General features: G+C 42.8%; 51 protein-coding genes, 2 tRNA genes and 1 pseudogene (2 of these 54 cut by a window edge). 21 read left to right on the top strand and 33 right to left on the bottom strand.

Annotated elements, in window-relative coordinates:
* Nucleotides 1-282 carry the 5' portion of a phycocyanin subunit alpha gene (gene cpcA / locus V7K76_RS03995; RefSeq protein WP_012411562.1) on the bottom strand. It extends 210 nt beyond the left edge of the window, so the window shows 282 of its 492 coding nt (coding positions 1-282); its start codon is at nucleotides 280-282; the stop codon falls past the left edge of the window.
* 91 nt (nucleotides 283-373) lie between these two features.
* Nucleotides 374-895, bottom strand: a complete 522-nt coding sequence (locus tag V7K76_RS03990; RefSeq protein WP_179063954.1) for a phycocyanin subunit beta — start codon at nucleotides 893-895, stop codon at nucleotides 374-376.
* A gap of 802 nt (nucleotides 896-1,697) precedes the next feature.
* On the opposite strand from V7K76_RS03990, the gene V7K76_RS03985 reads away from it, so the two are divergent.
* Both V7K76_RS03985 and V7K76_RS03980 read left to right on the top strand, forming a co-directional pair.
* A complete protein-coding gene (locus tag V7K76_RS03985) occupies nucleotides 1,698-2,354 on the top strand; it encodes a class I SAM-dependent methyltransferase family protein (protein WP_334774470.1) in 657 nt (218 codons plus the stop codon).
* A 290-nt stretch (nucleotides 2,355-2,644) separates the two neighbouring features.
* On the top strand, nucleotides 2,645-3,739 hold the full coding sequence (locus V7K76_RS03980) for an aliphatic sulfonate ABC transporter substrate-binding protein (RefSeq protein WP_335029677.1): 1,095 nt from the start codon (nucleotides 2,645-2,647) through the stop codon (nucleotides 3,737-3,739).
* Between the two features lie 273 nt (nucleotides 3,740-4,012).
* On the opposite strand, the gene V7K76_RS03975 is transcribed toward V7K76_RS03980, so the two are convergent.
* The 4 genes from V7K76_RS03975 to V7K76_RS03960 all read right to left on the bottom strand — a co-directional run bounded on the left by V7K76_RS03975 (nucleotide 4,013) and on the right by V7K76_RS03960 (nucleotide 10,067).
* Nucleotides 4,013-4,828: an alpha/beta fold hydrolase gene (locus V7K76_RS03975; RefSeq protein ID WP_335029676.1), complete on the bottom strand. Its 816-nt coding sequence runs from the start codon at nucleotides 4,826-4,828 to the stop codon at nucleotides 4,013-4,015.
* A 263-nt stretch (nucleotides 4,829-5,091) separates the two neighbouring features.
* On the bottom strand, nucleotides 5,092-6,111 hold the full coding sequence (gene hpnH, locus V7K76_RS03970; protein WP_334774467.1) for an adenosyl-hopene transferase HpnH: 1,020 nt from the start codon (nucleotides 6,109-6,111) through the stop codon (nucleotides 5,092-5,094).
* 108 nt (nucleotides 6,112-6,219) lie between these two features.
* Nucleotides 6,220-7,242, bottom strand: coding sequence for a hopanoid-associated sugar epimerase (hpnA, locus tag V7K76_RS03965; protein WP_334774466.1), 1,023 nt, complete (start codon nucleotides 7,240-7,242; stop codon nucleotides 6,220-6,222).
* A gap of 128 nt (nucleotides 7,243-7,370) precedes the next feature.
* Entirely contained in the window at nucleotides 7,371-10,067 is a 2,697-nt protein-coding gene (locus V7K76_RS03960; RefSeq protein ID WP_335029675.1) for an efflux RND transporter permease subunit, read from the bottom strand.
* A gap of 221 nt (nucleotides 10,068-10,288) precedes the next feature.
* Here V7K76_RS03960 and V7K76_RS03955 point away from each other — a divergent pair, with 221 nt between their 5' ends.
* From V7K76_RS03955 to V7K76_RS03935, 5 genes are all read left to right on the top strand, one after another.
* Nucleotides 10,289-11,008, top strand: coding sequence for a 5'-methylthioadenosine/S-adenosylhomocysteine nucleosidase family protein (locus V7K76_RS03955; RefSeq protein ID WP_334774464.1), 720 nt, complete (start codon nucleotides 10,289-10,291; stop codon nucleotides 11,006-11,008).
* Between the two features lie 394 nt (nucleotides 11,009-11,402).
* Entirely contained in the window at nucleotides 11,403-13,115 is a 1,713-nt protein-coding gene (locus V7K76_RS03950; protein ID WP_334774463.1) for a putative bifunctional diguanylate cyclase/phosphodiesterase, read from the top strand.
* Nucleotides 13,116-13,424: 309 nt separating this feature from the next.
* Nucleotides 13,425-14,351, top strand: coding sequence for an adenine-specific DNA-methyltransferase (gene yhdJ, locus V7K76_RS03945; RefSeq protein ID WP_334774462.1), 927 nt, complete (start codon nucleotides 13,425-13,427; stop codon nucleotides 14,349-14,351).
* A 47-nt stretch (nucleotides 14,352-14,398) separates the two neighbouring features.
* Nucleotides 14,399-14,551 (top strand): hypothetical protein, encoded by a 153-nt coding sequence (locus tag V7K76_RS03940; protein WP_334950536.1) that lies wholly within the window; start codon nucleotides 14,399-14,401, stop codon nucleotides 14,549-14,551.
* A 73-nt stretch (nucleotides 14,552-14,624) separates the two neighbouring features.
* Nucleotides 14,625-15,749 carry a site-2 protease family protein gene (locus tag V7K76_RS03935; RefSeq protein ID WP_334774461.1) on the top strand — a complete coding sequence of 375 codons (1,125 nt, stop codon included), beginning with the start codon at nucleotides 14,625-14,627 and terminating at the stop codon, nucleotides 15,747-15,749.
* Nucleotides 15,750-16,192: 443 nt separating this feature from the next.
* On the opposite strand, the gene V7K76_RS03930 is transcribed toward V7K76_RS03935, so the two are convergent.
* The 3 genes from V7K76_RS03930 to V7K76_RS03920 form a co-directional block, all read right to left on the bottom strand.
* Nucleotides 16,193-16,906 (bottom strand): choice-of-anchor K domain-containing protein, encoded by a 714-nt coding sequence (locus V7K76_RS03930; protein WP_334774460.1) that lies wholly within the window; start codon nucleotides 16,904-16,906, stop codon nucleotides 16,193-16,195.
* A 769-nt stretch (nucleotides 16,907-17,675) separates the two neighbouring features.
* Nucleotides 17,676-19,889, bottom strand: a complete 2,214-nt coding sequence (locus V7K76_RS03925) for a tetratricopeptide repeat protein (protein ID WP_334774459.1) — start codon at nucleotides 19,887-19,889, stop codon at nucleotides 17,676-17,678.
* A 146-nt stretch (nucleotides 19,890-20,035) separates the two neighbouring features.
* The gene (locus tag V7K76_RS03920; RefSeq protein WP_335029674.1) at nucleotides 20,036-20,335 is read right to left on the bottom strand and encodes a hypothetical protein; all 300 of its coding nucleotides are present in this window, start codon (nucleotides 20,333-20,335) and stop codon (nucleotides 20,036-20,038) included.
* 85 nt (nucleotides 20,336-20,420) lie between these two features.
* Here V7K76_RS03920 and V7K76_RS03915 point away from each other — a divergent pair, with 85 nt between their 5' ends.
* Both V7K76_RS03915 and V7K76_RS03910 read left to right on the top strand, forming a co-directional pair.
* The gene (locus V7K76_RS03915; RefSeq protein WP_335029673.1) at nucleotides 20,421-20,729 is read left to right on the top strand and encodes a hypothetical protein; all 309 of its coding nucleotides are present in this window, start codon (nucleotides 20,421-20,423) and stop codon (nucleotides 20,727-20,729) included.
* Nucleotides 20,730-20,857: 128 nt separating this feature from the next.
* Nucleotides 20,858-21,295 (top strand): hypothetical protein, encoded by a 438-nt coding sequence (locus V7K76_RS03910; protein WP_334774456.1) that lies wholly within the window; start codon nucleotides 20,858-20,860, stop codon nucleotides 21,293-21,295.
* 411 nt (nucleotides 21,296-21,706) lie between these two features.
* Here the strand turns inward: V7K76_RS03910 and V7K76_RS03905 are convergent.
* A tRNA-Thr gene (locus V7K76_RS03905) sits at nucleotides 21,707-21,778 on the bottom strand.
* A gap of 33 nt (nucleotides 21,779-21,811) precedes the next feature.
* Here V7K76_RS03905 and V7K76_RS03900 point away from each other — a divergent pair.
* Nucleotides 21,812-22,102: a DUF3493 domain-containing protein gene (locus tag V7K76_RS03900; RefSeq protein ID WP_334774455.1), complete on the top strand. Its 291-nt coding sequence runs from the start codon at nucleotides 21,812-21,814 to the stop codon at nucleotides 22,100-22,102.
* A 648-nt stretch (nucleotides 22,103-22,750) separates the two neighbouring features.
* Here V7K76_RS03900 and V7K76_RS03895 read toward each other — a convergent pair.
* The 10 genes from V7K76_RS03895 to V7K76_RS03850 form a co-directional block, all read right to left on the bottom strand.
* Nucleotides 22,751-24,445 (bottom strand): DUF1565 domain-containing protein, encoded by a 1,695-nt coding sequence (locus V7K76_RS03895; protein WP_334774454.1) that lies wholly within the window; start codon nucleotides 24,443-24,445, stop codon nucleotides 22,751-22,753.
* 257 nt (nucleotides 24,446-24,702) lie between these two features.
* Nucleotides 24,703-24,837, bottom strand: coding sequence for a hypothetical protein (locus tag V7K76_RS03890; RefSeq protein WP_334774453.1), 135 nt, complete (start codon nucleotides 24,835-24,837; stop codon nucleotides 24,703-24,705).
* A gap of 60 nt (nucleotides 24,838-24,897) precedes the next feature.
* A complete protein-coding gene (locus V7K76_RS03885; protein WP_179066571.1) occupies nucleotides 24,898-25,095 on the bottom strand; it encodes a hypothetical protein in 198 nt (65 codons plus the stop codon).
* Nucleotides 25,096-25,287: 192 nt separating this feature from the next.
* The gene (locus V7K76_RS03880) at nucleotides 25,288-25,908 is read right to left on the bottom strand and encodes a low-complexity tail membrane protein (RefSeq protein WP_334774452.1); all 621 of its coding nucleotides are present in this window, start codon (nucleotides 25,906-25,908) and stop codon (nucleotides 25,288-25,290) included.
* A 105-nt stretch (nucleotides 25,909-26,013) separates the two neighbouring features.
* On the bottom strand, nucleotides 26,014-29,190 hold the full coding sequence (gene infB, locus V7K76_RS03875) for a translation initiation factor IF-2 (protein WP_334774451.1): 3,177 nt from the start codon (nucleotides 29,188-29,190) through the stop codon (nucleotides 26,014-26,016).
* A gap of 135 nt (nucleotides 29,191-29,325) precedes the next feature.
* Complete coding sequence (locus V7K76_RS03870; protein ID WP_334774450.1) at nucleotides 29,326-29,565, bottom strand: hypothetical protein; 240 nt, start codon at nucleotides 29,563-29,565, stop codon at nucleotides 29,326-29,328.
* A gap of 106 nt (nucleotides 29,566-29,671) precedes the next feature.
* Entirely contained in the window at nucleotides 29,672-29,941 is a 270-nt protein-coding gene (locus V7K76_RS03865; protein WP_179066568.1) for a YlxR family protein, read from the bottom strand.
* Between the two features lie 148 nt (nucleotides 29,942-30,089).
* Complete coding sequence (gene nusA, locus V7K76_RS03860) at nucleotides 30,090-31,361, bottom strand: transcription termination factor NusA (RefSeq protein ID WP_334774449.1); 1,272 nt, start codon at nucleotides 31,359-31,361, stop codon at nucleotides 30,090-30,092.
* Nucleotides 31,362-31,569: 208 nt separating this feature from the next.
* Entirely contained in the window at nucleotides 31,570-32,031 is a 462-nt protein-coding gene (gene rimP / locus V7K76_RS03855; RefSeq protein ID WP_334774448.1) for a ribosome maturation factor RimP, read from the bottom strand.
* 387 nt (nucleotides 32,032-32,418) lie between these two features.
* Nucleotides 32,419-33,870 carry a hypothetical protein gene (locus V7K76_RS03850; RefSeq protein ID WP_334950547.1) on the bottom strand — a complete coding sequence of 484 codons (1,452 nt, stop codon included), beginning with the start codon at nucleotides 33,868-33,870 and terminating at the stop codon, nucleotides 32,419-32,421.
* 408 nt (nucleotides 33,871-34,278) lie between these two features.
* On the opposite strand from V7K76_RS03850, the gene V7K76_RS03845 reads away from it, so the two are divergent.
* On the top strand, nucleotides 34,279-34,896 hold the full coding sequence (locus tag V7K76_RS03845; protein WP_334950549.1) for a peptidoglycan-binding domain-containing protein: 618 nt from the start codon (nucleotides 34,279-34,281) through the stop codon (nucleotides 34,894-34,896).
* 31 nt (nucleotides 34,897-34,927) lie between these two features.
* Here the strand turns inward: V7K76_RS03845 and V7K76_RS03840 are convergent.
* Both V7K76_RS03840 and V7K76_RS03835 read right to left on the bottom strand, forming a co-directional pair.
* Nucleotides 34,928-35,287, bottom strand: a pseudogene (locus V7K76_RS03840) (SDH family Clp fold serine proteinase); the annotation flags it as partial.
* A 204-nt stretch (nucleotides 35,288-35,491) separates the two neighbouring features.
* Nucleotides 35,492-37,390, bottom strand: a complete 1,899-nt coding sequence (locus tag V7K76_RS03835) for a serine/threonine-protein kinase (RefSeq protein WP_334774444.1) — start codon at nucleotides 37,388-37,390, stop codon at nucleotides 35,492-35,494.
* Between the two features lie 293 nt (nucleotides 37,391-37,683).
* Between V7K76_RS03835 and V7K76_RS03830 the strand changes: the two genes are divergently transcribed.
* Nucleotides 37,684-38,592: a Tll0287-like domain-containing protein gene (locus V7K76_RS03830; protein ID WP_334774443.1), complete on the top strand. Its 909-nt coding sequence runs from the start codon at nucleotides 37,684-37,686 to the stop codon at nucleotides 38,590-38,592.
* Between the two features lie 218 nt (nucleotides 38,593-38,810).
* Here V7K76_RS03830 and V7K76_RS03825 read toward each other — a convergent pair whose 3' ends face one another.
* Nucleotides 38,811-40,052 (bottom strand): serine/threonine-protein kinase, encoded by a 1,242-nt coding sequence (locus V7K76_RS03825; protein ID WP_335029688.1) that lies wholly within the window; start codon nucleotides 40,050-40,052, stop codon nucleotides 38,811-38,813.
* 669 nt (nucleotides 40,053-40,721) lie between these two features.
* Nucleotides 40,722-40,794, bottom strand: a tRNA-Val gene (locus V7K76_RS03820).
* A gap of 143 nt (nucleotides 40,795-40,937) precedes the next feature.
* On the opposite strand from V7K76_RS03820, the gene V7K76_RS03815 reads away from it, so the two are divergent.
* Nucleotides 40,938-41,525, top strand: a complete 588-nt coding sequence (locus tag V7K76_RS03815) for a metal-binding protein (protein ID WP_334774442.1) — start codon at nucleotides 40,938-40,940, stop codon at nucleotides 41,523-41,525.
* Nucleotides 41,526-41,576: 51 nt separating this feature from the next.
* Nucleotides 41,577-42,401: a nucleoside triphosphate pyrophosphohydrolase gene (gene mazG / locus V7K76_RS03810; RefSeq protein WP_335029672.1), complete on the top strand. Its 825-nt coding sequence runs from the start codon at nucleotides 41,577-41,579 to the stop codon at nucleotides 42,399-42,401.
* A 305-nt stretch (nucleotides 42,402-42,706) separates the two neighbouring features.
* On the opposite strand, the gene V7K76_RS03805 is transcribed toward mazG, so the two are convergent.
* A complete protein-coding gene (locus tag V7K76_RS03805; protein ID WP_335029687.1) occupies nucleotides 42,707-43,897 on the bottom strand; it encodes a transporter substrate-binding domain-containing protein in 1,191 nt (396 codons plus the stop codon).
* A gap of 390 nt (nucleotides 43,898-44,287) precedes the next feature.
* Here V7K76_RS03805 and V7K76_RS03800 point away from each other — a divergent pair, with 390 nt between their 5' ends.
* Together V7K76_RS03800 and V7K76_RS03795 are read left to right on the top strand one after the other, a co-directional pair.
* Entirely contained in the window at nucleotides 44,288-46,576 is a 2,289-nt protein-coding gene (locus tag V7K76_RS03800) for a hybrid sensor histidine kinase/response regulator (protein WP_334774440.1), read from the top strand.
* A 21-nt stretch (nucleotides 46,577-46,597) separates the two neighbouring features.
* Complete coding sequence (locus tag V7K76_RS03795; protein WP_335029671.1) at nucleotides 46,598-46,894, top strand: hypothetical protein; 297 nt, start codon at nucleotides 46,598-46,600, stop codon at nucleotides 46,892-46,894.
* On the opposite strand, the gene V7K76_RS03790 is transcribed toward V7K76_RS03795, so the two are convergent.
* On the bottom strand, nucleotides 46,891-47,976 hold the full coding sequence (locus tag V7K76_RS03790; protein ID WP_334774438.1) for an AI-2E family transporter: 1,086 nt from the start codon (nucleotides 47,974-47,976) through the stop codon (nucleotides 46,891-46,893). The two genes, V7K76_RS03795 and V7K76_RS03790, sit on opposite strands and share 4 nt — an antisense overlap.
* Nucleotides 47,977-48,121: 145 nt before the next feature.
* On the opposite strand from V7K76_RS03790, the gene pdxH reads away from it, so the two are divergent.
* A complete protein-coding gene (gene pdxH, locus V7K76_RS03785; protein ID WP_334774437.1) occupies nucleotides 48,122-48,766 on the top strand; it encodes a pyridoxamine 5'-phosphate oxidase in 645 nt (214 codons plus the stop codon).
* An 81-nt stretch (nucleotides 48,767-48,847) separates the two neighbouring features.
* Here pdxH and V7K76_RS03780 read toward each other — a convergent pair whose 3' ends face one another.
* Entirely contained in the window at nucleotides 48,848-49,465 is a 618-nt protein-coding gene (locus V7K76_RS03780; protein ID WP_334774436.1) for an FMN-dependent NADH-azoreductase, read from the bottom strand.
* Nucleotides 49,466-49,589: 124 nt separating this feature from the next.
* On the opposite strand from V7K76_RS03780, the gene V7K76_RS03775 reads away from it, so the two are divergent.
* A complete protein-coding gene (locus V7K76_RS03775; RefSeq protein ID WP_334774435.1) occupies nucleotides 49,590-49,802 on the top strand; it encodes a hypothetical protein in 213 nt (70 codons plus the stop codon).
* A gap of 423 nt (nucleotides 49,803-50,225) precedes the next feature.
* On the opposite strand, the gene V7K76_RS03770 is transcribed toward V7K76_RS03775, so the two are convergent.
* Entirely contained in the window at nucleotides 50,226-51,167 is a 942-nt protein-coding gene (locus V7K76_RS03770; protein ID WP_334774434.1) for a hypothetical protein, read from the bottom strand.
* Between the two features lie 528 nt (nucleotides 51,168-51,695).
* Between V7K76_RS03770 and V7K76_RS03765 the strand changes: the two genes are divergently transcribed.
* From V7K76_RS03765 to V7K76_RS03755, 3 genes are all read left to right on the top strand, one after another.
* Entirely contained in the window at nucleotides 51,696-53,084 is a 1,389-nt protein-coding gene (locus tag V7K76_RS03765; protein WP_334774433.1) for an LCP family protein, read from the top strand.
* A 267-nt stretch (nucleotides 53,085-53,351) separates the two neighbouring features.
* A complete protein-coding gene (locus tag V7K76_RS03760; RefSeq protein ID WP_334774432.1) occupies nucleotides 53,352-54,248 on the top strand; it encodes an undecaprenyl-diphosphate phosphatase in 897 nt (298 codons plus the stop codon).
* A 110-nt stretch (nucleotides 54,249-54,358) separates the two neighbouring features.
* The gene (locus V7K76_RS03755; RefSeq protein ID WP_334774431.1) at nucleotides 54,359-54,841 is read left to right on the top strand and encodes a hypothetical protein; all 483 of its coding nucleotides are present in this window, start codon (nucleotides 54,359-54,361) and stop codon (nucleotides 54,839-54,841) included.
* Nucleotides 54,842-54,985: 144 nt separating this feature from the next.
* Here the strand turns inward: V7K76_RS03755 and V7K76_RS03750 are convergent, their stop codons facing one another.
* The 5 genes from V7K76_RS03750 to argB all read right to left on the bottom strand — a co-directional run.
* Nucleotides 54,986-55,147 (bottom strand): hypothetical protein, encoded by a 162-nt coding sequence (locus V7K76_RS03750; RefSeq protein WP_334774430.1) that lies wholly within the window; start codon nucleotides 55,145-55,147, stop codon nucleotides 54,986-54,988.
* A 114-nt stretch (nucleotides 55,148-55,261) separates the two neighbouring features.
* The gene (pyrE, locus tag V7K76_RS03745; protein ID WP_334774429.1) at nucleotides 55,262-55,786 is read right to left on the bottom strand and encodes an orotate phosphoribosyltransferase; all 525 of its coding nucleotides are present in this window, start codon (nucleotides 55,784-55,786) and stop codon (nucleotides 55,262-55,264) included.
* Between the two features lie 82 nt (nucleotides 55,787-55,868).
* A complete protein-coding gene (locus tag V7K76_RS03740) occupies nucleotides 55,869-56,756 on the bottom strand; it encodes a DUF3153 domain-containing protein (protein WP_334774428.1) in 888 nt (295 codons plus the stop codon).
* Between the two features lie 209 nt (nucleotides 56,757-56,965).
* Entirely contained in the window at nucleotides 56,966-57,508 is a 543-nt protein-coding gene (locus V7K76_RS03735) for a tetratricopeptide repeat protein (RefSeq protein ID WP_334774427.1), read from the bottom strand.
* Between the two features lie 91 nt (nucleotides 57,509-57,599).
* Nucleotides 57,600-57,671: the 3' portion of an acetylglutamate kinase gene (gene argB / locus V7K76_RS03730; RefSeq protein WP_334774426.1), read on the bottom strand. 825 nt of this gene lie beyond the right edge of the window; the window shows 72 of its 897 coding nt (coding positions 826-897); the start codon falls outside the window, past its right edge; its stop codon occupies nucleotides 57,600-57,602.

The raw sequence follows: 57,671 nt of genomic DNA, 5'->3' as shown, positions 1-57,671 counted from the left end.
CCGCAAGTAGTAGCCGACATCACGAACACACTTGCCTTTACCGCGTGCATCTGACGCGAAGTTAGGGCCTTGTTGTTGGGTGGTGTAAGGGAACTTGTTATATACTGCTTGAGCAGCACCTTCGGTCAAGCGTTGAGCGTTAGCGCTTAAAGCTTTTGCTGCTTGTAAGCTAGCTGGTGCTTGGCGGAAGCGACCAAAAGCAACTTGAATTTCGGTGCTGCTGAGATAACGGCCTTGAGAATCAGCCGATGCGATCGCTTCAGTTAGAGGTGTTTTTGTCATTTTGGTATTTCCCTTTTACAAACGTTATGGTTGAAATTTTGTTTTGTCCTATGGACAATTATTTAGTCAACATCAGCAATGCAAGCTTTGCTTAAGCTACAGCAGCAGCAGCACGATCAAAATAGCCAGCTATTTCAGATGCCAAAGCACTGCAATCGCCTCTGGTGATATTGTTTGTATCGTTGACAATTGCCAAAGAAGCTTGTTTGAGCTTCTGAATACCAACTGCAACTGAAGCTCCGGGAGTTCCCAATGCTAAATAGGTTTCCCGTAAGCCGTTGAGGGCACGGTCATCTAGCACGCTAGAATCGCCAGCAAAGATCGCATAAGTGATGTAGCGGAGAATGATGTCCAAGTCTCTGATACAAGCAGCTGCACGACGGCTGGTATAAGCATTACCACCAGGAGTGATCAATTGGGGTTGTTCTGCCCACAAATCACGAGCCGCAGCAGCAACAAGAGCTGACGCATTGCTGGTAATACGGTTAACCGCATCTGCACGCTTGTTACCATCTTTGACTAGTTCGCTCAAAGCATCCAATTGTGCATCGGAGAGATATTCGCCGCGTGTATCAGCTTGGGATACTACTTTTGCAAATGCATCTAAAACCATTGCGTTAAATCTCCTAATTTGCTTGGTTAAGAATAATTTGGACTCAAAACTGAATGGTTCAGTTTATTTTTGATGTCAGCACTACCTGACCAGTTACGAAAGGGTTAAAACAGACATCCAACGAAATAAGTTTACGATCTCCAGGCTTTCAGATTAAAACTTTTGTTAGAAAACTTCAAACTTCTATGAAGGACTGAAAAACCTGATTAAGATGTTGTTTTTTACTCTCAAGTTCTCTTTATACAATGCTGCCGCATCATTATTTATTACAAATTATTGTTATGTTTGTGAATTTGATTTACATAACTTCACATTTTCGTGTCTGTTAGACTGTAAAGAAATTTATTCTGAGAAATTCCTTAAAGAATGCTTAGGCGTAGTCCGCCGCAGGTATCGCGCCTAGAGTTACGTATTATTTATTACTTAAGTGGCTTTTACCAAAGGCACGCGCCATATTTGTTGCGACTGCTAGGAATACGGAGCAATTAAGTTTTGAGCAATACAAATTGAAATTTAGGCTGAACAGTATTTCAGTATGTATTGTATTCGTCGCATTTGCTCTAGCCCAGTATTTCTGTGAGTTTTTCTAGATTTGGAATACAACGCTGTCTAAGTAGTTCTCAATTGTTAAATTACAAGATTTACATACAAAGAAAAAAGACTTGATTTTGGATGAATTTCCATGATAGTCTGCGTTCTATATACAAAATACGGTTTATTGATATATTTACCGTAGTTTAACCTGCATAGTGTCTTTGTCACTTTGCAAAATCATAGTTAATGGAAACGAAAATCACCTCTTATGGTCAAAGACTGGTTTGAATGGCACGACCTCTACAAGAACGAACCAAAATTGCAACAACGCCTGCAAATTGTGCAAGAATACATTGCCCATAGCTTGAATTTGTCCCAACCAGGGTTAATCCGTGTAGTTAGCGTTTGCGCGGGCGATGGACGAGATTTGCTAGGAACGCTATCAAATCACCCACGGGCAAAAGATGTTCATGCCCGACTTGTAGAGCTAAATCCCCAGCTAGTTGAACGTGGACAAGAAGCAATAGAATCGTTGGGTTTGACAAAACAAATTGAGTTTATCAATGGTGATGCAACTATTTCCTCAAACTATGTAGGAGCAGTACCAGCAGATATCGTGATTGTATGTGGTGTATTTGGCAATCTCGCAGATGAAACGGAACTCAATCGCTTACTAGCAAACCTGAGTTTTCTCAGCAAAAAAGGTGCTTTTGTAATTTGGACTCGTGGACACTCTCAAGGTATTGCTCACTCTGAAACTGTTCGGAAATTTTTCCGTGAACATGGATTTGAAGAAGTAGACTTCAAACTCACTGCAACAGGAGACATGGGAGTAGGTATTCATCGTTACTTGGGTGAAAGTTTGGCTGTACCCAAAGAGCAGCAGTTTTTCGCTTTTACTGGTACTCCAAGTAAAGCCAGATGAAGAGTGCTGAGTGCCGAGTTGAAAGACCGCCCACAATATGCGGGGCTTTTACCATAGTGCGGAAGTACTGAGTAATCTTCTTGGGGACTTCCAAATAAAAAAATATTCAATTAACTCTTGTGGGGTGGGCGTCTCGCCCGCCCTATAGACTGGGCGGGCAAGATGCCCACCCCACGATATTGGATAATTTATTTCTTCGAGTTCCCTTGTTACTCAGCACTCTCTTTGCCGAGGTACTCAGCACTGAGTGTGGTAAATAATATCTCTAAAATTTTTTTGACACAAAACCTATGAGCGCTACAGTTAAGCCTCAGTATACAAACATCTTTCGCCGTTTCACGCGGCTTTTAGCACCTGGGTTGTTAACCTTGGCAACTTCGTTAACATTAGTTAGTTGCACAACTGAAGGGCAAAAAGCTCAAACCCCATCTGCTGCGACAGATGTATCTGATACCAATTCCAATTCATCTGGAATCAAAGCTAAGGTACTCCGTATGGGGTATCAATCAGCAGGTGATTTGGTCAGATCGCAAAAAGTATTAGAAAAGCGTCTAGAACCTCTAGGGGTAAAGGTGGAGTGGGCACAATTTGTCCAAGGGCCACAACTAATGGAAGCGATGAATGTCGGCAAAATCGATTTAGGTTCCGTTGGGGAAACTCCGCCTATTTTCGCTCAAGCTGCTGGCGCTCAAATCGTTTATGTGGTTGGTTCTCGACGCACTGCAACTACGGGTAGATCAAGTGTGATTGCTGTCCCGCCAAATTCTCCCATTAAGAGCGTCAAGGATCTCAAAGGACAAAAAATCGTCTTTCAAAAAGCTTCTGCATCTCACTATTTTGTCTTTAGAGCTTTGGAAGATGCGGGTTTAAAACCCAGCGATATTAAAATCTTGAGTATACCTACAGTAGAAGCTAGTAGTGCTTTTCTAGAAGGGAAAATTCCAGTTTGGGTAGCGGGCGATCCTTATCTAGCTTTGGCTGAAAAATCAAATAAGATCCGAGTAATTAAGACTGCCGAAGGACTTGATACTCCTGGTGGATACTATATTGGTGCAAGGAAGTTTGCAGTTGAAAATCCGGGAATTCTGCGGATAGTGATTGAGGAGATTGATAAACTCCAGCGCTGGGCTGAGGCAAATCCCAAAGAAGTGGCAAAAATCATTGGGCCAATCCAAAAACTACCTCCTGACATCATGGAAAAGATAGTGAGCCGCCGCAGTTATGGCTTGAGAGCCATTTCCCCAGAGTTAATTAAAGAACAACAGCGAGTTGCAGATTACTTTTATAAATATGGTGTGATTCCTAAACAGGTCAACATTCAGGAAGCTGTGTTGACACCTGAACAATATGCCGCAATTACTCCAGAATCTATTAGCCAAAAATAGGTTGAAAAGACTTATGATGCAATACGCGTTTCATTTAAGGAAACTCCAAGAAATAAATTATCCAATATTGTGGGGTGGGCAACATGAGCGCCCAGTCCATAGGGCGGGCAAGATGCCCACCTCATAAGAGTTAATTGGATATTTTTTTATTTGTCAGTCCTTAAGGGTTATTGGTGTAGATAATTGGTCTAGAGAAGACGCGATTTATCGCGTCTCTACATCAGGGTTTTGGGATTAATGGGTTGAGAAACAAGACGAAATTCCTTTGTGAAATTACTCGAATTTATTTTGGAGAAAAGCGATAACGCGCTTGAATGCTTGGGGGTCTTGGTAAAGAAAGCGATGACCGCCTTTAAAGAACTCTAAATACGAACCTGGTATCTGTTTGTGTATCGCCTCAAGATTGGCAGGAGGAGATATGCCATCGTGATGACCGCCGCAGATATAGACAGGAAGATGCAGTTGAGAAAGCCGATTATGTGTATCGTGAGCCGCACGAGCCTCAAGCTGGCGACGACGGCCAATTTCACGACTTGGTTCGTCTACACCCTCTTGAGCAGCTGCTAGTGTCAGCTTCACTAAATCCTGAAATTGTGCAGTTCGGCTAGAAAGCCAAGCTTCCTCTTGCCAACGGGTATCAGCAATTGTGATTTGCTGATGAGCGACTTCCTCAATTGGGAGGTTCACGAGTTCATGTAATGGATATGATGACCCACCAGCGCCGCCACTACTAGTACAGGCTAAAACAAGACGTTCAACACGGTGCGGATAGCGCAGTGCCAACTCTTGGGCTACCATACCCCCGAAGGAAATTCCGATGACATGAGCGCTCTCCCAGCCGACTGCATTTAACAAAGAGTCTGCATCGGCGGCGTAATCTGCTATGGTGTAGGGAATATCAGGTTTTGAAGTTTGACCGAGACCGCGCTGATCGTAGGCCAAGATTTCAAAGTGTGGGGCTAGCGGTGAGTCAAAAATAGTAGGCGATCGCCGCAAGTCTCCTCCAGTGCCGCTAATACTGAGTAGGCGTTGACCAGTGCCGCGAATCTCATAATACATTTGCAAATCACGAACCGATACAAATGGCATGAGTATTTTTCCTGATTAATTTTGCAGAAGTTGGGTGAGGGAGCGATCGCAATATCTCTCAGGACTTACGCAAAATCATGAAAAAACGAACCGCAAAGGACGCAAAGGACACGAAGGAATAGGAGTTTCAGAGAGTTTTTGCGTAAGTCCTATCTCTAAATAAGCATCCTCTTTTTACTCTCCAGTGGAATCAGAATCCTTAAAGGGTGCGTAGGCGTAGCCCGCCGCAGGCATCGCACCCTTTATATAGTATTTACTATTTACTAGTTTCTACCAAACACACTCCCAAGGGCACGCGCCATATTTTGCGGTTGCATTGCATCCATTGCGGCGGTGGGTTCGTAGCCGCAGTGAACCATACAATCGGCACACTTGGGATTACCACTCTTCTGGCCGTATTGACTCCAGTCAGTTTGGGCGAGTAATTCCTTAAAGGTAGAGTAATAACCTTCGTTCAGCAGATAGCAAGGTTTTTGCCAACCGAGAACACTATAACTAGGGCTACCCCAAGGTGTGCATTCGTAGTCCTTCTCACCCGTGAGAAAATCTAGGAATAAGGGATTGTGATTGAAGTTCCAGTTTTTTTCACCACTTCTGTATGGAGCCAGAATTTGCCGGAAGAGGGTGCGGGTTTGTTCGCGGTGGAGAAAATGATCTTGATCTGGTGCCCACTCGTAACTGTAGCCAGGAGAAATCATCATCCCGTCAGTATTTAGGGTTTCCAGAAAGTCGAAGAACTCTTGCATATCTTTAGGTTCAGTACCTTCAAAGATCGTGGTGTTAGTGGTGACACGAAAGCCTTTAGCTTTAGCAGCACGAATGGCTTTGACGGCAATATCAAAAACACCTTTGCGATCGACACACTGATCGTGTAACTCCCGCATTCCATCTAAATGCACACTAAAAGTCAGGTAAGGGGAAGGTTGAAACTTATCTAGGTTCTTTTCTAATAACAAACCATTGGTACACAAGTAAATATATTTCTTGCGCTCAATTAATCCTTGGACAATCTCATCAATCTGGGGATGCAGCAGAGGTTCTCCCCCAGGAATTGAGACAACTGGTGCGCCGCATTCTTCCACTGCGGTAAAACATTGTTCTGGGGTGAGGTTTTGCTTTAAAATTTCCTTTGGATGTTGGATTTTACCACAACCTGTACAAGCGAGATTACACCGAAAAAGAGGTTCCAACATCAATACTAAGGGGAAGCGTTTACGTCCTTTCAAACGCTGCGTAACCAGATACTTCCCAATATCCATAGCTTGTTGTATATTAACTGCCATTGTTGCGATCGCTCCTCTTTTAGAGATAAATACACCACAGTCATTGTCGGTCTGGGTACTTGTGCTACCCTAACGCGTATTGCATCCACACGTGAATCGCTATATTTTTCATTTGACGTAACCTTGTGCAACAAACCAATCCACAGCATCTTTGAGTGCGACTTTTAGCGAAGATTGAGGTAGACCCAACTCTCGTACAGCCTTTGAGGTATTGTAATACATAGGTTGTTTCGCCATCCGAACACCATCCAATGGCACTGAGGGCGATTTTCCCAATGGTGCGAGAATCTTTTCATCAACCCAGGCAACACTCAGGGGCAGCCAGGCGGGTACGGTTCGTTGAGGTGCTATTAGTCCTGTAATCTCGGCGAGTTGTTCGAGCAGTTGCTTGAGACTGAGGTTTTGATTACCTAAGATATAGCGATCGCCTGATTTACCTCGCTGCAAGGCCAGTAAATGCCCCCATGCCACATCCCGCACGTCGATAAAATTTAGACCAGTATCCAAGTAAAAAGGCATTTGCCGTCGTAAAAACCGAAGTATTATATCACCTGTGGGGGTAGGTTTGATATCTAACGAACCAATAGGGCTGCTGGGATTGACAATAACTACTTCTTGACCTCTAGCAACGGCTTGGATGGCTTCTTGTTCAGCCAAAAACTTAGACTTTTTGTAGTCACCCACTAACTTTTCTAAGGGACTCTGATGGGTTTCATCGACAACTTCACCAGATGACCCTACCCCAATAGCCGCCACTGAACTGGTGTAAACGGTGCGCTCAATCCCCGCTTTGCGAGCTGCTGCTAACACATTGCGCGTACCCAGGACATTGTTATGGTGGAGTAACTCTCGGTCTTTTTGCCAGAGGGAATAATGAGCTGCGACATGAAATAGATATTGACAATCTGCCATCTGTTGCCAAAGATTTGGATCGTTCAAATCGCCTTTGACAATTTCCACATCCAAACCGCGTAGATTGTCCAAATTGCTGCTTGAGCGTACCAGCGCTTTGACTGTGTAACCCTGTTGCAGAAGCAACCGTACCAAATGGGCACCAATAAAACCCGTACCTCCCGTGACAAAAACCCTTTGGGATTTTGGATTTTGGATTTTGGATTTTGAATTTATCAACTTGGAATTCCTTTATTTTGAATTTTGGATACAGAAATTTCGCACTAATTAGGTGGGACTTAATAATGTAAATCTCTCAATCAGACCATTCATCCCTGTTCAAAAATCTAAAATCTAAAATCTAAAATCTAAAATTTATTGCGGGGAAACCAATCATCCAAAATGGTGTAAACTACTGGCACAACAATCAAACTGAGGATAGTTGAAGTTACTAGTCCACCTGCGATCGCTACAGCCATAGGCGATCGCAATTCTGAACCAGCACCTAAACCTAGAGCGATCGGTAACATCCCTAAAATTGTAGAGGCAGTGGTCATCATAATTGGTCTGAGGCGCACTAGTCCGGTGTTGAGGATCGCCTCGGTGCGCTCTAAGCCGGCTTTGCGTAACTGATTGATGTAATCTACAAGTAAAATGGCATTTTTATTTGCTAGTCCCAATAAAAAGACGAAACCGATCAATGAGATCATGCCAAAGTCGCTCTTGGTAATCAGTAGCGCTAACATTGCCCCCACTAATGCTAAAGGCAAAGAGACACCAATAACCAGAGGGTCTACCCAGGTTTTGAATAACAAAATTAGTACGATGACAATGCATAGTGCAGATAGAGCCAGAGTAGTGCCGAAACTGCTAAAAACCTGATTTTGGTTAGCAGAGTCTCCCCCTAAATCTAAGGAAACATTAGAGGGTAATACCGCTTTTGCTTCAGCTACCACTTTGTCAGTGGCATTACCTAAAGATAGATTTTTGCCTAAATTAGCACTGATGTAGGCCACGCGCTGATTATTCAGACGCTCGATCTGAGAAACAGTGCCCTGTGGATTCGTTTCACCTGTAACTGTGACATCAGCGAATCCCGGTAGCCTCTGAATCCTTTCTTTAATCGTTTTAACTGCTTTGCTCAGAGCTTGGAGATTATCACCTTGTAATGCTATTTGCAGGGGTTTTTGACTGCCAGAATCGACAAATTGAATATCTTCAACACTAGTAGTTACTCCAGAAAGAGCAGGTAAGGAGGAACGCAATTGGTCTTGTAGTTCTCCAGTGGTGATTTTGCGATCGCCCTTTAACTTTACATATAGTATCCCTTTGTTCGGCTCACCCTCACGAGAACCAACAGTAGTAAATACCGTTTCAACTGCCGGTGATTTCCTCACAACTTCTTCTAGTTTCTTTGCAACCTCTAGAGAATCATTTAAAGGGTTGGGGATTTGAGACTGGGGAATAGAATTTCTCCCCTGTTCCCCTGCCCCTCTGCCCCCCTGCCCCTCTGCTCCTCTGCTCCCCTGTCCATCTGCTCCACTAGGGATACTTGGCAAAGGAACTGTATAAGCAATATTAAATTCGCCGCGATCGAGTTTGGGAATAAAGCCTTTGGGAATTAGTGGAATCAGCACTATACCTGCGATTAAGCTGAGGACAGCTAACCCGATAACTATCTTGCGGTGATTTAAAGACCAACTCAGTAAGTTTCTATAAAATTGGGTAAACGCTAACCAGATTTTTCCTTCCCGACGCGGGGAGAGTGAGGATTTAGGTTTTAGCCAGTAGATAGCTAGAACTGGAGATAAAGTCCGAGCAACTAGCATAGAAGCCAGCATTGCTGCTGAAACCGTGATGCCAAAAGGCTTGAAGAACTGACCGATGACACCACCCATCAAACCTATGGGCAGAAAAACTGCGACGGCTGTTAAAGTGGCGGCGGTTACTGTCAACCCAATCTCATTTGTCGCTAAAAGCGCCGCTTGACGAGGAGTTTCCCCATCTTCAACGTGTCGCATGATGTTTTCTACATCGACGATCGCATCATCAACAATACTACCAATCACCAAAGCTAAAGCCAGCAGGGTGATTGTTTCCAGGTTAAAGCCGAAAATCGCCATAACGATAAACGTCGCCAACAAGGATGTAGGAATCGCCAAGGCAGAGATAAGAGTTGCCCGCCAATTCCATAAAAAAGGAAAAATGACCACTATTGATAGCAAGACTGCTTCTAGCAAAGCATCAATTGTTGACTGGGTAGCTTGGCGGATATATTGGGCTTGGGTGGCAGCTAAAGTGAGTTTGATATCTTTCAGGGTAGAGCGTAGCCTTTGAACTTCTTTCTCAACCTGACTCACTACTTCCAAAGTGTTAGCGTTACCGCGTTTGATTACCTGAAATGCCAGTGCATCTTGACCGTTAAACCTAACTAATGTCGCCCCACCTTGAGGGAGAGCAGCTGCACTTGCTGGATTTAGGGGAGGAGTTGCAGTAGCAGCACCTAGTAGTGAGACTTTCAGAACTCCTGGTAATTTAGCGATCGCACTCACAATCTCATCTTGCGCCAACTTCGTCAAATCTTTGAGATTCCGTGTCGAACTCTCTATGGCATAACTAATAGCGGCTGATTCATTTAGATTCAGGGGAATAATTTTAGAAGTTGCTCCTGGAGGCAAAGTCAACTGTTTGAGGGCAGTTTCAACCTTTTTAGTCGATGTTTCTAAATTCGTCCCCACGGCAAAAGAAAGGGCAACGGCTGTTTGACTAGGATAGGTGGATGAGCGAATATTCTCCAGTCCTTCTAGGGAGCGGAGGCGTTCTTCTAGGGGTTTGGTGAGCTTCGCCTCAGTATCCAGGGCAGTTGTCAGGGGGGCTGTAGCATTTACAACTACCACTGGAAAGGTTATATCTGGAAACAAGGCATACTTAAGAGAACTGAAAGCCAGAATCCCGGCTACCGTTACGGCAATCCAAAAACTCACCGTCAGCCACGAAAATTGAATCGCCAATTTGGAAATATTGAAGAGTTCTCGTGCGGATTTTGAGCGATCAAGCTTTACCATCTTGGAAAATTATCGTGTGGGTGACACAATTATTAAGCAATTCAAAATTCAAAATGAAAAAACACAATCCTAATTAGTTGTTTGGCAGCAGCAATTACCTTGGGGTTACGAGTTTTGGTGACTAGTAAATGGCAACATTATTTATTGTTACTCAGATATGACCCGATCTTGAATGCAAAAGGAAACTTCAAAGATGAAACTTAGTTCTATTGAGAGCGCTAGTGTCTAATTTTTTACCCATCAACACAATTCTGGTGCCTCAGGGAGCAGAATATAAAGCTGTGTGTCGCGGATTAAGCGGCGTTACTGGCTCGATACCAACGGTAGTAGCTATACCTGTTGGAATAAAACCTTTACTCAAATATTTGCAACAAGGACAATTTCTAGCTCCAAAATCCAGAGTGCTGATTATGGGTTTATGTGGCAGCTTAAGCGATCGCTATACAGTTGGTGATATTGTGCTGTATCAAGATTGTATTTATCAGGGGCAACAGCAAGAATGCGATCGCACTTTTACAGCCCAATTGCACTCAGCATTCAGTACAGACGCGATTAATCGCGTCTCTACCAACTCCCCACCAAATTTAGTCAAGGCATTGACAAGCGATCGCGTCATTTGGTCTGCTGCCGAAAAACGCCGTTTGAGTAAGACTTTGGCCGCTGATGTTGTTGATATGGAAGGATTTACCGCCTTAGAATTTTTCAACACAGCCGGGGTATCCGTAGCAATACTGCGAGTAGTCAGCGACGATTGTCAGTATAATATCCCCGATCTCACATCAGCAATTAATTCTAATGGCTCTCTAAATCCTTTTCCTTTGGCAATGGCAATGCTTCGACAACCCCTTGCTGCTATTCGGCTGATTCGAGGTTCATTAACAGCATTAAAGGTGTTAGAGGAAGTTACAAATCTGCTCTTTTCAGGCTCCAACCAAAAATAATCTAGGTAAATAGACTATGCGTAAGGGCACTGATAGCAATCCTAAATCATTCGTGAAAATCTATCTTTATTCTCTCTGCGTTCTCTGTGTCTCTGCGGTTAGTTATAAAAATTATTTTTCACAAATCAACTTAGAACGCTATATATTTTTTGCTCTTATACTATGTGAAGACAAACTAATAACAATAAACATAATTTAAGTATTGATTGTGAAATTTCTTCGGGAATAATTTTTACAGAAAATTTATCTTTATCCATATCAAGAGAAACCTATATTGGGAAACATAATATATAACCTGATCAGGGTTGGGTTCCAGGAGAGCTAATTCTACTGAATTGTGAATCAAAAACACCCAATAGCTCGGAACTAATTTAGCAACTACCGCACAAAATTTATGACGCTCAATCACAACCTCTACTTGTACTCGTTCCTAGCTCGTTTTGCATGGCTCAAAAAAAGTTACACCGCTAAAATAATGTTGGTGGCATTTTTGGGAACTCACGTACCACTTTTGACTTTACTCTTGAGTTTCGTCATCTCAAACTCCTATTCTTTAGAGATGGCGATCCGAGTTATGAGCATTGCTTTGTTGGCTACGTTAGCAGGTACGGCTGCCACCCTCTACGCGCTACACCACCTCCTCAAACCAGTTATTTTGACATCTGCTGCATTGCAAAATTATCTAAGCACCAAAACTTTACCTGAATTACCCACAGAATTTGTTGATGAAGCGGGTACATTGATGGCGAATACCTCACAAACTCTTCACAAATTAGATGACTTAATTCACTACATCACTAATTATGACGAGCTAACTGGATTACCCAATCGTGATTTATTCTGCGATCGCCTCAATCAGATTTTATCCCAACCTGAAAACAACCAGCGCCTTGTAGCCGTCTTTTTACTGGGTATTGATGATTTCACTGATATTAGTCATGGGTTAGAGCCTGAAACAACAAATTTGTTGTTAAGAGCGGTTGCTCAGAGATTATCAGGCTGCATAAGGCAAACAGATGTTCTTGCCCATTTGAGTGGAGATGAATTTGCCATTGCTCGGATAGAGATTGTTTCTTTTGAAAGTGTAATTAAGCTGTCTCAGCTATTGTTAAGTACCCTCAGTAAACCTTTTTCTCTAGAGGGTAACTTGATTCATATCACCGCCAGCATCGGCATCACCATGAATGGCATAAATGATCAAAATAGCGTAGATCAACTTTTGCAACAGGCTCACATAGCACTGTATGAAGCAAAGCAGAAAGGACGTAGCCAATATCAATTCTATTCGCCGGAAATCAATGCTCAGTTGCAGGAGCGACTAACTTTAGAGAATGAATTATATGGGGCGCTTACCCGCAACGAAATGCTGGTTTATTATCAACCTCTGATTGATTTACATAGCGGACAAATTACAGCTATGGAAGCATTGATTCGCTGGCAACATCCTACTTTAGGTATGATTTCTCCAGGAAAGTTTATTCCCATTGCAGAAGCCAATGGTGCGATCGTCGAAATTGGTGAATGGGTTTTGCGAACTGCTTGCGCCCAAAACCGTGCTTGGCAGCTTGCTGGATTTACCCCGATTCGGATATCTGTGAATCTTTCAGCTCGACAATTTGAACAACCCTATCTGGTTGAAATAGTCAGCCAAATTCTTGAGGAGACAGGACTCCAAGCATCCGATCTCGAACTGGAAGTCACGGAAAGCTTCTTGATGGGTGACATAGAGCGATCGGTTAAAACCTTAAAAAAATTACGAGAACTGGGTATATGGTTGGCTCTAGACGACTTTGGCACCGGTTATTCCTCCCTCAACTACTTGAAGCGCTTTCCTGTGAATATGCTGAAGATTGATCAGTCATTTGTGCAGGATGTCACGTCCAATCCTGATAGTGCTGCCGTCACTAATGCGATTATTGCCCTGGCAAAAAGCCTACGATTGAACATCACAGCAGAGGGTGTAGAAACCCAAGAACAGCTTGACTACCTGAAAATGCAGGGATGTCATGAAGGTCAGGGTTACTACTTCAGTTGTCCTGTCCCTGCCGATCTAATTACCCCGATGTTGCAGAAAAGTTCTCAGCAGATGGAGACAATTGCAGCATAATATAGATGCCTAAGCCATTACAACGTGTTCCATTTTGCACCTATCTCGGCGACAACCCGAATACTTGTATAGCGCTATGACTAGATTGAGATTCTTTTTGTGTGGTAGTGGGACTTCCACACAAAAATTGTCTGGGTTGAGCCGTATTAGAATCTATTTTTCTTACCAAAATCAGCAGACTCATAGCACATATTTGTGGTTTTAATATCCATATCCTCAGAAGTAAGATATGAGTAAGCCTTGCAATATTCAAATCAATACTGTAGATTTTAAGTCACATTTTTGTGTTACTTCCTCAAGGCGCTAACTGTGATTTCAAAAGCTCATATAGATATCAAAATATACAAAGACGATTTTCACACTATTATTCATGGCGATGCTCTTGAAAATTTAAAGCATCTTGAATCAGAATCCATTAACCTAATTTTTGCTGATCCACCTTACAATATTGGCAAAAACTTCGATGGTTTAGTTGAAAATTGGTCGGAAGAAGAATTTCTTCGCTGGACATATCAATGGATCGATGAATGCCATCGTATCCTAAAGCCCAATGGTACTTTTTACCTAATGAACAGCACAGAGAATATGCCCTACCTTGATATCAAGTGCCGCAAGAACTTCTATATTAAAAGTAGGATTGTGTGGAATTATGATAGCTCAGGAGTGCAAGCAAAAAATTATTTTGGTTCTATGTATGAGCCGATAATTATGCTAACGAAGCATGAAAAGAACTACACGTTTAATTCTGGCAATATCATGGTAGAGGCAAAAACTGGTGCAAAGCGTCAATTGATTGATTATCGAAAAGAACCTCCTCAGCCTTACAATACTCAGAAAGTACCGGGTAACGTTTGGGACTTTGCACGAGTACGTTTCAAAATGGAAGAATATGAAAATCACCCAACTCAAAAACCAGAAGCACTTTTAGAACGTGTTATTTTGGCATCTTCAAATATTGGAGATATCGTATTAGATCCATTTTCTGGTAGTTTCTCTACATGTGCAGTTGCTAAACGCTTAGGAAGAAAATCCATCGGGATCGAAATAAATAAGGAATACGTAAAAATAGGAATTCGCCGCTTAAATCTGCCGTCCAATTACGCTCCTGAAGAGTTAGCAAAAGAGAAAATAAGAAAAACAAAAAATCTTTCCAAGAAAGCAAGAGCTTTGATTGAGGAACAGTCATGTTGCTTTGCTCAGAATTCAGAATTCAAAATTAATGATACCCATAAATAAATTTAGGGGTCAGTACACAATATTTTTCGGTTAAGGCAAGAGACGCGATGAATCGCCGTCTCTACAAGTGTTTTGTTGCTCATTCTGAACTGTATTGCTGTATCATGAGTCGTTTTCGGTCAAAGCAAATGTCATTATTACCAATAACCACACCTTTACAGACGGACACCACTACAGCCATCAAGATTAAAATCTCTTAACCTTTCGTTACAGTAAAGACATCGAGTCGGAAGAAAGCAAAACTTCTCGAAGCTGAAATCAAAGGTGAACGACATGAATGGCACAATTCGCGTTGGTAATCTCTTCGGAATTCCCTTCTATATCCATCCGTCATGGTTTTTAGTTCTGGGTTTGGTAACTTGGAGTTATAGCAGTGTACTGGCGGCACAATTTCCCCAATTGTCTGCGGGATTAGCTTTGCTACTAGGATTGATGACAGCGCTGATGTTATTTGCCTCTGTCGTCGCCCATGAATTAGGCCACAGTTTCGTTGCCATTGGTCAGGGAATTGATGTCAAATCCATCACACTGTTTATATTTGGCGGTTTAGCAAGCTTAGAAAAAGAGTCAAAAACCCCAGGTGAGGCTTTTTGGGTAGCGATCGCCGGCCCAATGGTAAGTTTACTACTATGCGGTATCGTTACAGCGATTGGTGTTACTACTGCTGTATCAGGGCCGTTAGCTGCAATTCTTGGTGTTTTAGCTTCTGTTAACTTGGCATTAGCCCTCTTTAACCTGATTCCTGGCTTGCCCTTAGATGGCGGAAATATACTGAAAGCCATAGTTTGGAAAATTACAGGTAATCCTTATAAAGGTGTAACCTTTGCTAGCCGAGTCGGGCAAATCTTTGGTTGGGTAGCAATTCTTTCAGGCGTACTGCCCCTACTATTATTTGGCAACTCCGGTAACTTCTGGAACCTGTTAATTGGCTTCTTCTTGTTGCAAAATGCTGGTAATTCGGCTCAATTTGCCAGAGTGCAAGAAAAACTCACAGGTTTGACAGCTGAAGATGCTGTAACTCATGACAGCCCGATTGTATCTGCTAATCTTACCCTGAGAGAGTTTGCCGATGAGCGAGTCATCAGTGGGCAAAACTGGCATCGGTTCTTAGTGACTGATGATGATGGACAATTAGTAGGTGCGATCGCAATCGATAATTTAAGAACCATCTCCACAGTACTGTGGTCAGAAACTCAAGTCAAAGAAGTCATGCGACCAATTACGGAGTCTACCACAGTCCAATCCGATCAACCTCTGCTGGAAGTTATGCGGTTACTCGAACAACAAAAACTATCTGTGCTTCCCGTAGTTCGTGAGAATGGTGTTCTAGTTGGCATCTTAGAAAAAGCTGCAATTATCCAGCTACTTCAAAGCCGAACCCAACCTAATCCTGCATAGTTGTCTCCAAAAACGGCAACCCTTTGTAGAGACGCGATAAATCGCGTCTTCTACATTTTTATGAAAAAAGTGAAGGTTTAAAACCTCACCCGCAAGTAGCGCGAAACAGTCCTTGTATCCCAAGGGTTGTTGAAACCCCACCCCGAAGTGTCTGTCTTGATTCAATTGCGAATTGCGAATTGCGAATTGGTTTCATGCTCTTAGGAACATGGATTAAATAAGGGAACTCCAAGAAATAGATTATGCAATATTGTGGGGTGGGCATTTTGCCCGCCCAGTCCATAAGGCAAGATGCCCACCCCCACAAGAGTTAATTGGATATTTTTTATTTGTCAGTCCCTAAGATGCAAAACTTTATCCTGTCTCTAGCTTCCCTCTCCTTTATAAGGAGAGGGATTGAGGGTGAGGTAAACGAAGGATATAAATAGTATGTTATTTAATTCTTATTCCTTCGTATTTCTTCTCCAAGAGTTTTTACGAGATATTAGGTATATTCCCAGCAAGGATAAACCGACCACTGGCGTAGTTTCGGGCACAGCTTCGATTTTGGCATAAACGGCTGTTGTAATTGTGGCTCCTTCAAGAGCCTTAATACTTATCTGGGGAACGTCTGGATTAAAGCCAGTTAGCTCAAGGGTATAATTATTGCCTTCAAATGTGAAATTTTGATTACTCAAATTTGTGTCTATATATACAAAATCTGCACTTTTTTCAGGATCTGTTGCGTCGTTAAGCGTATTTATTAGACCCAATTTGAAGTCAAAAACTTGGCTGATTCCAACGGGAGGGCTAAAGGATACATTGAGATTTAAAGGTACAGATTCAACGCTTGTACCACTGAATACCGTTCCGTTAAAGTAAGTTAAATCAGCTATTTTGAATACAGAGTTAATATCCGCAGAAAACGAAGTTCCATTAAAGGTTAGTCTATTTGGAAGTCCTGTCGGTAAATCAGGTTCACCCCAAGTAAATGTATTGCTTCCTACACCTGTATATATGGGTTCAGTATTATCGCTTCCTGGAGTAGGTTCTCCCCATGTAGCGCTAGAGATACCAGGAAAAGTTAGAGCATAAGCTTGAGCAGAGAAACCAAATCCTGTAGCAGAACTCACAAAAAAACTAGATATAGCAGTAGCAAAAATAAAACTTAGTTTCATAATTTTGGATTTTAATTATCATTTTGGAGTTTATTTCAAGTAGACCTCAAATCTACCTTAGTAAATTTACGGAAAATACGCCAATGTCTTATTGTGTTTTTTATAAAATATTTATATGGATTTAAAAATATATTAATTAATAATTTATATTTGTGAAGTTAAGTTTATGGATTGCTAAAAGATTTCATGGGAGCATCCCAATTTTGCTTAAATCTTTTCCCTCACCCCCAGCCCCTCTCCCAAAGATGGGAGAAGGGGTTAGGGCTATCAAGGTTTTTGCACATTTGGGATGCTCCCGATTTCATAGCTTGATCATTGGTAAAACAGGAGTTGCGTAGGCGTAGCCCGTCGTAGATATTGTTACTTTACTTGCTTTCTTAATTGATTGTCAAGTTGATATCAAGTTACTATTCAAAGTTGACTGAAGATTTTTCTTTGACCAGAGTAATAAAAAAGTGTTAGAGGATGTTTGAAAAGTTTTCGGCGAATATAATTCGCTACTACACAAACCAAGTCCACCTCCGTGGAAAGCATGAAAAATCAAGAGTTTTTAACCCACGGAGGTGGGTAAAGTCTCGTGTAGCCGCGATTTCTAATCGCCAAGGCAGTAATAATTTAGACTTTTCAAACACCCTCTTAGAAGCACATCATAATATATAGCAAATTTCAGATAAATGAGGTACAAAATTTAATACAAAAGCCATATAATAAGAGACTTTCAACCCTATTCCCTATTCCCTATTCCCTATTCCCTATTCCCTGCCGTATTTTATAACTTTGACAAAATCTCTGGCAACAACTGACTAGGAACTTTAGATAAAGCCAAATTTTGCCCCTGTATTCCTAATTCATTATGAAAAGCACGAATAGTTTTCACTACATAAGTGAAGGTTGTTTGATAAGCCTCGGATTGTTTACCAAATCCATTTAGGGCTTGCAAATGGTTATCTAATGCTACTTCTAAGTGTTGAGAACGTGTTGTTTTGTCGCCCTTAAAAGACTCATCTATTACTAGCTGATAATGGGCCAGTCCCAGGTTATTGTAGGAAGCAAGTAAATCAAAATTTAAAGAAGTATCGCTAAGTGAGTGAGCCAAAGCTATAGCTTCTTCGTAAGCGCTGATACATAGTTGCAGATAATTTTGCCGTGCCTCTTTAGTTGTCTGAGATAGGTTTGCTAGATGCCAGTAGGCAGTACCCAGATTATTTTGTGTAGCGGCGCAGGCGGTGGGGAAATTTGCTGGAGTGCGATACTTGAGAGCTTCGTTGTAGACATTTATCGCTAACTGGAGATTTTGGGCAGGTTGTTCGTATTGTGCCAGATTCCAGCAGGCAGTACCAATATTGTTTTGAATCATGCCATACTTAAGCGGTTCCTCTTCGGGGTTGTAGTGTACAAGTGCTTCATTGTAAGCTGCGATCGCTTTCTTTAAATGTAAAATTGGTTGATTATATTGCCCTAGATGCCAGTAAGCAGTACCCAAATTATTTTGACAAGCCGCATACTTTAATGAATCCATATCGGCTGTACGGTAATTAAGTGCTTCACTGTAAGCTAAAACTGCTTGCTGCCAATTTTCAGATGGGTGAGAAAAACGAGCTAAATCACCATAAGCTGTCCCCAAATTATTTTGCACACGAGCGTAAGTTTCCAAATGTGTCTGGGGCGAAATCATTTTTAACGCCAACTGATAAAACTCTATAGCCTGCTCTATATAAGTTTGTCCTTCCTCTGAATTGGGTGGTGTGCGGTATAGCATCCAGTAAAGTGTACCCAAGTCATTTAAGATATCTGGAAGTTGTGGTGAATTTTCGTCATAGCTAATTGCCTCTTGATAAGCAATAATTGCCACCATCAAGTTTTCTAGGGTTGACTCTCCTTGCTCAATGCGAAGGCGGTATAAAGTGCCCAGACGATGATAAGCCTCTGCAAGTATCTCTTCTGAAACAAGATTTTCGTGTAATTCTTCAATTTCCAATAAAATCTGTTGTGGCCGTAAGGAATTATCAGTATTTTGAGTGCTACTTGTATTGATTGTTGCTATTACTAGCTCCGTTAACTCACTGCTAATATAAGATAAAGACGACAGCGATTGATTATTAATTCCACTACCAGACCTATTCGTAGATTCCTGCGGTTGTGGCGTAGCCTTCAATAAATCCGTTGTTGATGATGAAACTTCCTGAGTTTTATCTACGCGATTCCCTTGTATCTCCACTGGGAAATCGGAATTATTCTCAAACTTGAACTCGGTGGCTGCGGTTCTAAGTTCTGCTTGGTTAACTGATTCATCTAGAATTGACTGCTCAATATTCCCTAAATCTAAGCTTCCAGAACGTGAAAAACGTTCTGGATAGCCCAAATTCTGATTTGCTGGTGTGGGTTCTCCAGCAAACACAAATACGCCAGTACGGCAACGCCAAAATTGTGGTGCTGATTGCTTGATAGCAGATAACCAAGGACGTGGTATCCACAGCAGCAAGTTAGATTCTAGGAATCGGCTGGATTCTTGTGTAGAGAAATATTGTTCACTTAAGCGGAGATAGTGTAAAAATAATCGTTGTGTCGCTACTGGTTGCTTAGTGAGATGCTCCACGCCGACAATCTGAAATGCTGGTACTGGAAAAGGTCTTCCAGGGCTATCTTTTGATGCTCCAACCATTGGTGGTGGATAATTAGCCAACCATTGATTAATTTGGATTATGGGATTGGGATCGTTTAAATTCAAACGCAACGTCACTAATCGCGGATAAGCTGGAGTGCTATTTTCTTGAGAATTTGATGACTGATATAGCACCTGTCCAACAGGATAAGCCAATGTAGAATGCAAGCGGGCTGCTACCTGATTTCTTAAGTGTAAATTATCACATACAGCTAAAAAAAGTTGTCGTCGTAAGCCAAGACTGAGGGCAAGTTTTAGGCGGTGGTATACTTGCCGATTCCAAGTAGAATTATTCTCGTGTGCAGTATCATTCACGCTCATAGCGGCTAAAGAGCCAAAACACAGTATATATCACCTTTATAGGTGCATCCAAGTAAGATAAATTCATAATAAAAATGATTTTTTAACTCAATACGGTTCAGTTAAGGCTGAAAGACTGATTAGTGATATAAAATTTAGGATTTTTCTTAACATTCAACACTTTTGGCGAGATTATTTTGCGTTGCTGCCCAATTTTGAGGCAAAGCTTCTCTAGTTCTGACAGTTAAAGCAGCATTATAAGCAGCGATCGCATTTTCGATGTTATCTGCCCTGTCTCCTTTAATTCTATCCCTGTAGCCCGGATTTCTTACAAGAACGAGGGAAGAGGCAGAGGGGCAGAGGGGAAAGAACAAGGCACATTGAACTCTCCTCTGCTCCCCTGCACAAGGTTTTGAGAGATGTGGTGAGAAATCTGGCATCTGTGATACGGCTTCTACCGTCTGCACGAAGCCAGCATCAAGTAATTCTTGGTTTGCTGCTAAAAGATGAGGGAATTAGATGTTCTAGTTTCCCCTTTGCAATCTTATTTTTGTGTTCGCAATTGCTATTTCGGCGATCGCAATTGTTATTTCAGCGATCGCAATTGCTATTTTGGCGATCGCAATTGTTATTTCGGCGATCGCAATTGCTATTTTGGCGATCGCAATTGCTATTTCGGCGAACACAATTGTTATTTCAGCGATCGCAATTGTTATTTCGGCGAACGCAATTGTTATTTCAGCGAACGCAATTGTTATTTCGGCGAACGCAATTGTTATTTCGGCGAACGCAATTGTTATTTTGGCGATTACTGTTGCTGATTGCACTTATTCTCAAACAACAAATCGGTATGAAAAATGAGTAAAAACACAGGCAAACTCGTAATTATTGCGTTGAACTTTTAATGAAATAAATCCACAAAACTACCCATCTCAGGCAAAAGGATACTCCACTATCTTGAAAAAGAAATTATTAAAAAAGGATGTGTTATGTCTTTAAAAACTCGTGGTTCTGCTGCTGTTGACAAAGCCCAACTTCGTCTCGCCTTGCTTAAATCCATTGATGAAAGTCTAGATTTAGGACATGGGTTAACCATTGAAGCCTACAACCACCTAATCAACACTACCCGTGCTGTACTAGAAGCTCATAATACGCTGGTATCCAATCTGGAAGAATCGCGTAAAACAATCACCCAGATGGACAAAACCCTCTCCGAAATGTCTGAACGAATGCTAAGTGGAGTTGCAATTGTCTACGGCAGAAACAGTATAGAGTATTCCAAGGCTGGCGGCTCTAATCGAAAACGAAGTAAACAATCTAGTTCAAAAGTTACTCCAGTTGTAGCGGTTCTTACTACTCAACCTACTCAAGCTGCAATTGCCAATGCGTCAACTAACGGTAATGGCACAACTCCTTTGCTACAATAATCCACCTAGTTTGAAAAAGAGAGTAGGGGTAGTTAAATCAGTACTGTAGTGGCGTGGCAAGGCTAAAATGTTGCAAAAAAATTGCTTTGTTGGGGAGCCACTGCGTTGCGCGGGTTAAGAGCGTTGTAGCAAGTGGCTTGGAGGCTTTGCCAAAGCCAACATCCTGATATATGTTGGGTTGCACTCCGCTCCACCCAACCTACGTCTACTGAATTCTGACTTCTAAATTCTTCTTCAACTAAGCTCCATATATATAAACTGTTGCTTTCCAGAAGATGACAATAATTTGTCACCAATACATACGGAAGCGAATTACGAAGTTTGATGACAATAAATTGTCAGCAATGACAGATAATTAATCACTGTACATGATTTATGTCAAACTTTAGTATTCAGCAATGCTTTCATCAAAGCCGATGATGGGATTTGAACCCACGGCCTGCTGATTACGAATCAGCTGCTCTACCACTGAGCCACATCGGCGTACACAATCTAAGAGTATAACATGATTTAGTCATGGTAAACCAAAATCCCAAAAATCGCCTTAACCCTAAACAATATGCCAGCCTCAAAGCGGAAATAGCCGCTCCTTATCGTGGCTTACGCCAATTTTTCTACATCGCTTTCGGTGCTTCTGGTTCACTCGGTGCATTCGTCTTTTTCTTTCAAGTGCTTGCCGGACGTAATGTTGAGAGTGCAATGCCAAGTTTAGCTCTTCAAGTAGGAATCGTTGCCCTAATGGTCTTTCTCTGGCGCTGGGAACAGCGTCAGCAACGACGCACCCAATCGGATGAAAAGTGCTGTTAGCGGTAGCGGGGCGTTTAGCCCGTGCTGAGTTCCGAGTACTGAGATACGACTTTTGTTTTAGGTATTTTCATAATTCTGCAAATTTATCGTAAATTAAAGGGTTTAAGAACCTGCAATCTACATGTAGCAACCATTTCAGTCGGGGTTTGTCTTGAGAAATCGCTCCACTTGGGATGCATCCCAAGACCGCGTTTCTCGCTAAATCCCCTTATGTAATGTCTTTAATTTTGAATTTTGTTAGCGTAGCGTAAAGCCTTCTCTACGAGAGGCTCCGCCAACGGCATGGCTTCGCTTAGAGCGAGTCTGCGTACCCTTACAGGGAAGCAAGCTACGCTTTTAGCGTCTCGTAGAGAGCGTCATTTTGAATTTTGAATTGTTAATAATGCTTTTATGAAGATTAAAATATCGAGAGATAAAAAATAAAAAAATTATTAGAAAATTCCAAAAAGCAAAAATTTCTAGGAAAATAGAAATCATTGAAACGGGGTCAGCCACTATAAAGATCCTGATCATAAACCCAATCACATTGAAATGGGGTCAGCTATATTTAAAGACCCCAAATTTTATGTTTAGAAAACCCTAAAATTAATAAAACTCACATTAATTGGAAACGCCAGACTGATAATTTGTTAGTCTGGCACTTCCAATTTACTGAGCTGTTACCAAATAGGATGAAGGAATTGGTTGAGCGCGTCCAGCACTGACGAGTGCCTGGTAAACAAAGGCAGCAACTTCGGCTCTAGTCGCTTCACGGCTAGGATTGAGTTGCTTGACTGTGGGATAGTTGATTACTAATTGCCGTGCAGTTGCCGCCGCAACAGGAGCGATCGCATAATTAGGAATCTGGGCCGCATCGGTGTAAAAGGAAAGGATATTCTGATTATTCGTAGTTAAGCCCAAACCATTAGCTAAAGCCACTAACGCTTGCACTCTGGGGATTTGCTGCTGTGGTTTAAAAGTGCCATCGGGATAACCAGAAACAAATTGACTCTGGTAAGCGGATTGAATTGCAGCGTAAGCCCAGAAATTGCTTGCGACATCCCTAAATCGAGTACCTGCACGTTTGGCTGGTGGCGTTAGGGCTTTAGTGACAATAGTGGCGAATTGAGCGCGGGTTACAGGTTCATTGGGTTTAAAGCTGCCATCAGGAAAGCCAGCAATAATATTTTGGGAAGCTAAAGCTTCGATGTAGGTTTTTGCCCAGAAATTTGTCGATACATCTTTAAAGGCGGTAGTCCCTCCAGGGGGTACGTTAACACTTGCGGCAACAAAATCTACTGAGCCAAAAATCTTTTTCTGATCGATATCGTTGCCAACAGCAATAATTTGACCTGTTTTGGTGGCGTTGTTCACATCATAACGAGTGTTATGGCGGATCAGATTGCCACCAGGATTTTCATTGGTGCCAAGGTCGGGTAAAGCATTAACAGTTGCTACTACTCCATCCCGCTTATTGTTCTGAATGACATTCTTACGCAATATGGGCTTCGCTGACTCTGAGATAAAAAGACCGTCTTGGTTTTGGACGATTTGGTTTTCGACAACGAGGGGCGTAGAAGTGCCACCGATCGCAAGACCAAAACCAGTATCCTGAAATAAGTTATTCCGAATTTCTCCTTGGGCCGCTTTAGCAATTGAAATCCCATTACCTTTGTTTTGCACAAAGATGTTACTTTCAATTTTGGGATTGCCTGTACCTGTGACAAAAACACCCTCTCGGACACTGTTAGTAAAAGTACTGTTTTTGATGATGGGATTAGTTGATTCCACCCACACACCCGTACCCCGGCTATTTGGGTTGGTGACGGTGACACCAGTAATAGTGGTATCTTGCTCGGCAAGGATGGTAATATCTTGTCTGGCAAAGGTGCGGCTAGTGTAGAAACCTCCACCTGTTATTAATATCCCCTGACCTTTACTAGCTTCATCACCCCGCAGTGTTACCCCTGGTTTCAGCAACAGTGGGAAGGTTTCGCCACTTTCTTGGTTATAGTTACCAGGTGCTAATTGAATAACTGCACCTGCTTGGGCTTGACTAAGAGCGAAAGTTATGCTCTTGTAGGGTGTCGCTGAGGTTGCACCAGCACCAGCACTATCTGTACCAGTTGCAGGATTAACGTAAATCGCTGCGGCTGTTGTAGGAGCTTGCGCGGTGAGAGTTGGGGCGATACCTGCTGGGTTAGTAGCACCAGCATTAACCTCACCAGGTAGTAGTAGTGAACCACTAGAAACAACAAGCATTGCCGTGAGTCCGGCTCCCACGCGTAAAGTATAGCTGAGATTACTGCTAGAAAGAAGGCAGAAATTTTTCGCTAGAGAAATGTGAAAACCCCGATATTTCATTTTTTGAGTCTGTGATGTGCTGATTACGGTATGTTAAACAAGGTTTTACAATAGCTACAAGGCTACTATGAAACCCATGCAAAACTATACTGGATGATTAGCACTGATTCAGCTAAATTTCTTAGATACATCACAGAACTTATACATTAGTTATATTAGACATCTTCAGAAATTAATTATACGTTACGTATAAATACTTGTAGAGACGCGTTAACGCCGGGATTAGTCCCACTGTTAACGCGTCTCTACATTCTTTTTCACAGATGTCTATTGTATTTTTTAGAAAATTCTACTAAACCTCGTCTACCTTGAAAACCGTAGTTTTGTAGGTTGGGTGCAGCGATAGCGTAACCCAACATAAAATTTGGTGGTAATGTTGGGTTGCGTTTCACTCCACCCAACCTACATAAATATATCTTTTAAAAAACTCTAGGTTTCAACATAGATGAGGTTTAGTAAGCTAAAGTTTCTAAAGTTTCCCTTAAATACCTCTGTACTTGCTGTTCCAGACGAATTCCCTGTAATTGGGTATCGCGTTCTAGTTGCCAGCGCTGAAAACCGGAACTAGTGGAGATCGCGCACTTAAGGCTATACCAAATTTCAGTATCAGCAGAAAATTGGCGATCGCTAGAAGCTGGAATTTGAGCCATAGTTCCTCATTCCTTTATTTTAAACTTCAACGGTAATTGGGTATTGGGAAATTCAATTTTGGATTTTAGATTTTGGATTAAATTTCAATCTAAAATCCAAAATCCAAAATCTAAAATCTAAAATTATTACTCCCCTGCTCCCTGCTCCTTATTTATAGCCCTTTAAAGTGAAATAATATACTTTGCGGGCTGCTACGAATCTGTATTTATCCTAAACAAGGATTGCAGTAGTCGGGGCACGATTTGATTAACCCGCACCCCTAAAATGGTAAAGTCTTGCTTAATCTTTTCTAAAGATAATGGTTCTATGCCAGCGAATTCTGTCTCATTAATCACCAAAACTCGCATTACACTCACAGGTATTTGTAAAAATAGATTGCACCCCAAAAAGGCTAACCCCGCAAGCACTAGTGCCAGGCTGCGCCATTGTGGGAGAAATTTAGCTGAATTTGCGACTAATGGGGCAATTTGGTAAAGATTCCACAGTATCCAAACCGACAATACTGCTGCCACTAATGCCAGGATACGATTTAACTTTGTATTAATTAAACAGAGAATTTTTCGTTGCCGTTCAGTCAAATTTTCTGGCTTCAGGGCTATTCCTAAAAGAGCAAATATATAAAAAGGGCGACGCAACTGCATCCACAACAGGGGGAGAACACCAATGGCGGCAACTAAAAATAGCTCCATCCAGACTGGTAAAAACGGCTCGCCTACAGACAGGAACAATAAGCAGAGTACTAAAAAAACAGGCAACGTCGCCAATCCAGCGACGTGAATCCACAAAATAGGTTCAGAGCGAAATGAATGCATATTATGAAAATTTGTGAGTTAAGAATTAGGAGTTAGGAATTAGCAGCCTTTAACTCCTAACTCCTAATTTATCACTCCTAAGGTCTAACCATTTTACCCTCAACACTATCTCGTTAAGGTGAGAGTGCGGCGCTTCGTAACCATCTGATAGGATTCGATGATGTCACCTTCAACCCAATCATTAAATTTATCGATGCCGACACCGCATTCATAACCAGCGTTGACCTCACGGCTATCTTCTTTCATCCGTTTTAGGGAATCAAGGACACCTTCAAAGATCACCTTACCGCCGCGTCGCACCCTGACTTTGCAGTTGCGAACTAGCTTGCCAGATTGAACGTAGCAACCGGCAACCGCACCACGACCGACTGGGAAGACGGCCCGGACTTCGGTTTGACCCAAGGGTTCTTCCACCAACTCTGGTTCCAAAAGACCTTCCAATGCATCTTGGATATCTTCTAGGAGTTTGTAGATGACGTTGTATTCCCGGACATCTACACCTGCTTCATCGGCGGCTTGTCTCGCACCACTGGCAAAGGTGGTGTTGAAGCCGATAATTACAGCGTTACTGGCAGCTGCTAAGTCGATATCTGTCTCGGTGATTTCCCCAGCAGTCGCCAACAGCATCCGAATTTGGACTTCGTTTTGCGGGATTTGCTTGAGCGCTCCCACAATGGCTTCCACCGAACCTTGTACGTCTCCTTTCAAGATCAAGTTGAGTTCTTTCAACTCGCCTTCTTGGGCTTGAGCGGACAGGGTTGTCAGGGTAACACGTCCCTGTAACAGGCGGGATAAGCGTTGTCTGTCGGCGCGATCGCTAGCGAGGGATCTGGCTTCTTTTTCGTTCTGGAAGACCTCGAACTCGTCGCCGGCTGCTGGCACATCACTTAAACCTAGTACCTCGACAGCAAAGGAAGGAGAAGCAATATCTACTCTCTTGCTTCTGTCATCCACCATTGCCCGGACTTTACCGAAGGCCGAACCAGCTACCAAGATATCTCCCACATGCAGGGTACCATTCTGAATTAGCAGGGTAGCAACTGCTCCCTTGGCTTTATCCAGATGTGCTTCAATGACAGTTCCTTTCGCAGCACGATCTGGGTTAGCAGATAGTTCTCCAACTTCTGCTACCAACAGAATCATCTCTAAGAGCGTATCCAGATTTTCACCTCTGATGGCGCTCACAGGAACCATGATTGTCTCACCGCCCCAGTCTTCTGCTGTCAGACCATATTGGGTCAGTTCTTGTTTAACCCGCTCTGGCTGTGCCCCTTCTTTGTCAATTTTGTTGATGGCAACAACAATTGGCACTCCCGCAGCTTGGGCGTGACTAATGGCTTCAATGGTTTGGGGACGGACACCATCATCAGCAGCTACTACTAATACGGCAATGTCTGTAACCCTAGCTCCTCGTGCCCGCATCGCTGTAAAAGCTTCGTGACCAGGAGTATCCAGGAAAACTATCTGCTGTGGTTTACCCTCATGTACCAAATCCACATGGTAAGCACCAATGTGTTGAGTGATACCGCCAGCTTCGCCAGCAGCCACTTTGGTTTTGCGGATTGAGTCGAGCAGGGTTGTTTTACCGTGGTCTACGTGACCCATAATTGTCACGACTGGCGGACGGCGGTGGAGATATTCTCGGTCTTCTGCACCGACCATTTCCGTGATTTTCCGAGCTTCTGCTTCTCGTTCGACGGTTTCAACTTCTATTTCTAGTTCTTTTCCTACCAGGGTAATTGTGGGAATATCCAGATTTTGGGTGATACTCACCGCCATGCCTTTCAGGAAGAGGATTTTGACAATCTCTGTATCGGCAACGGCTAAAACGTCAGACAGTTCTTGCACTGTCAACGGCCCTGTAATCGTCACTTTTTCGGGGCGATCGCGCTTAGTCTCGGCTTCTTGGCGACGGTTTTGGTGATGGTCGCGCCCAGAACCAGACCGAGAACCAGACCGAGAACCAGATTTTTTCGCTCTTGCAGTTGGGGCGCTAGCAAGGGTTGCACCTGGCATCTGTACAGGTCGAGTCGCTTTCGGTTTGGGAGGACGAGCAATGGAAAGGCTGACTTGGACTGTGGCTGGTGAGTCGATATCATCATCATCCAGCAAATCTTCTTCAAACTCATCATCAAGGATGGGCTTGATCCGCTTGCCTTTGACGCCAGCTTTTGCCTTCTCTTTAACTTCGTCAATGATTTCCTCTTCTACCCACTTTTTACCGCCTTTGGTTGGGCGAGGGGGACTTGGGCGTTTCAAGTCGAGGAGATCCGGTGTGATTGGTTCATCACCCAATCCTTGAGATTTGCCGGCTATTCCTGACAACTGTCTGGGTGGAGTAGCGATCGGCATTGCGGCTGCTACAGATTCACCTGGGCGTGCTGGTCTGGGTCGTTGTCCCTCTCCCAGTTGTGATGGTGCAGATGGTCTATTGCCCCTTGGCTCTGGTCTACTGGGTGCAGGGGTGGGACGACTTGTCCTTTGTGGCGCACCAACTGGGGACTGGTCTGTTGGCAGTTTAGCGACTCTCGGCTTGATTTGCTCGCGATCGCCTTCTGCGGGTCGTACCCGTTGGTCGCGTTTGAGGATCGGTTTATCTGCCTGAGATCCCGGCTGTTCATCTACCACCTGCGCTTCTTCCGCCGCAGGTCTGGCTGGAGGAGCAACTAGTTGCGGTTTGATCGGTTTTTCCGATTTCGGTCTGGGTGCAACTGTTTTTTCCGGTTTTTGGGATGCTATTTTTTCCGGTGCTGGATTTGGATTAGGCGTTTGTTCCAAGTCAGCGATCGGAGATTGGCTCTGGGGTTGCTCTTTAGTCTCAGATTGAGTCCGGGGCACAGGTCGAGTTGGTGCTGCCGGTTTCAGGGGTGAGACTGGTGTAGCGAAAGGCCGTGGAGGAGAGGGAGGATTAGCTTCAGACAAGGCAGCTTGGGTATTGTTAGCAAGTGACGCCTCTGGGGCGTTGGGAGTAGTATTTCTCAATATTTTGGGTTTGCGTATTTCCAAAATTTGCTGTTTGTGGGGTGCAGCAGGTCGGTTACGTCCGCCGTTGGGTGGTGAATTTGGCTTATGGCTGGTTGTACCTAGTTCCTTTTTGGCAGACACACTCGTAGCTGCAAGCTTTTCTGCTGCCGCCCGGATGTTTTCTGCCTCGGATTCTGAAATCGTGCTGCTATGGCTTTTGACCGCAATATCGAGCTGGTCGCAAATTGCTAGTAGCTCTTTGTTATCCAAATTCAATTCCTTTGATAATTCATAAATTCTAACTTTGCCGTTGTTCATCCACTCTTCCCCTTTAATTTACAGTTTTAGCGGATGGTTGCCTGGTTTGCGACATCTCCATCCTTGGATTACTGTTTTTAGACTGCCGTTCAGTTTTTGCCGGTGCCTCCAATCAGGAAAGAGAGATGTTTCGGTTTAATAATGGCATCCCCACCAGGAATGGTGGTTGAGGGATACCCATAAAAACTTCTTAAATAAAAGATTTTTATAGGAACCCTTGATGCCGAACTGCGCCTGAGCGCTACCAGGTTGCCATTTTGTAGTTTCTTGTTTTGGTGATTCTGAGTCTTCCACAACACAATCGATTACATCTTGTTCTGGGAATGTTGCCTCGCCCCTCTTTTTATTGGAGAGCCGAATGCTTTTTACACCCATTTACTATTTTGGCACTAACCTTAACGATCAACAGAGGGTGTGATGAAAGCACGACTTCGGCTTTCGACACAATGCCTCTGATGATTACGTCACAAAGTTGTTCCAACTAAATTTGGTTTTGGGTATTAATGCGGGCTAGACGTTGCGACAAGCTTTGGTACAGTGTTTCTGGCACTGATGCATGTAGCGATCGCCCTAGTCGATTTTTTTTTTGAGCTGCTTGTAGGCAACTCGTTTCGGGACAAATATAGGCAGAACGCCCCATGCCCTGATCTAATTGTACCTTTCCCGATGGAAAGACGCGGACAATCCGCCAAAACTCATCTTTTGAGCCTACTTTACGGCAACTAATACAGCGCCGATAATTTGGTTTCATCGGTTATCTGTGATCTCAATCCAGGATTTTGGAAGTAAAAAGAAGTTTACTATGACTATTTTTTACCTATACCCAGCAGTTTTTGAGAAAATAATCCTTGAGACTGAGACTACAATCTACAGTATCAAAACTTTACAAAATTAATCAATTATTCATCATCGTTAAAACTATCTTCCTCTTCTAATTCTTCCTGCTCGAATTCTTCCTCATATTCCAGATCGTCTTCCTCTGATTCTTCTGATTGATATTTTGTTCTGACGGCTGCAAATTTGGCATCCTCTCCTGCAAAGTCATACTTAGCTTTGTCTTTGATGTCTATTTTCCAACCAGTCAGGCGGGCTGCTAAACGGACGTTTTGTCCTTCTTTGCCGATAGCTAAACTCAATTGATCTTCAGCCACCAGTACGTGAGTTTGCCGTGATTCTGGGTCCATCAGCCGTACTTCATCTACTCGTGCTGGACTTAAGGCATTAGCAATGTATGTTGCTGGGTCTGGCGACCAGCGAATTACATCTATTTTTTCACCGCGTAATTCGTTGACTACCACTTGAATTCGTGATCCCCTGGCTCCAATACAAGCGCCTACTGGGTCTACATCGCGATCGAGAGTATCTACTGCTATTTTAGTTCGGGGGCCGACATAACGGGAGGGGGGGTTTGCCTCCCTAGCGACGGCAACAATCCGTACCACTTCATCTTCAATTTCTGGGACTTCGTTGGCGAAGAGATAAACCACTAAACCAGCATCAGCACGAGACACAAGCAACTGTGGCCCTCGTTGCTGACCTTGGGAGACTTTTTTCAGATATACCTTGAAGGTGGCATTTGCCCGATAATTATCGTTGGGTAGCTGTTCCCGCTTCGGTAATTCGGCTTCTACTTCTGGCTGACCAAAATTACTGGTGACTGCCAAAACCACTGATTGCCGCTCAAACCGCAGGACTCTTGCTTGCAGGACTGTTCCTTCTAAATCTTGGAACTCTTCTTGCACCATTTGGCGCTGTTGATCCCGTAATTTTTGCGCCAATACCTGCTTAGTTTGCATCGCCGCCATCCGCCCAAATTCTCCTTGGTCGGGGGTAACATCCAGCACTACAGAGTCTCCTAACTGGGCTTCAGGAGCGACTTGTTGAACTTCGTCTAGGGAAATTTGGTGGTCTGTGTTATTGACTTCTTCAACAATGGTTTTGGTGGAAAGAACGCGAAAGCCCTCTCCTTCAATGTCAAGTTCTACTTCAAAATTCTCAAAATAATCTTCGTCAAACTGTCTGCGCTCTAAATTTTGGGCACGGCGATAACGTTCATAGCCTTTGAGTAGGGCTTCTCTAATCGCTGATTGAACTGCAAGCCGGGGTAAATTGCGATCGCGACTTATACTTTCAATTAATTCTTTTAATCCAGGTAAAGTAACCATTGACATAAGCAATCTCCTTTAGAAATTAGGGACTGGGGACTGGGGACTGGGGACTGGGTATTGGGGACTAGGGATTGGGCATGGGGCATTGGGTGCAAAGGGGAAAGACTTGCAGCAACTTCCCCTCTGCTCCTCTGCTCCTCTGCTCCCTCTGCTCCTTTGCTCCTCCAATCCCTAGTCCCTAGTCCCTAGCCTCTAGCCTTTAATCACTCGTTTATCGGCGCTCGTCTAACTGCACCTTATTAATTAGGGAACGGGGAATTTCGACTACACGACCTTTTTGGTTTAAGTAAAGTGTTATCTCATCCCGGCGAATCAACTGACCTGTCCACTCTTGTTGTCCGTCGTAGGGGGGCGTTGTGGAGATAATGACAGGAAATCCTTTAAAGGAAATAAACTCCCTGTCTGTTACCAGTTGCCGCGAAATACCAGGGCTAGACACTTCCAAGACGTATTTATCTGGAACGATTTCCGCAGCATCTAAGGAGGCTTCTAAAGCACGGCTCATCCTCTCACAATCATTCAAACCGGTGTCTTGTTCAGGATTGCGAATATCTACCCGCAATACTGGCGGACTTTGGTTGGTGTGAAAAACCACGCCAACCACTTCTAATCCCAGTTCTTCTGCCACTGGTGTCGCCAAATCAATAATTTGTGGAACTAAAGGATGAGCCATGAGAGAATTCAATAAAAAAAGTGGGCTTCGACCCACTTCCTGCGATAGGTATATCTTCCAAGAAGTCTTGTGACGAACCAAATGATGATTCGCCTAGTTCGAGTTTAGCGCATTTCTTTTATAGTCGTGCATTGGGTACTGCGGACTGGGGATTGGGGATTGGGGATTGGGGATTGGGGATTGGGGATTGGGGATTGGGGACTCACGTTAAGTACAATTAATTAATTAGTAGCAAATTATCTGTGTACCTCTGCGTCTCTACCCTGTGGGAAGCTAAAGCGCCTATGCGTTTAAATTTCAACCCTTAATTAATTACGCCATGATTTTACGCAAACCTCTACTAAGGACTAGGAACTAAATTATCCCAGTCCCTAATCCCCAGTCCCTCTACCCTTCCCGGATTTTTGGAAGAGTATTACCTTTATCAACTACTGTGGAAACTGATGTTTGTGTTCTCAACTTCCGGGTTTGCTCGATAATTTGGTCTATGTCTTCTTGGGACAGACGCTGGACGTAGTTGAGTTTTATTTCCTCTAAGAAATCAAAAAGTAAACTCTGAATTTCTGAGAGTACGTGTTTTTCCTTGATTTGAGATCCCAAGACTTTGGTGAAGCTTTCTACTAGTTGACTGGTGAGTTTTGCGCCCACAGGATCTTCAACAGCGCTAACTAACGTTTTGTAAAGATTAGTTGTGATTTGAGTCGCCAATTGTTCGCTTAACTGAGTTTGAGCCTGTCCCACGCCGGGGAGATTCTGGAGGTTGCGGTAGACGGGGACTTGATGCAAGACGGTTTCGATGTTGTGGCGCAAAATGGCAACGATCGCAGGTTGAATATCAGGTAACACTTGGTAGACAATTGTTTTTACCAAAAGACCTGCGATCGCTTCCACTTCATTCACATTATTAATATCTATGTAGGGACGTAAATTTTCTTGTTGCGAGAGCCATCTCGTTAACTCACCCCTCTGAATTGAACCCTGAACCTGATTAATCACTCTCACCACGACAATTTCTGTGAGTTCTTCGGCAAAATTGGCAACAATTCCCTGATTAAGTTGCTTTCGCACTGGATGCAGATTCAATAACTGCGCTTGATCGAGGCGAATTAATACAGGTATGATTCGCAACCCTCGCCAAAATGGCAGTAGTAAAAATAAATCGTACCAACGCCACAATAGTGCTTCTAACCAGCTAAAACCAGGATGTTGTCGTTTGAGCAAGAAGGTGCGCCCCAGTAATTCTACGCCAAATAAAATCACAAAGGGTAAGTCAACTTTAATCCAGAAATAATCAAGAAATTCGCCATTTTCCCCGATGTGGCGGTAATAGTTAGAGGCAATCAAAGGGCGGATGCTATCGTTGAAAAAATTAATTTCTTGAACCCAGCCTTTTTGTGATAGGTACGGCTGACTCCAAAAAGTGCCAAAGGACTGTTTTGCAGATTCGTTATTGATGCGATCGCGCATCCGCTTTTTGATTTTTTCTAGAGTACCACTCTTATTCGCTCCCGCAAACGGGTTAGTGTCAATCATCTCGTTGCTCAGACGCCTGATTTCTTCTAGCCTGCTATTTACCTGAGGCGACTGTAACCCTGTTTGGCTGACTTGTTTTTCTAATGCCTTTACTAGTTCTAAATAATTTTTCGTCTCTCGATGACTTTCAATACCTTTGATTGGGTCATAAATCTTAACAATTTGCGGAAGTTTTCGCAAGTAGAAATCTCGCCAAGGTACGTAACTTAAATCAAACAAAACCAAACCTAAATTTACGGCGGCAGTAATTGCCATAAATCTTTCAAACCAAAGACTACGCTGTTTAGAAAATTTCACGTTTCTCATTATTTGTCATATATTATACATTTTGAGGGCGTTGAGAATATAAGCTATTTCGCTTAATTAATTTTCGGCTATTTCCAAGAAATTACAGCTATTTGCAGCCCGCTAAAAGGGCAGTTAGAAACCAAAACCACACGAAGCTTTAACCGCCTGGGTGAGTACCAGTCCCCAATCCCCAGATCAAAGGGTCTATTCGATTCAAATGATAACTGTTGTATCTCTGCTAATACAAGATACTTCTTTTGATGGATGATATAAATTGGTTTTTGTGTGTATGGCTAAATTTTATAAAAATAAATCACAAATTATTCAAAAATCATGAAATAATCGTGAAAAAAGTTATTAAACAAACTTAAAATGCAGCTGTTAACCTTTATAATCCTGCTGATTTAACCCAAAGGAGTTTTGAATATGTGGTGTGGGTTTGGAAAATCAAGCGCAACCTTTGCTGTTACTTGCCTGGTGACTGCTAGTTTAGTAATTGCAGACACCGGTTTCGCAGCCCCTCAGCGTAGCTATACGCCCCAGCAGTTCCGTGAGGTATTGCGGGGATTAGGCTATAAGGTCAAGATAACAAACACTGCTTTGACGGACGAAGAAACTAAAAAGGCAATTCGAGAATTTCAGACGGGCTATAAGCTAAAACCAGTTGATGGGATAGCAGGGCCAAAAACCCAAGATTTTGCTGCTAATATCGTTAAAATTCTGCACACAAATTTGAATGCAGTGGTGAAGCCCAATCCTCCCATCCCGCGCGATCATTTTTATGGTTCCCGCACGGAAGAAGTGGTGAAGGAATATCAGAAGAAATATCAGCTGCAAGAAACTGGAATTGCTAATTTAGCACTCCGCCAAAAGCTGAATGAAGAAGCAAAGACAGTTGTGAGTCAGCCAACAGCGACACCGACAGCGACACCAACGGCTAAACCGACAGCGAAACCGACAGCGAAACCGACAGCTAAACCAACGGCTAAACCAACAGCTAAACCAATGGCTAGCCCAACAGCTACCCCGACAACTACACCCTAGTTGCCACAAACAACTCCTACCCCAGAACCACTCAAGTCCTCTGATTTGGTTCTTCTAAGGGTCTGCTTTTGGGTGTAGGTAGAATTGGAAGGCGGTCATTGTAAGGCATAGGAATGTACTGCACGCTAGGTCTCCCCCCTTGGGATTGTGGGTACAGATCCATGAGATCGTAAATAGAGTGGGGCAGTCCGACAGTGACGGGCAGCCCCATTTCTATTGCTTCTTCAATAGTGATGGGATAGTCGTGAGTGACGTGCCCAGTTGTTAGGGCTTCGATAATCGGTTCGATATTTTCTGGCAGAACTTTTTGTTTGGGTATACTGTCTTTCAGGAGAGTCCGCACAAATCGCTGCACTTGCTGAATTGCTTTGCGTGATAGGTCAGCCATAATTCAATACGGTTCAGTTAAGGCTAAAATCCTTTTTTTAACGAACCGCAAAGGACGCAAAGGACGCAAAGGACGCAAAGGACGCAAAGGAAGAGAAGTGAAGAGAAGCTTAACTGAACTGTATTGAGCCATAATTAACGAACATTCCGCTTTGCTTCATTCGCAATGACAGGTTTTGGATCATTTATTGTTTGGAACACTCTTACCTTAACCTCTCACAGATGGTCGCCAAATCTTGATAGTGTCGTCATCACCACCGCTAACTAGGGTTTGTCCATCGGGACTGAAGGCGACGCATCTAACATAGTTGGAATGCCCTGTAAGTGTACTGATTTCTCTGCCACTGTGTACGTGCCACAGTTTGATAGTGTTGTCCCAACTGCCACTTGCGAGAAATTGTCCATCCTGGCTAAAGGCGACTGACCAAACGGAATCAGCATGACCAATGAGAGTACGAATTTCTCTGCCTGTATTTACATGCCACAGTTTAATCGTGTTGTCAGCACTGCCACTAGCGATAATTTCCCCGTCCTTGCTAAAGGCGATACAGTTGACAAAGAAGGAATGACCTGTGAGTGTATAGATATTTCTGGGGGTGTATCCTTGCCACAGTTTAATTGTGTAATCATTACTGCCACTAGCCACTAGCTGTTTATCCTGGCTATTGGTTGCAGGGGTTTTCGGACAGTAAGCGACTGATGAAACTGCGTCGGAATGACCTGTGAGAGTTTGGATTTCTATGCCAGTACCCACTTGCCACAGTTTGATTGTGCAGTCAGCACTGCCACTAGCCAGAAACTTGCCATCTGGACTAAAGGCAACAGAATTCACCCAGTTGGCATGACCAGTGAGAGTACGAATTTCTTTGCCTGTGTTGACATCCCATAATTTGATGGTGTTATCCCAACTACCGCTAGCTAAGATTCCCCGATTCAAGTTTGTAACTCCCGCAGATTTGCCGGAATCTCCTTGATAAGAAAAGTTTGCAGAAATTGGGCTAAAGGCGACGGAATGAACCATACTGGAATGACTAGAAGACCAACGACCCATTTGACGCACTAGCTTGCCAGTACCTATTTGCCAAAGTTTGATAGTCTTGTCATTACTGCCACTAGCAATAAATTGCCCATCTGGGCTAATGGCGATCGCATGAACCATACTAGAATGACCTTTAAGGGTCTGCACACATTGCCAGTTCTGTCGATCTAATACAACAGGTGGAGGTAGTTGCTGTCTAGGTGTGACAATTAAAGTAGAAGTTATTTCTGTTATATCTTCCCCAGCATCAGGGCCCAATAAATCCAACCATTCCTGCACAGATTGGGGACGGTAGGTTGACTCCAAATCCATGCCGCACATAATAGCCTGATTTACCCTGTTGCTGATGTTGGGATTAAAATATTGTGGTGGTTCTAAATTAATATTGTGACGCCTATCATCTGCACTTGTTGGTACAACTGCGGTAAGCAAATTATACAAAGTAGCGGCTAGGGCATAGATATCAATGTATTCTCCTCGTGGCGCTTCTGCTTCATACTGTTCAGGAGGGGCAAACCCAGGAGTGCGATATACAGTATGCCTTTGAATTACATTAGGAATAAATTCTCTAGCAATGCCAAAGTCTATCAGCACTGCTTCTGGTTTATCAATGCGGATCATGATATTGCGTGGTTTGAGATCCCGATGCAGCAGTCCTTTAGAATGGATTAGGGTCAAAGCGCTGCCAATTTGTCGGATATACAGCAGTGCTTCTGCTTCTGATAGCAGCCCTATTCGCTTCAAACGCTGTCCCAAGTCTTCGCCTTCGATATAATCCATCACCATACAGGGCAAATTCCCCTCATCAAAGATGGTTTCTATCTGTACTATATGAGGATGGTGGCACACAGCCAGCCTAACTGCTTCATCACGAAAGTCTTGCCGTAACTTGTTTCGGTGGAGTATCCAGGCGGGATGATTCAGGATTTCTTCTTTGAGGGTTTTAATCACTCGCTGTTGATTCCGTTGATTTCTGGCAAGATAAGTGATGCCAATTCCGCCTTCACCTAGTTGGCTTTCGATAATGTAGCGTCCCCCGAATAAAGACTTTCCTGCATTCCACACCATTAGTAATATTTGACAATTGCTGGTATTTATTTTGGCACGGCATCAGAACAGCCCACCGAAATTTTTGGGAATTCCATTTGAATTGCTGTTGTAGATTTTTACAACTTAGTTACTTAGAGAACATTTTCATTAACCTCAATAATTACTAATAGTATAAAGTTGGATATATTCTCATAGTTTTAGCTCAACTATGTCTTTACACTAAAATTTTTAGTTGATTGCTCATGCTAGAGTAAACGATGACTTTAGCCATATTTGTTCATAATAATTTGACTTGTCGATAATCTAAAATTATGCTAAAGAATCTAAATCTGAAACAAAAATTTACAATTCTGCTACTGGTAATTCTGACATTCGGTCTGAGCTTGACTGGATTTGCTCTTTCCTCTCTACTTAGAGAAAATGCTAAACAAGATATTAGCTCAACTGGTCTTATGCTCATCCAAACAATGAGTTCTGTTCGTAAATACACCAGCACTCAAGTGAATCCAGAGCTAGTTGATAAATTGGCTACTGAATTTCTGCCGCAAACCGTACCTGGATACTCAGCACGGGAGGTATTTGAAATTTTACGAAAAACAACAGAATACCGTGATTTCTTTTACAAAGAAGCAACTCTCAATCCGACAAATCTTCGGGATAAGGCTGATGGTTTTGAAACAGAAATTGTAGAAAGGTTTAGAAATAAATCAGACCTTAAAGAAGTAAGTGGATTTCGCTCAATTCCTGGTGGGGATATCTTTTATATTGCTCGTCCCTTAGATGTTTCTGAAGAAAGCTGTCTGAAGTGTCATAGTGTGGCCCAAGCTGCACCTCAAAGTATGATTACTCTTTATGGCGCAGCTAATGGATTTGGGTGGAAGCTTCATGAGATTGTCGGCGCTCAGATTATATCAGTACCAGCGAATAATGTCATCAGTAAAGCGAATCACTCTTCTTTACTAATTATTTTGATTGTATCAGCTATATTTATCGTGACTATCCTGTTAGTCAACTTGTTCTTGAATCGACAAGTTGTGATGCCTCTCAAACGTATGACTCGCATAGCTGAGGAAGTCAGTACGGGACATATGGAAGTTGAATTTGAGCAGATGTCTAATGACGAAATTGGTAATTTAGCTAAAGCCTTTAAACGGATGCAGTTAAGTTTAGAAATGGCAATGAAAAGAATCAAACGCACCCAAGGAGGTACAGGGGATTAAATTCAAAATTCAAAATGACGCTCTCTACGAGACGCTAAAAGCGTAGCTTGCTTCCCTGTAAGGGTACGCAGACTCTCGAAGAGAAGCCATGCCGTTCGCGTAGCGTCTCGTAGAGAAGGCTTTACGCTGCGCTAACAAAATTCAAAATTGTTTGACTTAAACCCAGATAATTAGTTAAAAGATGAAAAATTATTCCTAAATCTGTGGTGTATAAGTCTCTATGAGAACAAGCTTTTTTTGAATTCAAAAGCTGCTTGAAAGCTAGGAATTTCCCTAGCTAAGAGTTCAATAAATTGGTCAGGTGAAATATCAGGATTTTGAGCTAATATTTCTTCTATAATCAGATTTGCCATTGGGCCAATGTGATAAGCTAGCTGTTGCTGACAGTGTTTAACAAATGCTGGTTGGAGTGAAGGTTGTTGTTGTTCGATTCGCCCAGTTTGTGGATTAGTCGGTGAACTAAAAATTGTTTCTTCAGTTTGGTTATATGATTGCGATATGTCCGACATCGCCTGAAATTCAGGGTTAAATACCGTGGGAGGCAAATCATCAACCATGATTGCAGGAGATGCTGCTACTTCTAGTTCTTCAATACGCTGTAAATCTATGATAATTTCCCTGGCTGTTTGGTATCGCTTGTTAGGTCTATCTGCCAACATGCAATCAAGTACTTGAGCGAATTCATCAGTAACATAGGTATAATAACGCCAGTTCCACTCTAAGGAGTATTGATCCATTAGTAAAGATGGATCTCTACCTGTGAGTAGTACAATAGCAGTTACACCCAAAGCATAAAGGTCACTAGAGGGTGAACATAAACCCAAGCTAATCTGTTCGCGGGGAGCATATCCCACTTTCCCGACGAGGGACATTTTGCCAACAAATGTTACCTGCTGGTTAGAATTTCTTCCCTCGTTTATATCAGTAATTTGTTTACCTACACCAAAGTCAATCAGCACTGGCAAATTATTGCCATCAGGTAACATGATGTTGTCAGGAGAAATATCTCGATGGATAATGTTATGTTGGTGGACATATTCCAAAACAGGCAGCAGATTCTTTAGCCACTGTATAACTTCGTCTTCAGAAAAGTTTCTCCCTTGACGTTGAAGTTCTCCTAGTAGTCTAGAATATGTTTTACCATCGACATATTCTTGTACTAGGAATAGCCGATTATCTCCTTCAAAGCAAGCCAAAAACTTGGGAATTTGAGGATGTTGCAATTGATGAAGAATTTTTGCTTCTCTTTTAAATAAGTTGCGATATTGTTCCAGTCCACTTTCCCCTGTGCCAATGGGTGCAAATTCTTTGAGAACACAAGCTTCATTAAAACGACGAGTATCAAAGGCCAAATAAGTTCGTCCCAGTCCTCCCTGTCCTAGAAGTTTTTGGATGATATAGCGGTTATCGATTAGAGTTCCAGCAGCTATTTCTGGCCTTGTGATATGAGACTGTGACATCATCATCGCACTCCTAGCGATTTTATTATTGATAAATTATCTAGTTTGCTGAAAGTCAGAAACTCTAGCAGATAAAGGCTGATAACATCCTTAAAATTGAGGTTAGCACTACTGTCTAGACAAGGAAATACACTTTTCTACAATCTTCTGATGGTCTTGTGTTATCAAACAAACAGTTTTTACTTGGGTAGCTCAATCATACTACTCATACTTAGATATTTTAGCCGCCGCGACATCATCAGTGTCTGCGGTCATATCTGCGAATGGGGAGGCAAAACTCTTCCCCTGCCCCCATTTCTCCCCCTGCTTCCCCTGCTTGCCTCAACCAAGAAATTCCAAAACCTACGCAGTATTGCGGCGGGATTGGCATATATACCCAGTGCAATATGCTGCTGATGCGGCTTAGTCTTATTGCTTCCTGGTTTGGGTGGAAGCGTTGCCCGTAGAGAGAGCTTATCCCCCCTCTGATGCACTCTCACTCCAATCAAGGCTTGCTTTAACCGCTCATTTACGATCTCGATTGTCGATTTCACTGCACTAAATTTGATCTAAAATTACTCTGTGATTGCGGGTGATATAGGGTGTTTCCAGACAATAATATCAATCCTAAATCACAAAGCAGTTTTATTCAGATATGCAAAAAGCCGCCAAATGGCGGCTTTTTAACTATGGGCAGTACCAGACTCGAACTGATGACATCCTGCTTGTAAGGCAGGCGCTCTACCAACTGAGCTAACCGCCCGTTTGACTAATCCTTAATTAATATAGCAAAACATTTCGTATTGCGCTAGTAGTTTCAAGAAAATCTTTTTTTCTCTTATACTGACTCAGTATTCAATTACTCAGCACTGGCTCAACGCCCCGCTATCGCTAACAGGATTTAGGATGCCCTCTGGTCGAACGCACGATCGCATTACTATGTATGCTCTGCCATTGGTGGCGGGCGTTACTTTTTGGCAAACTCGCAGTAGCAGTGCGACTTTGTTGGTTGCAGGCGGGTTTCTCTTTGGTGGGCTGATGTTTGGCCCCGATTTGGATATTTACTCTGTGCAATTCCAACGCTGGGGTTTCTTGCGCTGGATTTGGCTACCTTATCAAAAAAGTCTCCGGCATCGTTCTTTTTTATCCCACGGGCCGATTATTGGCACGATTTTGCGGATACTTTATCTCGGCTGTTTACTTGCTATTTTGGCAATTTTCGTTTTGGCGATCGCTCAAAGGTTGTGGAATCTGAGTTTTACTTGGCAAGATTTGGGTGTAACTGTGGGGCGATCGCTCCTGCAATACGATACTGAATATATCGCCCTCTTTTTAGGGTTGGAACTCGGTGCGATGAGTCATTCTCTCAGCGATTGGGGGGGATCGGCTTATAAGCGGGTAAGAAAACAGGGTGTTCGGGGGTTGCTTCCTAGTGGCAAAATTAAGAGGCGGAAAGTGAGGGGTGGTAGTCGGCGGGCGAGAGTGAAGAAATAATTTTTTTAAACGCAAAGGAACGCTAAGGGAAGCGCAGAGGTACGCAGAGGTATGGAAAAGCAAGAAGAGAGTTTGGCGGCGTTGCAGGAGTTGATTGAGGTGGTGGCGAAGTTGCGATCGCCTGATGGTGGTTGTCCTTGGGATTTGGCGCAAACTGCCGAAACGTTGACTCCTTATGTGATTGAGGAAGCTTATGAGGTGGTGGATGCAATTAAGAGTGGGGATAAAGGGGCGATCGCAGAAGAGTTAGGCGATTTATTATTACAGGTGGTATTACAAGCCCAAATCGCTAGTGAATCGGGGCAATTTTCTCTTAAGGAAATCACTCAGGGAATTTCCCAAAAGTTGATTCGCCGTCATCCTCATGTATTTGGTGATGTGTCGGTTGCCAGTGTGGATGAGGTACGGCAAAATTGGGAACAAATCAAAGCTGCGGAAAAGGGTGAAGCATCTCCAGACGCCCAAAAATTTAGTGCTAAACTCGCTCGTTATGGGCGTACTCTTCCCCCACTGACGGCGGCGATGAAGATTTCTCAAAAAGCTGCTGCGATCGGGTTTGAATGGGAAAATATTCAGGGCGTGTGGGATAAGTTTCATGAGGAATTGGGAGAGTTTCAACAGGCTGTGGCTGAGGAAACACCAGCGCGACAAGAAGCAGAATTAGGTGATTTACTATTTGCAGTTATTCAGCTAGCCCGTTGGCATAATCTTGACCCCAGCACGGCTTTAAAAGGCACAAATCAGCGCTTTGTCCAGCGATTAGAAAAAATGGAGGCGATTGTTGACCGTCCCCTTTCTGATTACAGTTTGAATGAGTTAGAAAACTTGTGGCAGCAGGCAAAAGCTCAACTTGCTCAAGAAGGGAGTGGGGAGTAGGGATTGGGGACTGGGTACTGGGTACTGGGTACTGGGGATTTGGTACTAGGGATTTGGTACTAAGTAAGTCGGCACAATAAAACCAAACTGTGTAAAGAAAAATAAATAAGGCTTAAACCCTCTCTCCCCCTGCTCCCTGCCCCCTGCCCCCTTTTATCCCAACAATAATTATTTACGCCGACTTACTTAGGCTAGGGATTGAGAAGAGATAAGGAAGAAACTTGTTTAAATTTCTCCCCAGTCCCCAATCCCCAATCCCCAGTCCCCAATACCCAGTCCCCAGTCCCCAGTCCCCAGTCGCTTCTTCAAGATTTTTTAGCATCGAACCATTTATCATATAGCGATTGATAAGTACCATTTTCTTTGAGATTCAGCAGGGCTTGATTAATTAATTTGCGGTAGGGACTATTGTTAGGCAGAATGATGCCGTAGCTTTCTTCACGCAAGATACTGCCAACAAGTTGTACCTTACCCTTACCTTCATTGGCAGTATAGAAGAGGAGTACAGGCGCATCAAACACCACGGCATCAGCCTTTTTTGTTTGCAGAGCATCGTAAGCTTGCTCTATCTTAGGAACTTCTAAAATTGAAATATGATGTTCTCGCAGGTATGTGGCTGCTGTGCTACCCGCAGTTGTTGCCACTACCTTGCCGGGTAAATCGTCTACACTCCTGATATCGCCCTGAAGCTGTTGTAGTGTCAATGATGTGGTAGCGCTGGCTGTAAAGTAGGCGACAAAAAGTACTCCAATAAACATCCAGATTACAGCTATTAGGCGTCCTATTACTCCTTTGGGCATTTCATCAGCTTGGGTTGCTAATGTGGCAGCTGCCCACCAACAGGCTTTAAAAATTCCCGGAAAGTATGATTGAGAAATCATCCCATCTTTGTGGTGGCGCTCAGATAACCAAATAATATGGGCTGCTACGACAATTAGCACTAGGGCAATGCCTATTACCTGCAAAAGGCTAGCAGAAAAAAACAATTGCAAAATATTTGGAAAGGCTCTGTTGTTGTTCTCTGGGTTTCTTACCATAATTTGCAGTCCCCCAGCAAAAATAGGTAATGAGAAATCAAAACTCTGCTCACGTTCGGCTGTAATCGAGATGGCTGCAATCCCCAAATTAGCTTTTTTGTCTTTAATAGCAGAAAGCAGTTCTGGGACAGAGGAATATTCAATAAATTTCGACTCTACACCTATTTGATTAGCGATGCTGTGCCAGAGATCGATACTGAATCCTGATAGCTCACCTTTGTTTGATATCACAAAAGGCGGTATAACTCGTGTAGCAACTAATAATGATTGTTGTGGTTGTGGTTTTTGGGTTTGTCCTGGAGACGCCATTAACAACAATGCCAGAATTGTGCTTACTAATCCTATGCAGGTATACAGTCCTAAGAAACCCTTGGTTTTGTTTTTACGGTCATATCTGCCAATCAGGCTGTTTCTCCCAGCCATAAGTTGGTGAAATTGACTAGCGATCGCATTTATCATCAGAATTTTCTTAGGGTTATGTGCAATGTTCATTTATCATGCCCACCCTATATCAAATATCAGGTTCGCGATCGCCCAATTTTTTCAGATTTAGGGGGATTGGGGACTGGGGACTGGGTACTGGGAAACCTGGATTTCTCACTTGTGAGAAATCCAAGGGGTGTGGGAGGTGTGGGAGGATGGGGAAGAAGTTTTCCCCCCCACACTCCCCACACTCCCCACACTCCTCTTCCCCTGCTCCCCTGCCTCCCCTGCTCCCTGTTCCCTATTGAAATAAACCTCTATCTTTTGAGCAATAGTTTTAAGATCAGCTTTTAGCGTACATTTGGGATTATACTCGCCTGATGTTTTCTCTGGCCTGCGCTTTTTAGTCTTTGCAAAGTGAGCAACATGGATGTAGACGAATTTAGTCAACAAGTAGAGACATTGCGCTCACGAGTGACGGGATTATTGCAAGGTATTGCAAGTCAGCCCTATTCACAACAAGAGCTAACAGCAGAAGCTTTTGAAGAACTTCAAATCAGTTTAGAAGAACTGAAAATCGCCTCAGAAGAACTACAAGCAACACGAATGGTAGTAGAGAAGGAGCGTCAGCGCTACCAAGAATTATTTGATTTTGCGCCTGATGGTTACTTGGTAACTGATACATTTGGCACTATCCTGGAAGCTAACCGGGCTGCTACCATACACCTCAATGTTTTACAGCGATTTTTGATTGGCAAACCACTGCTGACTTTTGTTGCCAAGTCAGATCATCAAGCTTTTTTTAATTACCTAACTCAGTTGCAGCAGCTTGACAGAGGTGGGGAATGGGAAATGTGCATACAACCACGGGAAAAAATCTGTTTTGATGTTGCGTTGACAGTAGTTACCGTCCGTAACGAGTTAGGTAAGGCAGTTGCCCTACGCTGGCTAATGCGCGACATTAGCCAACGCAGGCGTTTAGAGTCGCAGCGCCAGCAGTTATTTGCTAATGAACAAGCTGCCCGAATTGCAGCCCAAGCGGCAGAGAGGCGCTCTAATTTTTTGGCTGAAGCAAGTCGTATATTGGTATCTTCTTTGGATTACCGTACTACCCTAACCAGCATCGCCCAATTAGCATTGCCTACCCTCGCCGATTGGTGTATTGTAAATGTCGTCGAAAATAATTTGGCAGTTTTCAGTAACCCAATCATCGCTGCATCTGAACCCACGAAGGAAGCACTGATCCGGGAACTGCAACAAAACTATTCAATTCCTGTTGATGCTGATTATGGCCCACCGAAGGTTTTACGCACTGGTAAGCCAGAACTACTTATAAATATTCTTGAGTCTTCATTACAGAAAAAGGCCTCGAACGAGGAACACCTAAATCTGCTACGCCAACTTCAAGTTAAGTCTCAGATGGTGGTACCACTCTTGGTGCATAAACGCAAGCTGGGGACAATTCTATTTGCATCTGCACAACCAGGACGACATTACACTATTGCTGACTTAGAAATGGCTGAAGAACTTGCTCAACGGGCAGCGTTTGCCATTGAAAATTCACAGCTTTATCAGCAAGCCCAAGAAGCTAACCGGATTAAGGAAGAATTTTTAGCGATCGTTTCCCACGAACTTCGTACACCTCTCAATTCTATGCTGGGTTGGGTTCAGTTAATACGTAATCGAAAATTGGACGAAAGAACTACTTCTAATGCGTTAGAGACAATTGAGCGGAATGCCAAACTTCAAAGGAAACTGATTGAAGATATTCTAGATATTTCACGGATTGTACAAGGTCAAATCCACCTAAATATCCGTAAGGTTGATTTTGTACCGATAATTCAGGCGGCTATTGCAGCTATACATCCCACCTCTGAAATTAAGGATATTCAAGTTGAGTCTAATCTTGACTCCTGTGTTGGTCAAGTTATGGGTGATGCAGAACGCCTCCAACAAGTCGTCTGGAATTTGCTCTCTAATGCCGTCAAGTTCACACCTAGCAGGGGACGAGTTGAAGTATGTCTAGAACAGATAAACTCAAATGTTCAGATAACTGTCTCTGACACAGGTAAGGGAATTAGTGCTGACTTTCTACCTTATATCTTTGAGCGTTTCCGTCAAGCTGATAGCACAATTACTAGAGTAGACAATGGTTTGGGGTTGGGGCTAGCTATTGTCCACCACTTAGTAGAAATGCACTCAGGTACAGTCTACGCAGTTAGCGAAGGGGAAGGACAGGGAGCAACATTTACAGTGCTGTTACCTTTATTAGAACCGCAAGTCAAGCAGTTAATCAAAGAGAGTGAAGTAAAAATCGATAACCTCTCATTGCTCGATGGTTTGCAAATACTCCTTGTAGATGACAATGCCGATACACGTGAGTTAATTGCCTTCATTCTTGAAGAGTCTGGAGCTAGGGTAACGGCGGTTAGTTCAGTAGGTGAAGCCTTGGAAGCACTAGGACGATTACAACCGGATATTCTAGTCAGTGATATCGGAATGCCAGATGAGGATGGTTATTCTCTGATTCGCAAAGTGCGGGCGCAGGAAGCAGAGCAAGAGGAGAAGATTCCAGCTGTAGCACTAACGGCATTTGCGAGAGATGAAGAACGCAGGCTAGCTCTGCAAGCTGGATTTCAAGTTCATCTATCCAAGCCAATCGAGCCAGAAGAGTTGGTGAAAGTGGTAGCGAATCTTGCCAAAGGTAGTAAATAAGTTTAATGCCCAATTAAGCTTTTGGTAGCAAATGCGAACGCCGAATCAACAAATGCGATCGCCGAAATCACAAATGCGATCACCGAATCAACAAATGCGAACGCCGAATCAACAAATGCGAACGCCGAATCAACAAATGCGATCGCCGAAATCACAAATGCGAACGCCGAAATCACAAATGCGATCGCCGAAATAACAAATGTGATCGCCGAAATAACAAATGCGAACGCCGAATCAACAAATGCGAACGCCGAATCAACAAATGCGATCGCCGAATCAACAAATGACCTAGCTCATTGGTGTGCCCTTACGACTTAATCAGGCGGTGGATCGTTGGCAATAGTGAAAGTTGAGACAAAACCACTCGGCTTGCCGCTCTTGATCGCATCAAAAGTACCTTTAATGGTTCCAGCAATGGGAACAGCAACCAGCGTCCCCAACAACCCAGCAATCTCAAATCCCATCAAAATAGCCACAAAAATCCAGATAGGATTTAGCCCGATAAAGTTTCCGAGTAACCTGGGAGCTAAGAGGTTATCTTTAAGCTGCTGCATCAAAATCGCGGCGATCGCAACTTGAACTGCCAACCACCAATTTTGCAACAGTACTAAAATCGTCACCAGACCAATACCTAAAGACGCCCCAATGAAGGGAATAAGTTCTGAAATACCGATTAATATGGCAAATAACAGAGCAAAAGGTACCTTCATCACTAAGAAAATTGGCGTCAGGGTTAGCACCATGAATAGTCCTAGCAACAACTGGCTGAGAAAGAAGTTCTGGAAATTTAGGCGCAAGGATGCGGTTAGGGGATCTGCAATATTAGAGGGCAAAAGATTGACTAGACCATACCAGACGCGATCGCCATATAAAAGCATATAAAATGCAAGCACAATGACTAACACTATGTCAAGTAATCCTGAGAGCAGTGTTCCAGCAAATCCCACTGCACCAGAAGCTAGCTGTTGCACCAAATTCTGAATATTGGCATTGATTTGACTACTCACAATCTTAAGATCAATTGGCAAACGTCGTTGCTTTGCGATCAACTCAAATTGCTCTAAGTTTGCTTGACTAGACCTTAACCAATCAGGAATATTATTTAACAGTTGGATGGTTTGGTCAATGATCAACGGCACTAAGGTAACGCCTAGAATCCCAAGGAGAGTTAAAGTTGCAAGTAAAACGATGATCACCGCCTGAGTGCGAGTAATCCGAGCGCGTTCAAAGAACTTAACTGGGTAATTTAGGAGAAAAGCCAGAATTGCCGCAATACTCAAGACGGTAATGGGATGTTGGAAATAACGAAAAAGCAAGGACAGCAGCCAGACATTGAGAGCGATAATCGGGCCACTCAGACCATAAATTAACAGGCGTTGAAGGGAGGCTGAACGGCGCATCTTATGAAACCTATTTTAGGTATTCCTTGAGAGAACTTGTAAAATTCTTGATGGCACTGATTATTATCTAATCATCATAGATATTTATAGATATTTTTAACAAAGATATGTATAAGCGTATCTGATAGCAAGGAAACAAATCAAAATGGACAAAACTGTAGCTGACCTTCGCAAAGACTACACCTTAGAAGGTTTAAGCGAACTCGAAGTAGACCTCAATCCTTTTATCCAATTTAAAAAATGGTTCGATCAGGCACTAGCAGCAGAACTCCCCGAACCCAATGCTATGACCATTGCCACTGTTACACCAGATGGTAAGCCTTCAGCCAGGATGGTGTTACTTAAGGATTTTGATGAACGCGGCTTCGCCTTCTTTACCAACTACAACAGTCACAAAGGACAACAACTAGCAGAAAATCCCCAGGCGGCTTTAGTCTTTTGGTGGGCAGAACTAGAACGTCAAGTCAGAATTTCGGGGTATGTGGAGAAAGTTTCCGAAATTGAGTCTAACCAGTATTTTGAAAGTCGCCCTGCCAAGAGTCGCCTGGGTGCGTGGGTATCTAATCAAAGTGAAGTGATAGCAAGCCGAGAAATCTTGGAGCGACGCTTGCAAGAATTCTACAGCAAATATGAAAATCAGGAGATTCCTCGACCGCCTCATTGGGGAGGCTTACGAGTGATCCCCACAGAAATCGAGTTTTGGCAAGGACGCCCTAGCCGTCTGCACGACCGCTTGCTTTATAGCCGTTTAGATAATGGCACTTGGAAAATTGAGCGGTTGTCACCGTGAGGGGATGAGGGGGATGAGGAGGACAAGATAAATTTTCTTCCTCATCTCCCTCATCTCCCTCATCTCCCCCTACTCTTTTTCTTACCAATGGGCGATCGCATCTTGAATTGCTGCCCGTGCTTCTGATAGAGATTTGGTACGGGCATCACCTTCGTTTAGACTATTAGCGTTAATAAATTGAATGTCTGTAATCCCAATAAAACCAAAAATCGTCCGCAGGTAGGGTTCTTGGAAGTCATAGGGAACAGCAGGAGATGTCGGACTAAAGTCACCGCCGCGTGCTGTGATGATAACTGCCTTTTTACCCTGGACTAACCCTTTAAAACCTTGAGCATCTAAAGAAACAGTCCGGTTAATGCGAACAATTTGGTCGATGTAAGCCTTGAAGGTGGAAGGTATATTGAAGTTATACATTGGCACTCCAAAGACGTAGCGATCGGCTGCCAAAAACTCATCTACTAACTCGTCAGAAATCCTGATAGCCTCTGTTAATTCTGGGGTATGGGTTTCTGGTGGTGAGAACGACGCTGCAATCCAAGCTTCATCAACGTGAGGAACTGGGTGATGCCCTAAATCTCGGTAGGCGATCGCATCTTCAGGATGCGCGGCTTTCCAAGCACTGACAAATTCCTTAGATAGTTCTCTGGAGTGCGATCGTTCAGCACGGGGGCTGGAATCAATATGTAGAATGTTTACCACCAAATATCTCCTGATTAGCTAGGATTTCTGCTTTGACCAAGCCCCGTTGGGGCGGGAGTAGGGAGTAGGGAGTAGGGAGTAGGGGAAAAAGACGCTTCTCCAACTCTCATCGTGGGTACAGAGAATGGCGCTAAGAAAAGATACAGCCCTTGCTCTGACTGGTTCCCAGCCTCTAGGCTGGGAACCCATTCTGGGAGGCTCCGCCTCCAGTAGCTTGACAAGAGGCAGAGCCTCTTTTAAATACATTCCCAGCCTCCAGGCTGGGAACAAGACTACACAAGCCTTTAGGCTTTTCTTAGTGCCATTCGGTACAGAGCTACATCTTTCAAGACGATAGCATTGGTCTGGGTTCAGAGCTACGACCAATGCCGTCTTCCCCATTCCCTACTCCCTGTTGGATGACTGTTTTTGAGTCTAAATTTCAAAGCATTACATCAGATACTAAAAGTAACTAGTACCGCAGGGCGGAATTCAAAATGACGCTCTCTACGAGACGCTAAAAGCGAACGCAGACTCGCTAACAAAATTCAAAATTCAAAATGAATACAGCGTAAGGTTTTCAGGGATTTAGAATGGTATATCTATTTACGCCGTGCTGTATTAGTTACTAAAGTAAAGTAGTTAGGAACGTGGATTAAATAAGATGCAAAACTTCATCCTGTCTCTAGCTTCCCTAAATAAATTTAGTTGCTTTGTAACCATTTTTATTTTTCTTTCTTTTGCCTTTTAACTTTTTACTTTTACCTTGTTCGGTCAGGATTTAAGCAGGAAAAATATCTAGAAATTCATTGCCATTAATCACTGTTGTCCAATGCTGATATTTTCCGGGGGCATTCTTTTCCCGTGGGTCTGCTTGCACCAAAGACATAAACTCGTCGTAATGTTCATTGGCACTAGCTCCCACCATGCATCCAGCAGACCAACCTTTGACTGGCTCACCAGGGCTATCTCCATCTGGATTATTAGTTGTGTGTTGATCGACGCTAAAGTTATTACCCTTATCAGGTAAGCGCTCAGGGCCACGCAACACTATAATATCTCCAGTTTGTACTAGAGCCAATTGGTCTCCGGTGCTACCGTGGTGATGACCGACGCTCCAAGCTTGGTATTGCCATGCCTGAATATCCGCACAACCTTTGTCATTCATCGGATTCTCCCAGTAATATTCTCCTGGGTCACAAGTGCCTAACCAATTACCCGCAAAACTGGGAACTTGGTCTTTGATTACTAATACACAACGTCGGTCATTCCAGACAAATGGTGCATTACCATTCCACTGGCCATTAAGGTCTAATCCCCGGAAATAAACGATGTTGATTTCTCCATCATTACCGTTAGTACTAATATGTTGATTATGTAAGCTCAACCACATCACGGTTCGACTTGGCCAGTCGCCGTTGAGTTTAAATCCTGGTATTAAGTAAGTCGGATTGGTATTGAGCAGGCTAGCAGCAATATGGGAATTTATTCCTGGCTCACTGAGATTTTGAAAATGTTTGTAAGCATTTAGCGCCCTAGCGGATTTGGGCCCCCAAGCTCCATCAGGTGAACTTAAGAGCCAAAAATCTTGAAGTCTAGACTGTAATTGTAGTGCCAAGGTCTTGTTGGCTGCGATCGCTTCATCATCTTCGAGCGGTTTGACTGACCCATTGGCTAAACCATAGAGCAAGGCATGAGGATTATCAGTAGATGTAACTGGCATATAAAAATCGGTGTTTGCGATCAGATTAATAATATTTTCTCCAATCCAATATAAACGGATTCCAGAAATTACAGAAGGATTTATTACGGAAGTGATAAATACTTTTATTTACATAATTTCAACAGATTAATTACTTTTTATTAAGCGTCATACAAGTGCCATATATTAGTCACAAAAATGTCATTGACATAAGTTAATTTGTAGGTATTTTATTAAAAGTGTTAGTTGCTATTACTTCAAAATCAGAGAATATTTTGGCTAAAAGATCATTTGAGAGTGAGCTATTGTAGGTTAGCTTCTGTGCTTTAAACCCCAATGAGAAACACAAATTGTCTGGGAGCATCCCAATTTTGCTTAAATCTTTTCCCTCACCCCCATCCCCTCTCCCAAAGATGGGAGAGGGGAGACATAATTCTAGTTCCCCTTCTCCCAAAGATGGGAGAAGGGGTTAGGGGATGAGGGCTATCAAGGTTTTTGCACAATTGGGATGCTCCTAATTGTCTAGTGTAAGGAGTAAATCTTAAAAGAATGCCAACAGGAAAAAATCGTTCGGCGAAAGCCTTCAAAAGGGGTAACAAAGATACCAAAAAACTTACATCCGAACGCTGGCTGTGGTTTTGCGTAGGGATGAGTGGTGTGGCAATGATATCAGCGATCGCCGGAATGCTGTTAGCAGCTTCTTTCAGCAGCAAGCCTTTGGAGAAAACTCAGCTAAACCAACAACAGCAAGCAGTGTTTGATAGAGAGGGCATCACTGGGAGTGGACTACAATTTCCTGCATTAAGTCGCCCTGTAAACATTTTAGTTTTAGGGATGAGTGTGCTGCCCCCAGACATTAAGAACCCACCTCCTGAAAGCCTACATTTGAGATATCAGCCTGAACTAAATTCCTTTGAGGGTCTATCTGATGTCATGCTTCTACTGCGATTTGAGCCAGAAAAGAAAAAATTAATTATGCTTTCCATTCCTAGAGATACCCGCATAGAGGTGTCTGGACATGGTTTAACCAAAATTAATGCTGCCAATGTTTATGGTGGGCCGGCTTTAACCAGCACAACAGTCAGTAATCTCTTGGGTGGAGTAGAAATTGATCGGTATATCAGAATTAACGTTTTGGGAGTCAGCAAGTTAGTCGATGCCTTGGGTGGTGTGACAGTCTACGTACCGAAAAATATGAAATACCGAGATGATTCTCAGCATCTTTACATCAATTTGAAAGCGGGTAAACAACATCTCAACGGAGATCAAGCGCTGCAACTTTTGCGCTTTCGCCATGATGAGTTGGGAGATATTGGTCGCATTCAACGCCAGCAAATGGTGATTAGTGCCTTAACTGACCAAACCCTCAATCCCACCACACTCACTCAACTGCCTAAAATTCTTGACATAGTTAAAGAACATATCGATTCCAACTTAACGGTGGAGGAGTTAGTGGCGCTGTTAGGTTTTATGGTGCAAACTACTCGTTCCAATATGCAGATGTTAATGGTACCTGGTCGTTTTAGCGAAAAGAAGGAATATGATGCTAGCTACTGGATACCAAACAGCAGCCATATTTCTGCGATGATGGCTCAGTATTTTGATTTGGACTCAGCAGCAAAACCAGAATTAGCGCAGCATCCAGCTAGTTTACGAGTTGCAATTCAAGACAGCACTGGTAGCAATCATGCGAATCTGCATCCATTAATCAAAATCTTACAAGAAGCTGGCTATAGCAATATTTATATTACTAAAAGCTTGGGTGAGCCTCTAGAGGTAACTCGGATTATTGCCCAACAGGGAGATCGTGAGAGCGCTCAATCAATTCGTAACACTTTAGAATTAGGTGAAGTCCGAGTGGAAAGTACTGGCAATCTCGACTCTGATATCAGCATCCAAATAGGTAAAGATTGGTTGCAACTAAGAAAAAGTATCTAATAGCATTTAAGAATTTTGACTTGAGATTTGAATTGGAAATTGCCTAGTTGTCAAATATACGCTAATGGCAAATACTAATCTGAAAAATTAGTCATACTTTCGTCATAGGTTTGTCATACTAAAGTCAATGTAACGTGTTTAATTTCAGAAGGATGTATCTTAGCTGAATATCTATTTAAACAGCAATTAGTAGAAGTTTTTTTAGATGTAATTTTTACATATTCACTACTTACTATCCTCAAGAGTACAATATCCTTTGATCAAGTTATGATGTTTTCTTTATTTTTATCGGCTACCTCTTGTTCTAGCGATGTTGATTTAGGTTTTCTAGAATTGAGTTGGTTAAAAATAGTTTTTTTAGGAATTGTACAAGGAATTACTGAATTATTACCCATTAGTAGCACAGCACATTTACGAATTATTCCAGGATTACTAGGATGGAAAGATCCGGGAAGTGCTTTTAGTGCAGCCATGCAGTTAGCGAGTATCGCAGCTGTCATTAGTTATTTTTGGCAAGATTTGAAAAAATTAACAGGTGCAACGGTTAGGGCAATTTCTGAACAAGATTACAGCAACCAATATTTTCGTTTAGCAATTGGATTATTGATTGGTACAATTCCCATTGCTGTTGCAGGTCTTTTACTCAAAAAAAGTCTCAATGGCTGTAATTCTCCTTTCCGCGCCCTGATAGTTGTTGGAATATCATCAATTGTGATGTCTTTGTTGCTTGGAATTGCAGAAGGATTTGGGAAACGCGATCGCGTTTTTAATCAACTATCATTAAGTGACGGGATTTGGGTAGGAATTTCTCAAGCATTAGCTTTAATTCCAGGAGTTTCCCGTTCTGGTTCTACCTTAACTGCTGGATTATTCTTAGGAATGGAGCGAGAAACTGCTGCTAGATTTTCATTTTTACTGGGCTTGCCAGCTGTGATTCTAGCAGGAGCGTTAGAACTGCATACGCTTTTCAAAGCTGGACTTGATGTCAATGGTTGGATAACTTTAATTATTGGTTTAACTACAGCTAGTATTTCTGCTTTTGCCGCGATTTATAGTTTACTGCGTTATTTAGAAAGATACAGTACTTGGGTATTTGTTTGGTATCGTTTGGCGATGGGAATATTCCTCGTGGTTAGTGTCGTTACTGGCTTTTTACCCAACTGATTTTTTAGTGAAGATTATGTTTAAAATCAGGAAATCAAAGAAACTTATTCAGATGAATATTGGTCATAAAAGTTTGATAACCAAGACTCATAAATGAGGAGGCTTTTTATATGATGAATCGGATTTTTTCTAAAAAATTACTAGGACTAGTAGGTGTATCCTTTGTACTTTGTTCGTCTCAATTAGCAATGGCACTTGTACCCAATAACGTTGCGATTATCGTCAATAGTGGCTCTACCAATACGATTGGGTATCGCATTTATGTATCACCAACTGGAGAAGTTAATTATGTTGATGGCAAAGGGTCTAATCGAGGTAAATTATCCAAAAAATTGACAAGAAAGTTTTTTAGCGACGTGAAATTTGCTGAACCTTTATCTAATTTGTCAGTTCAACAAAGTTGTCCAAAATCTGTCTCGTTTGGTACAATTACTACCATTAAGTTAGGCGCCGAGCAGTCGCAAGACATTAGCTGTCCTGGTAATGAGAAAGCTAAACGCTTAGATAATGACGTGATTGCAATTGCGAAAGCTTTAAATGTAGTGAATGTTCCTAAGAGCCAAGGAAAACCACTACCACCCCAGAACTTTTAGTTGATTCACCGATTTGACTGTTTTTAGCTGGGGTTAGCATCGGTGAGAGATTAAGGCAGTTGCACATTTATTAAAATGGTGCAGCAAAAGGACTACAAAATCCAGTACTTCTTGTGGGGTGGGCGTCTCGCCATTGGTGTCAACTTAAGCTGAAACTCCTTTAAAACCTGGTTTCCAGCCTCTGGCTGGAAATGCTGCTCTTGGCGGCTCTGCCGCCAGCAAAAGAGGCAGAGCCTCTAGGACGGCATTCCCAGTCTCCGACTGGGAACGAGGCAATCTAAAAGCTAGTTCTAGACTTGCTTTCACGTTAAGTTGACACCAATGGCGTCTCGCCCGCCCTATGGACTGGGCGGGCAAGATGCCCACCCCACAATACCCCACAATATTGGATAATTTATTTCTTGGAGTTCCCTAAGACAGTTACATCCACACTGAAAGTTCTTCCATATCAAACAGAGCAAGTTTTTGAATGCCAGCTTTTTCGAGACTATTGTCTTGTGTACTTCCGCGCCAGATTACGCAAATTACGAAGTCCACGATCGCACCCTCATTACGCAGCGCTTCAGTACTATTTATAACCTGACCACCTGTTGTAATAACATCTTCAATAATACACAATTTTTTTCCTTGAATATTAATCCCTTCTGCTATTTTTTCAGTTCCATATTCTTTTTTTGTCTTCCGAACAAAGACAACTGGTAATTCAACTTCTAATGAAATTGCTGTCGCTAAAGGAACTCCCCCTAGTTCCAATCCTGCTAGAATTTCTATGTCTGGTGGAATCTTTTTTACCATTTCTTTAGCTAATTGCTTTAGTAACAAAGGATTAGATTCAAACTGGTATTTATCAAAGTAATGGGAAGATATCTGACCAGAACGTAACCGGAACTCGCCTTTCAGATAGGAAACACGAACAATTTCTTTGGCTAATTCGCTATGACTCATTTTTACAAAAAGCTGGATAAAGTGTAAAAAAGCCGATGCATTCTCCATCGGCTTAACTGACAATATTCAACAGATGAATAGTCTACTGTTCTTGAATTGCTGCTGCTTTGGGAGGAAACTGAATTCTGGGATCTGGCATGAAATTGTATCTCAAGTATAATCCTCCCGATACAAATAGGATAATTAACAACCCACCAATACCAAGGGGACTAGGAAGCCAGAAAACAGCTTCTATATGGTTTAGCTCACCGGGCTGGAGTTTCCATACTAATTGATTGCCATTTTTTTCTGGCTCAATCGCAGTTTCAGTTAGTTGAATATTCTTGGCTCCCCAAGGAGTCTTCAAGCTAAATTCTAAGTCGAGAATGGAACCGGCATTAGCTAGAACGTTACCTTTACTGGCAATTAGAGAGAGCGATCGCAAATCTAAATCATAAATTAACCGATTTCTAACTAAAAGTAAAAAATTGTTCTCCTCCAAGAGGACGTTTGATTCAATTTTCGGCAGTTCTGAGTTAGATTCGCTCTGCACAGACTCAGAGGGTTGATTTGCACGCGGGTTAAAAAATTCGTTGAACTTCTCTTGCAATTCCCTACCACTACTAAAAGGAATTGTGACGATGATTTCTTCTTGGGAAACTCGCTGTGTTTTTCCTTCTAGTTGACGGGCGCGGCGCTCTATGCTATTTAACCATTCATATACAGAATCGCCGCTAAAACTGGTTAGCCGTTCTCCCAACTTAATATGCTGTACTAGTTCACCACTATTTGAATTATCAAAGTTAAGCCCTACATCGTACTTAACACAACCAGTCAGTAACAGTGATGTTAACAGCACTAGCCACAGAATAGGATTTCGCATGGGAAAGATGCGGTTCATCCGATTTCGACCATTCAGTGTAAATATAAAACGGAATGGTCTGATTAACCACAAGAAAATCTTTCCAAAAATTGAAGAATTTAGAACCATAAATCTCCCCAAAAGTCAACATATTTTGGATTTTAGGTCGCACCTTTGGTGCGCTTCCAGCGCAACTTGGATTTTGGATTGACCCCACCGATAAACGGATAAAGCTCGAAGATTTTAAATTTTGGATTTTGGTTCATCCCTTACCCCCTTGTGGGTGAGACATGAACCAAAAGAATCTAAAATCTAAAATCCAAAATCTAAAATTGTTATCAGCCAGGGGTTCCTGAAAAATTTAACCAAAGCAAGTACGAGATGGTTAAACCGATAGCAATGAGCGCCACCCAGATAAAGCGATTATCTCTGGTATTGACCTGACTAAGGTCAACAAATTCTGGCTCCGTAGGTTTAGGCTTTTGCTGCACAGAAGATTTAGTAGGTTTAGCAGCGATAGAAATTTTGAGTTCATTATCTGGTAGTGCGCCTAAATCGGGAATTTGGGTCATCCATTCGCTGGGTCTTTTCAGCTTTGGTGCTTTTAAGATGTAAAGCATCTGCCGCGCTTGTTTGCTGATTTCAAAATGGGGATGGCGTTTGAGTCTTTCGCAAAGAGCGATCGCGTCATCTGTGCGTCCAGCCGCTTCATAAGCTGTCACCAGATGAATTTCTACTTCGCCTCCAAGGCGAGAATTACGAGCTAACAGGGCGCTGGCCTTTTCTAAATTTTCTACAGCTTCGCGGTATTGCCCATTTTCAAAGGCAAATTTCCCACTCTGATAGCGGGTTTGAGCAATTTCTAAACTTTCTGTACTCACGTTTTCTATAAAAAATCAGCACTATTTTAATTTTGCCAATGTCAGCAATCTTTTTGGAATCTTTTCAAAAGCTGGCAATCTGAAAGCACTCCTAAGAGGTAAACTGCGAACCGAGAATCATTGTCCCAATCCCAACATCGGTAAAGATTTCTAGTAATAGGGC

Origin of the sequence: Nostoc sp. (assembly GCF_036917975.1) — a bacterium.
Taxonomy (GTDB): domain Bacteria; phylum Cyanobacteriota; class Cyanobacteriia; order Cyanobacteriales; family Nostocaceae; genus Nostoc.
The sequence above is the reverse complement of the archived record's forward strand: the minus strand, read 5'-3'. Positions and strand labels throughout refer to the sequence as shown.

Excerpts from the sequence above, each read along its gene's own strand:
- V7K76_RS03990 (WP_179063954.1), bottom strand. The coding sequence starts at position 895 with ATGGTTTTAGATGCATTTGCAAAAGTAGTATCCCAAGCTGATACACGC.
- V7K76_RS03985 (WP_334774470.1), top strand. The coding sequence starts at position 1,698 with ATGGTCAAAGACTGGTTTGAATGGCACGACCTCTACAAGAACGAACCA.
- V7K76_RS03980 (WP_335029677.1), top strand. The coding sequence starts at position 2,645 with ATGAGCGCTACAGTTAAGCCTCAGTATACAAACATCTTTCGCCGTTTC.
- V7K76_RS03975 (WP_335029676.1), bottom strand. The coding sequence starts at position 4,828 with ATGCCATTTGTATCGGTTCGTGATTTGCAAATGTATTATGAGATTCGC.
- hpnH (WP_334774467.1), bottom strand. The coding sequence starts at position 6,111 with ATGGCAGTTAATATACAACAAGCTATGGATATTGGGAAGTATCTGGTT.
- V7K76_RS03960 (WP_335029675.1), bottom strand. The coding sequence starts at position 10,067 with ATGGTAAAGCTTGATCGCTCAAAATCCGCACGAGAACTCTTCAATATT.
- V7K76_RS03950 (WP_334774463.1), top strand. The coding sequence starts at position 11,403 with ATGACGCTCAATCACAACCTCTACTTGTACTCGTTCCTAGCTCGTTTT.
- V7K76_RS03940 (WP_334950536.1), top strand. The coding sequence starts at position 14,399 with ATGAATCGCCGTCTCTACAAGTGTTTTGTTGCTCATTCTGAACTGTAT.
- V7K76_RS03935 (WP_334774461.1), top strand. The coding sequence starts at position 14,625 with ATGAATGGCACAATTCGCGTTGGTAATCTCTTCGGAATTCCCTTCTAT.
- V7K76_RS03930 (WP_334774460.1), bottom strand. The coding sequence starts at position 16,906 with ATGAAACTAAGTTTTATTTTTGCTACTGCTATATCTAGTTTTTTTGTG.
- V7K76_RS03925 (WP_334774459.1), bottom strand. The coding sequence starts at position 19,889 with ATGAGCGTGAATGATACTGCACACGAGAATAATTCTACTTGGAATCGG.
- V7K76_RS03910 (WP_334774456.1), top strand. The coding sequence starts at position 20,858 with ATGTCTTTAAAAACTCGTGGTTCTGCTGCTGTTGACAAAGCCCAACTT.
- V7K76_RS03900 (WP_334774455.1), top strand. The coding sequence starts at position 21,812 with ATGGTAAACCAAAATCCCAAAAATCGCCTTAACCCTAAACAATATGCC.
- V7K76_RS03895 (WP_334774454.1), bottom strand. The coding sequence starts at position 24,445 with ATGAAATATCGGGGTTTTCACATTTCTCTAGCGAAAAATTTCTGCCTT.
- V7K76_RS03885 (WP_179066571.1), bottom strand. The coding sequence starts at position 25,095 with ATGGCTCAAATTCCAGCTTCTAGCGATCGCCAATTTTCTGCTGATACT.
- V7K76_RS03880 (WP_334774452.1), bottom strand. The coding sequence starts at position 25,908 with ATGCATTCATTTCGCTCTGAACCTATTTTGTGGATTCACGTCGCTGGA.
- infB (WP_334774451.1), bottom strand. The coding sequence starts at position 29,190 with ATGAACAACGGCAAAGTTAGAATTTATGAATTATCAAAGGAATTGAAT.
- V7K76_RS03870 (WP_334774450.1), bottom strand. The coding sequence starts at position 29,565 with ATGGGTGTAAAAAGCATTCGGCTCTCCAATAAAAAGAGGGGCGAGGCA.
- V7K76_RS03865 (WP_179066568.1), bottom strand. The coding sequence starts at position 29,941 with ATGAAACCAAATTATCGGCGCTGTATTAGTTGCCGTAAAGTAGGCTCA.
- nusA (WP_334774449.1), bottom strand. The coding sequence starts at position 31,361 with ATGTCAATGGTTACTTTACCTGGATTAAAAGAATTAATTGAAAGTATA.
- rimP (WP_334774448.1), bottom strand. The coding sequence starts at position 32,031 with ATGGCTCATCCTTTAGTTCCACAAATTATTGATTTGGCGACACCAGTG.
- V7K76_RS03850 (WP_334950547.1), bottom strand. The coding sequence starts at position 33,870 with ATGAGAAACGTGAAATTTTCTAAACAGCGTAGTCTTTGGTTTGAAAGA.
- V7K76_RS03845 (WP_334950549.1), top strand. The coding sequence starts at position 34,279 with ATGTGGTGTGGGTTTGGAAAATCAAGCGCAACCTTTGCTGTTACTTGC.
- V7K76_RS03835 (WP_334774444.1), bottom strand. The coding sequence starts at position 37,390 with ATGGTGTGGAATGCAGGAAAGTCTTTATTCGGGGGACGCTACATTATC.
- V7K76_RS03830 (WP_334774443.1), top strand. The coding sequence starts at position 37,684 with ATGCTAAAGAATCTAAATCTGAAACAAAAATTTACAATTCTGCTACTG.
- V7K76_RS03825 (WP_335029688.1), bottom strand. The coding sequence starts at position 40,052 with ATGTCACAGTCTCATATCACAAGGCCAGAAATAGCTGCTGGAACTCTA.
- V7K76_RS03815 (WP_334774442.1), top strand. The coding sequence starts at position 40,938 with ATGCCCTCTGGTCGAACGCACGATCGCATTACTATGTATGCTCTGCCA.
- mazG (WP_335029672.1), top strand. The coding sequence starts at position 41,577 with ATGGAAAAGCAAGAAGAGAGTTTGGCGGCGTTGCAGGAGTTGATTGAG.
- V7K76_RS03805 (WP_335029687.1), bottom strand. The coding sequence starts at position 43,897 with ATGATAAATGCGATCGCTAGTCAATTTCACCAACTTATGGCTGGGAGA.
- V7K76_RS03800 (WP_334774440.1), top strand. The coding sequence starts at position 44,288 with ATGGATGTAGACGAATTTAGTCAACAAGTAGAGACATTGCGCTCACGA.
- V7K76_RS03790 (WP_334774438.1), bottom strand. The coding sequence starts at position 47,976 with ATGCGCCGTTCAGCCTCCCTTCAACGCCTGTTAATTTATGGTCTGAGT.
- pdxH (WP_334774437.1), top strand. The coding sequence starts at position 48,122 with ATGGACAAAACTGTAGCTGACCTTCGCAAAGACTACACCTTAGAAGGT.
- V7K76_RS03775 (WP_334774435.1), top strand. The coding sequence starts at position 49,590 with ATGGCGCTAAGAAAAGATACAGCCCTTGCTCTGACTGGTTCCCAGCCT.
- V7K76_RS03770 (WP_334774434.1), bottom strand. The coding sequence starts at position 51,167 with ATGCCAGTTACATCTACTGATAATCCTCATGCCTTGCTCTATGGTTTA.
- V7K76_RS03765 (WP_334774433.1), top strand. The coding sequence starts at position 51,696 with ATGCCAACAGGAAAAAATCGTTCGGCGAAAGCCTTCAAAAGGGGTAAC.
- V7K76_RS03760 (WP_334774432.1), top strand. The coding sequence starts at position 53,352 with ATGATGTTTTCTTTATTTTTATCGGCTACCTCTTGTTCTAGCGATGTT.
- V7K76_RS03755 (WP_334774431.1), top strand. The coding sequence starts at position 54,359 with ATGATGAATCGGATTTTTTCTAAAAAATTACTAGGACTAGTAGGTGTA.
- pyrE (WP_334774429.1), bottom strand. The coding sequence starts at position 55,786 with ATGAGTCATAGCGAATTAGCCAAAGAAATTGTTCGTGTTTCCTATCTG.
- V7K76_RS03740 (WP_334774428.1), bottom strand. The coding sequence starts at position 56,756 with ATGGTTCTAAATTCTTCAATTTTTGGAAAGATTTTCTTGTGGTTAATC.